This window comes from Bacteroides sp. MSB163, assembly GCF_036416795.1.
In the GTDB taxonomy this organism is placed as follows: Bacteria; Bacteroidota; Bacteroidia; order Bacteroidales; family Bacteroidaceae; genus Bacteroides; species Bacteroides maternus.
Genome location: NZ_CP143867.1, coordinates 5,869,067 through 5,926,737, shown reverse-complemented (window position 1 = coordinate 5,926,737; position 57,671 = coordinate 5,869,067). Strand labels below are relative to the sequence as shown.

Here is a 57,671-nt window from a genome sequence, read left to right as displayed (position 1 = left end):
GCTGGTATCCGTATTATTAACCAGGGACATACAGTTTATGATAATTATATGAAGGATGTAAGATCATTCGGGTTATTGGTACGCGTGGGAGTCTATGAACGCCCTACAGCAGAAACGGATGTGAAACAAGAACCGCTGACTTCATATCATCGGGTAGAGAATGTGGATATCGCTTATAATACCTTCTTGAATAGTTCTTTGGAATTAGGTTCTGGTCGTGGAGAAAAGATGCCTCGTAATGTTCGCTTTGCCCATAATCTGTTTGCAGGGCAAACTCCTGATTTGAAAATTGTAAGGGCGGATGAAGTGCTTCCCGGCTTCTTATTTCTGGATAATAAGTGGGCATTTTCTGATAAGAATTCCTTTTCGAGTGTTCCTTATGAACAGGTGAGAGGAGGTTTTAGACCGGTTGATATGCCTGACGGTTTGAACCAAAAGGAAAAAGAACGGATAGATGCCTGTATCTTTACTGCCGGTCCGGCATGGTATAAGGCGTTGAAAGAGAATGTTAACCATATCAATACGAATCGCTAATTTATGAAAAATATACTATTGGATATGAGAGCTATATTATCAAAGACTTTTCTTTTGTCCCTGTTATTGGGAGTGGTAGGAACAGGCATTCAGGCAGGGGAATTGTATCCTTGGCAACTGACGAGTGATTCTTTATTGTTGTTTGAAGGTTCTACTTATCGTTATACTGTAGATACTCCCGAAAATGAGGGCTTAAGTTCTACTTTGCCGTCAGTTGAAGCTCTGAAAGAACAGTTGGTTCATTCCGGTTCGGGCTTTTATCGTCTTTTTACTTCTACCGGACAGGAGAAAACGGAAGGTCTTCCGGTTAATGGTGATTACTTACAATCAGCCTCTAAAAAGCGTTTGTTTATAGGGGTACGTAAAGGAGCGTTACCTCCCGTGATAAAGTTGGACCGTACTACATTTACCATAAAGACTGCGGGAAATCTGACACTTGATTTTTATGCCGGACAGCGTAGCCCGATGACTACTGTCACTATCCGCGTACCGGAAGGGATTGCTGTAACATTGGACAATACAACGGTAAATGTAATAGGTCGTGGAGAAGTGATTCTTCGTGATTTGCCTAAACAGTCTATCGGCAGAACCGGAACCAACTATTCATATAAAAAGGTTGGGGATGTGGAAATTCGTAAAGATGGGAAGAAAGGTACTCTGTTAATATTTAAAGATTTGGATTTCCGTCCCTCTAACGGCCCTGATATCCGTCTTTGTTTTCGCGGAGTGGCAATACCGGAAAAAGGTAATTATACATTCGAGGCTGATTATATAACCTCTCAACCGGAAGTTCTGCATAGTCCGGTTGCTACTGCAACTTTTGAAGGTGTGACGACTATTGCTGATTTTACCCGTACCCCCTTACAGGCATTTACATATAAAAAGGATTGGGATTTATCTTTCACTTCTTTCTACTGGACAGCGCCTCGTAATGCGGAATCCGTGACTTTGTTATTGTCAGAGGATAAGGGAAAAACATGGAAACCTGTAAGAACAGCGATATTGCCGGACGATGATTTCGCTACCGCCGGCCGGTTGAATCCTAATCAATTGTATGCTTTTAAACTGCTTGTAAAAGGAGGTGATAACCAGGGAGAATCAAATATAGCCTGGTTCTATTCCGGTTTGCAGGATATTAAGACTACAGGAGTAAAAGGAGATGGAATAGCAGACGATACGGAAGCCATAAACAAAGCTATTATAGAGATGAATAAGTTGGGTGGGGGGATTCTGCGATTTACGGCAGGCACCTATAATGTGCGGACGGTTCATCTGTTGAGTAATGTCTGGTTACATCTGGATGCAGACGCCACAATTCAGGGACTTCCGGGTGGTGATGCACCGGAAACGACCTGGTTTAGTGACCGGGCCTATCGTTCGGGACTTTCTCCTACCGATCCTCGTCCTTATGCCGATCCGGAAAACTATCTGACGAAGCAGGATGTGGGACATACGTTCTTCCGCAATGCAATGTTCTTTGGAGAACGCATTGATAATGTGAAGATTGTGGGCACAGGCCGTATCACGGGTAATGGTAATTTGGTTACTTCTGATAAAGTTATGAATAATGCTCCCGAGAAACGTTGCGACAAAATGTTTTCTTTAAAACTTTGTACCAATATTGAAATTGGAGGCTGGGCTATGGGTAAAGATATGTGGTATGATCCGCAAAAAGATGAGCCTTACTACATAGATACGGATAACCGGAAGAATTATGATGTCAGCAATATGCTGCATATAGATCAGGGAGGGCATTTTGTTTTGTTGGCTACAGGTACTGATGGTATTCATGTGCATGATACCTATTTTGCCAAACATAATACCCGGAATGCCCGTGATATCTACGACTTTATGGCGTGCAATGATGTAACGGTGACGAACATTTATTCGCGTGTCAGTTCGGATGATATTGTGAAACCGGGTTCGGATTGTTCATTAGGTTTTACCCGTCCGGCACGTAACTATATGGTACGCAATATCGTTGGAGATACCAATTGTAACCTATTCCAGATAGGTTCGGAAACAGCGGATGATATTCAGGACTTATACGTGGATAATATTTATGTACTGGGTGCCAATAAAGCAGGTTTCTCCATATCTACCAATGATGGCGGACATATAAAAAATGTCCATCTGAATAGTGGAAAGACAGGACCGATACATTCCCGTTCGGTGATGCATCGTACCCGTGCTCCGTTCTTCATATCTATATCCAATAGAGGCCGTGTGTTGGGTGCTGATGTCGCTCCTTTTACATTCACGGAAAATGGAAGTGTACGTAAAGAGTTGCTGGTGACTAACTCTGATATCGGGCAAGTGGAGAATATTGTGATTTGTGGAGTAGATATTGATGAGGTTTATGGTGGAAGTTCTTTCCGGGGAGATCGCTGGAAAGCATACGATGGCTCTCAAAATACGGCAACTCCCATCATTGCAGGTTTCAAACTGCCGGATACAGAGGTTGTGGAAGGAGGACTGACATTCCGCTTGCCGAATGGTCAGCATACCGGATATATTAAGAATGTACAGTTCCATGATGTAAATTTACTCGTGAAAGGCGGACATCCGGTAGAAGATGCAGAAGCATATCCGCCTGAAATCGGAGTAGGACGTTATAATGTAGGTGATTTGAAAATACAACCTTCTTTTGGTTTCTGGGCGCGTCATGTGAAGGACTTCCTATTAGATAATTGCAGTATCAGTGCTGAGCAGAAAGATGGGCGTTATGCAGTAGTACTGGACGATGTGATTGGCGCTGAGATCAGGAATCTGAAAGTGAAAGAAGGCATTACGGATAAAGAAAACGTAAAAGTGTTTCGTAGTGAAAAGATTATCATCAAATAAGAACAGAGAAACATGAAGAAATAATAGATAATGGTGAGAAAGTATGAAACGTATTTATTTATATTTTAAAGAAAGGACTGAGAAAGGGGAATTTACTTCCAGAGGGATACAGATACTCTTCTTTTGGGGACTCGGTCTTTTTTCTACTATCTGGTTTTTAGTACGGGTTATTCCGAAACCTTCCCGTGCCAGTTATCCATGTATGCAGACAGCGGCACCGCTGATGTCTGCATTTGTCATGTACTTACTCTCGTTCACGGGAGTCTGGGTGAGTCTGCGTAAGTTACGTGAAGCATTCCGTAACCGGAAAGTAGTGGTAGGAGTCTTTGCTTTTGCAGGTTTTTGTTTCTTCGGTGCTTTGATGTTGGTAGAAAATAGCACTGACATGCTGGCACAAACTTTTCTTCCGGCTAGAGAACCGCGTATGGCATGGGGTAAGAATAATCCGGTAGGGGAGGCGAAAGGTATTTATCCGGGTCGGGTGGTATGGACTCATGCGCCGGGTGCCGCTACATGGCAGAAAGGAGAGGGCTTTTGGTTTGAAGATCGTTGGAATAATCAGGCAGATGCCGACTGGCTTCTAAACCAGTCCCTCTTGTCCTTGACCGGAGAGAAAAAAGAAAAGGCAGCCTGGAAATCCCTTTTTATTTATTTCAATCAACAGCATGATAAAGGGAAGCGTGGATATAAGAAAGGAGAAAGAATTGCTATCAAGATTAATCAGAATAATACTTTCTCCCATGAAGATTGTGAACAGTTGAATGCTTCTCCGCATCTGACGCTTGCCTTGCTTCGTAGTTTGGTGAATGACGGCGGAGTACCTCAGGAGCAAATCACAGTATTTGATGCCAGTCGTTTTATTACGAAAACTCTTTATGATAAGTGTCATGCTGAATTTCCCGGTGTTGTATATTTAGATAATGAAGGAGGAAACGGGCGTACCCAATCTACTTATACGGCAGATGCAATTCCATATTCAACTGATAATGGCCGTTTGGCGCGAGGATTGGCAAACTGTGCACTTGAGGCTGATTACCTGATCAATATGGCATTGCTGAAAGGACATGGCGGACAGGGAGTAACACTCTGTGCGAAAAACTGGTATGGAGTAACGGATATCAACCGTGACTTCCGTAAAAATCAGCATAACAATTTCAATCAGGATCGTGGGGGAAAGCCGCGCTATATGACCTTTACCGATTATATCGCACATAAGGATCTGGGACAAAAGACAATGCTCTTTCTGATAGATGGCCTGTACGGTTCGGAAAAGGTGAACGGAGTGCCTTCCGGTAAATGGAAGATGTCACCGTTTAATGGAGACTGGCCTTGCTCACTGCTGGCTTCCCAGGATCCGGTAGCCATTGATGCGGTGGGTATTGATTTCCTGAGTGCAGAGTTTCCACGTATGGCCGATGTGGATTATTGCGATATGTATCTGGTGGAAGCGGCTCTGGCAGACCGTCCGTTATCCACTACTTTCTATGATCCGGAAAGAGATGGTACAGGAGTTGGCAGTCTCGGAGTTTTGGAACATTGGAATAATCCGGAAGAAAAGAAATATAGCCGTAATATGGGGAAAGACATTGGAATAGAGTTACTCTATTTACATAAATAAGACACTGTCTGCTTGGTTGAGACGATTTTTCAAGTATTTGATGAAATACTGATAATCGTCTCTTTTTTATCTGCCTATTTTTGTAACCATGAAAGATAATCCTTTATATCTAATGAAATGAATACAAAAATAAAAAGATGGTTTTTTAAGACTTGTCCGAAGAGTGGACGAATCGTTGGAATCAACAAGAAAAATGTTATTTTGAAGGTTTGCTTTCCTCTGTTCGGATTAGCTGCTCTGATTTGGTTTCTGATACGGGTAGTACCCAAACCTTCCAGAATAGAATATCCTTGTCAGCAAATCGCTGCTCCTATCGCTTTCTCTTTCGTAGCTTTCATCAGTAGTACATTGGTTGGATTTGGTACGTGGAAACGTTTCAAACTCTTGTGGCATTCCCGTCGGTTCTATATGGGGGTGTCCGTATTGGCGGTCGGTATATTATTATCGGGTACATTATATATAATGTCAGTGGATAATTCTTTAATGGGGCAGGTCATTCGTAAGCAGATTGATAATGGTACTGATATGGGACGTTTTGTGCCTGTTGATGCTCCCAACACTCCGATGGGAGTAGCCAGAGGAATTCATCCGGGGCGGGTGGCATGGGCACATGATCCGAAGGCGGCTGCCTGGGATGGAAAAAGAGGACTTTATTCGGATCCGGATAATAATAGTCAGACACGTGTCGATGATATGATGGAGGGAGTGATCATTGCACTGACCCGCAAAAATACGATTGATAAGGCATGGGATGAATTGTTCAGAACCTTTAATTATAAGAAAGGTAAGGGAGCGGTGAAGTATAAGAAAGGTGAGAAGATTGCTATCAAGATTAATCTGAATGACAATGGTGGAACTAATATCATTGATGCTACTCCACAGTCAGTGTATTCTTTGCTGCATCAATTGGTGGATATAATGAAAATTCCCCAGAATTGTATTACAGTATATGATGCACAGCGTCGGGGTATTTCGGCTGTTTACGATTATGTACAACCGGTTTATCCAAATGTCAATTATCAGAATTGGGGAGGATTTGTTCCTGATGTAATTCGTTATTCCAGTGAGATTACCGATGCCGGTGCCAGAAGTTTGGCACGTGCGGCTTATGAAGCCGACTATATGATTAACATGGCATTAATGAAAAGACATTCCGAACCAACCGATAAATGGCGGGACAGTGCCGGACAGACAGCTATAACGGCTACCGGTAAGAATCAGTTCGGTTCGATAGGCAATGTGCCGCCTTTGCATCTTTCTATTCGAGACTGGTCTTCCTTCCGTGGTATGGGCACTTATAACTGCATTGTCGATCTGATGGCTCACGAACGTATAGGCGGAAACACTTTGGTGTATCTGGTGGATGCTATGTACGTAAATCCCAAGCATAACGGGAAAGCGGTACGTTTCCAACTTCCCCCGTTCAATAATGGCTGGACCTCCAGTCTCCTGGCTTCCAATGATCAGGTTGCCATCGAATCAGTAGTACTTGATTTTATTTATTCGGAACTTCCTTTATGTGCCAATGCCGACAATTTTCTTCATGAGGCGGCGAATATAGGGAATCCTCCTTCGGGAATAGCTTATATTGGAAAAGAGCAAGGTAGCTTGGGAGTACATGAGCATTGGAATAATCCAACGCATCGGATGTACAGTCGTAATCTGGGCACAGGTAAAGGGATTGAATTATACAGAGTTCCGTTGGATGAAAAGCGTCCGGCAATAGAATACTTCTACGCAGATAAAAATGCCTTGCATTATAAAACATCCCATGCAGATGAAGTGCGATTGAATGGTAAACATCTGGAAGTTGCAGAAGGCGTCATTCCTTTGTCTATTTCTAAGACGACTGAGTTTAATCTGGAGACTTTGGCAAATGGAAAGGTAACATCTTCACAACGTGTAGTGGTACGTCGTTTGGAGAATATAAAGATATGCCAGGCTAAAGATATGGAAAGACAGGGATCTGCATCCTTGAATGAGGATGGTTCGGTAGAATTCAAAGGCGAGAAAGGAAGTTCTGAAGGAAGTGTGAGTTGGAAAGTCAACATTCCACATAAAGGTGAATATTATTTGGTAGTATCTTATGCGGGTGGCAATCCGGTTCCTTCTTACTTATATATTAATGGGGAGAAAATCAGTGAGAATATCGGTTATTTGGCTACATTTGGTGGGAAACGCGGAGAGTTTGTATTCCCTGTAGCGTTGGCTAAAGGTACCAATGAATTGCGTTTGGAACATCCAGGACAGCGCAGTAACAGGATCTATACAGTGAATATTGCAAAGGAAATTAAATAGTTAACTTACATATACTAACCATGAAAACGAAAAAGAATTTATTACTGTTGTTAATGTTACTTGTTCTGCCATTTACGTTGCAGGCTGAAACATTTAATGTAAAGAAGTACGGTGCTCGGGGAAACGGCAAAAAGATGGATTCGCCCGCTATCCAGAAAGCAATTGATGCTTGTCATAAGGCAGGTGGTGGAACGGTACTTGTGCCTGCCGGAACCTATTTGTCGGCTACTATCGTGCTAAAAGATAATGTGACTTTGCATTTGGAGAAAGATGCCCTTATTCTGGGCACTACCGATTATAAAGCTTACGATAACCTTGATCCTTTTACCGAAGGCCTGGGCATTGATGTCGGTTGGGCATTACTGGTAGCGGTAGATGCTAAAAATGTTGCCTTGGAGGGTGAAGGTGTTATCGATGGTCAAGGTTCGGCTTTGAAAGAACGGCATATAAAAGTTGATACCCGTCCGGAAGGACAGCGTTGGGGATTGCGTCCTTTCTTGCTTCGTTGGGTTCGTTGTGAAGGTGTGCGCGTGGAAGGAGTTACTTTAAAATATGCAGGTGCCTGGACTTCCCATTACTTTCAATGCCGTAATGTGAATATCCACAATGTGACGATACGCAGTTTTGGAGTAGCTCATAATGATGGCATTAATATTGATGGTTGCCAGCATGTACGTATTAGTAATTGTGATATTATCAGTGGTGACGATGCTCTTTGCTTTAAGACTACTGCCAGTAAAATGGGGTGCGATGATATCATTGTTACGGACATGAAGTTGAAAAGCAATCAGGCGGGCATTAAGATGGGGACAGAATCCATGGCGGGATTTGAGAACATCAAGATCAGCAATTGTCATATTTACGATACCAAGAATGGAGGTATTAAGTTATTCTCTGTAGATGGGGCCCATCTGCGTAATGTGGAAATCTCTGATATCACGATGGACGAAGTACGTACACCGATGCTGTTTCGTTTGGGTGCTCGTCTTAGTGTTTTTCGCAAAAAAGAAGACCGTCAGCAACCGATTGGAGTCTTTGAAAATGTGACGATTCGCAACGTAAAGGCAGTGGCTGCCGATAAGGCTCAACTGACGCCTCCTTCCGGTATTCTGATTACCGGCATTCCGGGACATTATATTACAAACCTGACTTTGGAAAATATTCATATTCGTTTATTGGGTACAGGAACTCCTGAAGATGCCTTGTCTCAGGTGCCTGAAGCTATAGACAAATATCCGGAAGTGAAAACTTTCGGTCCTAAGATTCCGGCATACGGGGTATGGGCACGCCATGTGAAAGGATTGAAACTGAAGAATGTTACGTTTGAGTTGAAGAATCCCGATGCTCGTCCGGAGATTATTTGTGAAGATGGAGATATGCAAATCTATAAATGATGAATACCATGAAAAAGCTATTGAATACAGCACTGTTTCTGTTTGTAATATTAATGACTTCCTGTACGGCTCCTGATGTATGGGAGTTAGTGTCTAAGGACAGCAACATCCGCTTTGCCTTGGAGAATAAACAGGAAAATGGAAGTACAGCGCTTAGCTACTCTGTATTTTATAAAAACGGAGTGGCAATGGAGAAATCTCTTTTAGGGTTGGTTATGGATAATTGTGAGTATGGAAAAGACGTGCAATTTGTTTCCGCTTCTGCAGTGAAAGATATTTCTAATGCTTATCAGTTAAAATCCGGTAAGAAGATGAATACTACGGATGAGTGCCGTGAGCAGACTTTTACTTTCCGTACTAAAGAGAATAAGCTGTTTAATTTGACCGTAAGGGTATATAATGACGGAGTTGCTTTCCGTTATGAACTACCCGGAGAGGCTGGACAGATGCACACCATCCAGACCGAGCATACAGAATTTGCCGTACCCGTAAATGGAAAAGCGTGGATACACCCGTATGACTGGAACGATCGTCATAAACCGAGCTATGAACAATATTGCCGGAGTGAAATAGATATCCGTTCGGAATGTGGGTATGGGCGTGGTTGGGCATTCCCTATGCTATTCAATACCAACGGAATCTGGATGATGATCACAGAAGCTCATCTGGATGGCTCATATCCTGCTACTCATATAGATAATGCCGGAACAGATAAAGCATATAAAATCCGCTTTCCGGAACCGGATGAGCCAATTGTACCGGATGCAGTAGAGCCGGTATCAGAATTACCGTGGTTCACTCCCTGGCGTGCCATTATCATAGGGGATGATCTGAATACCATATTCCAGACACAAATGGTTTCACACCTGAATCCTGCATCTGTAGTAAGCGATGAATCCTGGATAGAGGCCGGACGCGCTTCATGGAGCTGGTGGTCTAATGGCAGCACTCCCCGTGATTATAAAGCGCAACTGAAATATGTGGATCTTAGTGCGGAAATGGGTTGGGAATATATGCTGATTGATGCCGGTTGGCAAAATATGGGCAACGGTGGCACTATGGAAGATGTAGTGAAATACGCACAGAAGAAGGGAGTGGGTGTCTGGTTATGGTACCATTCCGGTGCAGGGCGTGACAACGACTCTATACCGACGCATCGTCTGATGAGTGATCCTGAATTACGTCGTGCAGAAATGAAACGCATCAGTGAAATTGGAGTGAAAGGAATCAAGGTTGATTTCTTTGATACAGACAAACAACGTATTATCCAACTTTATCCGGCTTTATTGAAAGATGCGGCGGACAATCATTTGCTGGTAGATCTTCATGGTGCCACTTTACCCCGTGGCTTTGAACGTACGTATCCGAATATGCTGACTACGGAAGCTATCCGGGGTGCAGAAACCCTGGGACGTCAGGAACGTTGCGACCAGGCGGCAAAACACAATGCTACTGTACCTTTCACACGCAATGTAGTCGGTTCGATGGATTATACTCCGGTGACTTTCTCTGATAAAGTACGCCAAGGGGTACCTGCTATACGTAAGACAACTATGGGGCATCAGTTGGCTCTGGCAGTAGTCTTCGAATCCGGTTTTCAATGTTTTGCTGATAAGGCGGAGTCTTATCTTTCTCTACCGGAACAACCGAAACAATTCCTGAAAGAAGTACCTGCTGCCTGGGACGAAAGTATCCTGTTGGCTGGGTATCCTGCTGATTATGCTGTTGTAGCCCGCCGTTCCGGTGATGTCTGGTATATTGGCGGTATCAGTGGCAAAGAAGAGGAACGTGAAATAGAATTTACCTTGCCTGCCGGATGTGAAGGTAAACCATTCACTATGATTATAGATGGAAAAGATAAAGATAGTTTTGACTACACGCCTGTGGAGAATATGAACGGAACGGTAAAAGTGAAGGTACTTCCGAATGGTGGCTTTGCCGGTATAATCCGATGAAATGAGAATAACACTATTATAATAAAATGAAGAGAATGAAGAAGATTTTGATTGTAGGGGCAATGGCTTTGTTGATGCTATGTCCAGCTAAAGCACAGATAGCCTGGCAGCAAGTGGAGCCTGGCGTTTGGAAAGGTGTGGTAGGTACTCCTGAAGAGTATTCATTACTGGGAGTGGCCGGTGTCACACCGCAAAAGGAAGGTTTTGCCCGCTTACCGGAGGTGACATTACCCCAATTAGCGAATGAAATTGTGGGTTTCATACAGGATGGCAAAACAAGTCTCCGTATTCCTTTGCAACGCAAGGAACAGTTGTACGGCTTTGGACTGAACTTCCAGACGGTACACCAGCGTGGCAAGATTCTGAACCTGCATGTAGACCATTACGGTGGACGTGACAACGGACGCACACATGCTCCTGTTCCCTTTTATATTTCCAGTTCCGGCTATGGGGTACTGATCAATTCGGCACGTTATCTGACTGTGTATGCTGGTAGCGGCGCACGTAAGGATAGTCCGAATGCTCCGGTTGCCAAGGATCGTAATCTGGATAAGACCTGGACATCTGCTCCTTACTCGGATGCCGTTTCTATCTTGGTTCCTGCCCCGGGTGCAGAAATTTATCTGTTTGCCGGACCTACTCCTATGGATGTTGTCCGTCGTTATAACCTGCTCTGTGGAGGTGGTACATTGCCTCCGCGCTGGGGATTGGGCTTTACACAACGTACAAAGAAGCTCTATACAGCTGAAGACGTGAAGAACGAAGCGGATGAGTTTGAACAACGCGGTTTCCCGTTGGACTTCATCGGACTGGAACCGGGTTGGCAAAGCAAAGCGTATCCTTGTACCTTTGAGTGGGATGTTACCCGCTATCCTGATCCCGCCGGCTTTGTGAAAGATATGTTGGCTAAAGGAGTACGTATCAACTTATGGACAAACCCATACGTATCTCCCGATTCAAAGATATATAAGGAAATGTATCCGGTAAGCGGTTCACACACCGTATGGTGTGGTATAGTGCCCGACCTGGCAGGCGAGAAAGCCCGCAAAATCTGGATGGATAAGCTGGAACAGGAACACGTGAATATCGGTGTCAGCGGTTATAAAGTGGATGAAGTAGACGGATATGACCGTTATGTATGGCCGGATGTAGCTACTTTCCCCAGTGGAATTGCTGCCGAGCAGATGCGTCAGACTTATGGTTTGTGGGTACAACGCACTACTGCGGAATTGTACAAGAAGCGTAATCAACGTACCTTCGGATTGGTTCGCGCATCGAATGCCGGTGCTGCTTCCTTCCCCTATGTGATTTATAATGACTATTACAGTCATCAGGACTTTATTACTGCTTTGATTAATTCAGGTTTTAGTGGTGTATTGTGGACTCCGGAAGTACGTAGTTCCAGTTCATCGGAAGACTGGCTACGCCGTTTCCAGTCTGTAGTATTCTCACCGATGGCAATGATTAATGCCTGGGCAAGCGGTACGAAACCCTGGACATTCCCCGAAGTAGAGAATCAGATAAAAGAGTATGCTGTGCTGCGTATGCAGATGATGCCTTACTGGTATAGTGAATTCGCACGTTATCATTTCGATGGTATTCCTCCGTTCCGTGCCATGAATCTGGAACCGGGTTTCAATCCTGAACAAGGAACTACAGCGAAACTGTCGGATGCAAATCTGGAAGAGAATCCTTATCTGGAAGCTGTTTCCAAGGAAATTAAGGATCAGTATATGGCTGGTGAATATCTGTTGGTGGCTCCCATGTTCAAAGGCCAGAAAGAACGTACGGTGGTATTGCCTAAGGGAGACTGGTACGATTTCTATACAGGTAAATATGCGGGCAATGGCGAGAAGATTACTGTTACGCCGGGCTTGGACCGTATTCCGGTATATGTAAAGGATGGAGCTATCCTGCCATTTATGGAACCCCGCCTGCATGCGCCGAAAGCAGGAGAGAAGGTGAATCTGGAAATCCGCCATTATGGAAAAGCGGATGGTTCTTACCGTCTGTATGATGATGACGGAGAAACATTCGATTATGAGAAGGGTGCCTATTCTTGGCGTGATATCACTGTGACACGCGATAAGAAAGGCAAGCTGAAGGGTGCTATATCCAAAGCAGAAAAAGGTAAGCCGAACAGTATTGCCAATGTTACCTGGAAGTTTATGACAGAAGAATGATAAGATTATGAAGAATATATTGACGACCTGTTTATTTCTCTGCCTTCTCCTCACGGTGCATGCAGCGGACAATCCAAATGTGAAGAAACTCTTCACCGTTACATCCGGCGAACTGAAACTGACCTTTATGGTGGGTACGGACAATCGCCTTTACCAATTGGGTTTTGGAGATGCTACCCGTGAAGTAGAGCCTCCTGCTAAGATACCCTCACGTGAATGGGAGTTTCTTCCTCCTTATGGAAACGGTGTCCTGACAGAACCGGCTATTCAGGCAACTCATGTAGATGGAAATACATCTACGGAACTTCACTACGCCGGACATCGTACGGAAACCTTGGCGCCGGGTATCGAACAAACCGTTATTTTACTGAAAGACCCTGCCTATCCTTTCACCGTAGATATCTATATCAAGTGCTATGCAGACAATAGCATGATGGAGATATGGAATACCGTTACGCATAATGAGAAAGGTAAAGTCATTCTGCATCGTTTTGCTTCTGCTGCCCCAGTGGTAAAGGCAAAGGAATATTGGCTCACTCAATTCTCCGGTAACTATAAACGCGAAGCAACCCTCAATGAAGAACGGCTTTCGGAAGGAGTCAAGATTCTGGATTCCAAATTAGGCATCCGTGCGCATCAGATGCGTATTCCTTCTTTTATCCTCTCACTGAACGGACCGGCTAAAGAAAATGAAGGTGAAGTACTGGCTGCTTCTTTGCGTTGGAGCGGCAGTTTCCAGTTTGCTTTCGATGTAGACTGGAACAAGAACCTGCGTTTGCTGACCGGTATGAATCCTTTGGGCTCACAATACAATCTGGAGCGTGGTGGCACATTTACTACACCCGCCATTCTCTACACGTATAGTAAGCAGGGTAAGGGAGAAGCCAGCCGTCGTTTCCATCGTTGGGCTATGGCAAATGCCATCCGCGATGCAGAGAAAGACCGCCCTGTATTGTTGAACAACTGGGAAGCTACGCACTGCGATTTTGATGAAGACCGCCTGAAGCAACTCTTTGACGGTGCCCGCCAGGTGGGGGCTGAACTTTTCTTATTGGATGATGGCTGGTTCGGTAATGGCCCTTACTCCCGTGATGATGATAAGCATGGTCTGGGAGATTGGGACCCTTCTACCAAGAAGTTACCCAAAGGTCTGTCATATATTGCCAAAGAAGCATTGAAGCGTAAAGTTGGCTTCGGTATCTGGCTGGAACCCGAGATGGTGAATCCTCAGAGTGAACTTTATCAGAAACATCCGGATTGGATCATTACTCAACCCAAGCGTGAACCGATACTGGGTCGTCATCAGGAAATACTGGATCTTACCCGCCCCGAGGTACAGGCTTTTGAATGGGATATTATCGACAAAACCTTGCGGCCTAACCCGGATATCACTTATGTGAAGTGGGACTGTAACCGTTACATCACCCAACCCGGATCTTCTTATTTGCAGACTGCCGATCAGAGTCATCTCTGGATAGACTATAACTGGGCGCTTTACCGCCTGATGGATCGTTTTGCCAAAGGTTTCCCCAATGTGATGGCCATGCTTTGTGCCGGCGGATCGGGGCGTGTGGACTATGGCGCAATGCCCTATTTCCATTCTTTCTGGCCCAGTGACAACACAGATCCGTTGGGACGTATCAAGATACAATGGGGCTTCTCGCATTTCTTTCCTGCAAATACGATTTCCGCTCATGTCACCCGTATGGGTAAGCGTCATTTGAAGATGGCAATCGATGTGGCATTGAGCGGTGCGTTCGGAATAGACTTGGCATTGGATAAGGCTACGGCTGAAGAACGCGCGCAGATTGCCGATGCTGTGAAATTATATAAAGAACGCATCCGTCCGTTGGTGATGCATGGCGAGCTTTATCGCTTGGTTTCTCCCTATGAGTCCTCATTGGCTTCTTTGAGTTATGTTTCAACAGATAAACAAAAGGCAGTCGTTTACTTCTACCAGACTAAAGATGGCAATGAACCCCGGGTAATGCTTGGTGGGCTAGATGCCCATAAAAAATATCGTGTGGAGGAAGTAAGTCTGGCAAAGGGAGTAGCTTCCCGTTTCCCTGCCAATGGCAAGGTATTTACGGGAGCGGAACTGATGGAAAAAGGTCTGGAGAATCCATTGAATACCCAGTTTGAGAGTGCTGTATTGATATTAATAGCTAACAATTAAACACAATAACCTTATGAACTTGAGAAGAACTTTATTACTTTTCTCTTTCATCTTTGCTGGTTCGCTGGCCATTGCACAACCGAAAGATCGTTGGACTATTCAGGATAATGGAGCCATCCGCTGGAATATCAATGATAATATTCCACATGACGATCATCTGGAAATGAGTGGGCAACAACTTTCCGTTGTCCTTCGTTACGGTGTGGATGCACAAAAGCGTTTCCATCTGAACCGAAGTCTTGTTTTCCCTATGCTTCGCATGCATCCCAATAAGACACAGAACAATCTGAAGCAGCGTTTCGATGTGAATATTCCCGCTTTGGTGACGGTGGACGATCAAACCCTGATGAATGAAGAAGTACGCGACGTTACCTTTAATGGTATCATGCGTGTGGAAAGCAGTTTCAGCTATGTTTACCGGCGTAAGGAACTGAAAGATGCCGTACAGTTGACTCGTGTACTTTATCCATCCACCAACGCCGCGCGCTATTGTGAGGAATATACTTTCAAGAATAGCAGTCCGAATCAGATAACGTTGCGAGTGCCTGAGTGGAATGTAACATATACTACTCCTGAGGAAGCCGGTGTATATGGTGCATATTGCATTGAAGCCGCTCTTTCCAAAAGTGGTGTCTTTGTTTTGAAACCGGGAGAGACGCTTGAATTCTATGCAATCTTTTCCGGAAGGAAACTGGCGGATGCTCCGTCCGGACGAAACAGCGCCGGCCTTTCACATATCAACATCCTTAGCGAGCGTGCCGCGCGTGAAGCGCTTATCAGTCAGTGGTGGGGCAATCTGGTTTTGGAGACTCCTGATCCCGTACTCAATCGCATGTTTGCTTTCGCCAAACTGCGTGGTGCTGAAAGTATCTACCGTACGAAAGGCGGATTGATGCATGGTCCCGGTGGTGAAGCCTATTATGCGGCTGTCTGGGCTAACGACCAGGCAGAGTATATCAATCCTTTCTTCCCTTTCCTGGGTTATGAGATTGGTAATGAGTCCGCATTGAACTCTTTCCGCCACTTTGCCCGCTATATGAATCCGGAGTATAAACCTATTCCGAGTTCCATCATCTCCGAAGGTGTCAGCTTCTGGCATGGAGCCAAAGATAGGGGAGACGGTGCCATGATTGCTTATGGTGCCGCACGCTATGCGTTGGCTCGTGGAGATAAGGCGGAAGCGCGTGAACTGTGGCCTCTGATCGAATGGTGTCTGGAGTATTGTAACCGTAAATTAACTCCCGCCGGTGTGGTTGCATCGAATTCGGATGAATTGGAGAACCGCTTTCCGGCTGGTGATGCAAACCTCTGTACCTCTACGCTTTACTATGACGCTTTGCGTTCAGCCGTTATGCTGGGACGTGAATTGGGAGTATCGGCAAAGCAATTGAACACGTATCGTGATCAAGCGGATGCTTTAGAGAAAGCCATAGAAAAACATTTTGGTTACGAGATAGAAGGTTTCCACAGCTACCGCTATTATGAAGGTAATGATATCCTGCGTTCCTGGATTTGTATGCCTCTTGTTATGGGTATCTACACCCGTGCGCATGGCACTATTGATGCGCTCTTTTCGCCCCGCCTATGGACGGACGATGGGTTACTGACGCAAGCCGGTACCGAAACCTTCTGGGATCGTAGTACCCTCTATGCCCTGCGTGGCACCATTGCTGCCGGAGAAGTGGAGAAAGGTATGAACTTCCTCAAGAAGTATTCACATCGCCGTTTGTTGGGCGATCATGTGCCTTATGCCATTGAAGCGTGGCCCGAAGGAGATCAGCGTCATCTTTCTGCTGAAAGTGGATTGTATTGCCGTATCTATACTGAAGGCCTGTTCGGCATCCGGCCTACAGGATTGCGCAGTTTCGAGATGACACCCCGTTTGCCACAGGGGTGGGAGTATATGAACCTGAACCGTGTCCGTGCTTTCAATTCGGAGTTTGATATTCGTGTATCCCGTGCAGGAAAGAAGCTGCATGTAGAAGTCTTGAAAGGTGGCAAGCCCATATTAAGGAAGAATATAACGGAAGGTGTAGCAGTGAGGGTGAATCTATAATGCATGCAGGATAGATAAGTGCAGGAGGCATCTTATCATCAATGCCGATGATGCCTACCATCAATACGGATGATGCCTATCATCATCCGTATTGATGGTAGGCTCTGTCGTAACTTCTGATAGTATGTGTTTACCACTAACCCTTGCTCATCTTATTCTATTTCCGTACCTTTCTGCACTATATTCTATGTAATTTCTATGCTTTTCTTATTTTTGTGCAGTAAATATATCTATGCTGATGAAAAGGAAAATATTGTTGATGTTGTTAGTTTGCTCATTCTCAGTGTTGTATGTGTGGGCTGAACATTCTAAATATTCATTCTATTATAGCCAGAAACTGAATGAAGGGATTTCCCAACTCTCCGTGATGACCATTTGCCAGGATACCCGGGGATATCTTTGGCTAGGGACGCGTAATGGACTGAATCGTTATAATGGCAGTGAATATACTGTTTTTCGTCATCATCCGGGAGACTCCCTGAGTTTGGCAGACAATGAAGTCAATGAAATACGCGAAGATCATAGCAAGAATTTATGGATAGGTACCAGTCGCGGACTAAGCCGGATGTGTCTTCGCACCGAACGTATCCGCAATTATTTTAGTGTAGATGGACTCTCCAGTGCAAGTATCCTTTCTCTTTTGGTTGATAGTTCCGGCAAAGTATGGGTGGGTACCCGCAGTGGGCTTTGTTGTTATATTCCCGAACAAGACAACTTTAAAAGGGTGGAGTTTGTGGAAAATTTCAATACTTCCATCACTGCCTTGATGGAGGATAAGGCAGGTAATTTCTGGATAGGTACGGCAGTGAACGGAGTTTACCAGTGTAACAAACAGATGCAGGTGATTAATCACTATGACCGTCATGCCGGCTTACCGGATAATAGTATTTCCACTCTTTATGAAGATTCTTATCATCGCATCTGGGTAGGTTGTCAATTTGGCGGACTGAACCGCATTGATGTCCGTAACCATAAAATAACTTCTTATACATCTGCCAATAGTGGTCTGAAGAATAATTATGTCCGTTGCCTTGCCGAATGGGATGGAGAGATATTGATTGGTACTTTCGACGGTATTTATGCTTATGCACCGTTGAAAGACCAGATTTGTAAAGTGAGCAGTTATGACGAACCCGGACGTGGCTTGGGGCATTTTTCCATTTATTCTTTTTGCCGTGATCATACCGGTACGTTGTGGATTGGTACTTTTGCCGGTGGTGTCACTTGGCTGAGCTCGCTTACCGACCGCTTCATTCATCATACTCCGGGGAAGACGGTGAATCAGCAAACGGGAATCTATGGTACGGCTTGTGTCGATAAACAGAAAAACTTATGGATAGCTACTGAGGGGTATGGATTGCTGCAATATGAAATTTCGACAGGGGAAGGGCAGTTTTATCTGATTGATAAGGACAGTTATTCCGTACATAATTCGAATGTTATCAAAACAGTGTATGCTGAAGATGACTGTATCTGGTGTGGTACGGTATTGGGTGAGGTCTATCGTTTTGATCTTGCTACCCGGCGTTTCTCTTTATTCTATAAATATCCCATAGAACTTGCTGTTTATGGTATTGTGCGTGATGCAGACGGTAATTTATGGGTAGGAACTTCAAAAGCCGGATATGCACTGACTTGTTTTACTCCTTCCGGTGAGCGGAAAACTGAGTTTACCGGATCGAAGGGGGAAAAATTACACTTTTCTTCTGTTCGTTGCATGGAGGAAGAGAGTCCCGGTGTACTATTGATAGGTATGCGTTCGGCCGGTCTGTATCGTTATAATACTCATTCAGGTGAACTGACTGTATTTCGTACATCTCGACCGGAAAAGGAAATGCAAATTCCAAGTGACTACATATCTTCTATATTATCAACCAGATCCGGTGATGTATGGGTGTCTACTTATGGAGGCGGTATTTTTCAACTGGATAAACGCGGTGGTGTGCTTCGCCGGGTAACAGAAAAAGAAGGACTGATGGGAGGGGATATTTGTAAATTGCTGGAAGGAGCGGACGGAAATCTATGGATGAGCTCGTTGCAGGGAATTTCCTCTTATTCTCCGTCCACTGGGGAGATTAAAAACTTTCCATTCAATAATGGCATTCATTTGCGTGAGTTTACGTATCGGGGCGGGGTAGCCATGCCGGACGGTACATTATGCTTTACCGGTAATGATGGCTTTATCACTTTTTATACACCGGAGATACCGATGAATCGTTTTGTACCGCCAATCGTATTGGAGGACTTGCTGGTGAATAATCGTGTGGCGCGAGCAGATGATGGAACAGGAATCTTAAGTGGGTTGCTTAATGAAGCGAAGGTTATTAATTTGCAATACAATCAGAACAATTTGGCTATAGGATATAAAGCGTTGAATTTCATTAATCCGGAGATGAACCGGTATGCCTATAAGTTGGAAGGATATGATGAAGACTGGAATCATGTGGGAGAACGTAGTACGGCTTACTATACCAATCTGCGTCCGGGAACCTATCTTTTTCATGTCAAAGCTTGTAATAACGATGGGGTATGGAATGAGGAAGGAAAGACTTTGAGGATTGTTATTACCCCACCTTTATGGGCTACTTGGTATGCTTTCCTGATTTATGGACTATTGCTGATAGGAGTGTTTTACGCGATATTCCATTATTTTAATACCCGTCGCCGTTTGCGGGAAAGGTTGCAAATGGAGCAGAAGGAGAAACTGCAACAGGAAGAGTTCCATCAGGCGAAGATGCATCTGTTCACGAATTTTGCTCATGAGTTACGTACTCCCCTGATGCTGATCATCACTCCCTTTGAAGAACTGGTGAAGCGGATGGATGTGGCTATGGAACTGCGGGATAAACTGATGGTCATTTATAAAAATGCTCAACGGCTTCTTCTATTGGTTAATCAGTTGCTGGACTTGCAGAAAAATCAGAGTGGTACGATGGAATTGCAAGTCACGGAGAATAATGTATATGAGTTTGTTACGGAGATCTACTGTGCATTCAATCAGATAGCACAAACCAATGAAATTACTTTCACTCTGGATTGCCGGGACCGGGAGTTCCAGGCCTGGTATGATAAGATGCTGCTTGAAAAGGTCGTATTCAATTTACTGTCCAATGCATTCAAGTATACTCCTTCCGGCAAAGACATACGTATGTCAGTAGATTGTGTTTCTGCCGGGGAGTTAGAAGAATCGTATCGAAAGGAAGTGGCCCCTTCTGCCCTGTATATGATGTTGCAGGTTGTGGATGCCGGCTGTGGAATCCCACCGCAGGAACGGGATAAGGTGTTCACGCCTTTCTACCGGGTACCTGAAACGGCAGGGGTAAATGTACCGGGTACAGGTATCGGGCTTAGTCTGGTGTATTCCATTGTAAAGCTGCATAAGGGGGTGATACGTATTGAAGACCGGGAAGATGGGACGGAAGGAGCACGGTTCATTGTTTTGCTGCCTGTTTCCCGTGAAGCTTTCACAGAGGACGAAACGGATTCCATGCCTGTGGAAACGATTGGAGATACGGCATTTGCACAGCCGGTGGAGAAATCGCAAACATCTCCCATTGGAGAAATAGCACCCAAAAAGCCGGTGGTTCTCCTGGTGGAAGATGACAAAGACGTACGGGATTACCTGCATAAGTCTTTGGAGAATGACTATGAAATCATTGAAGCGGCAAACGGTATAAAAGGATATGATAAGGCAGTACAATTCTTCCCTGATTTAGTGTTGAGTGATATTATGATGCCTAAGCGGAATGGGCTTGAACTCTGCTCCATGATTAAGAATGATATCCGTATCGGACATATCCCGGTGATACTGATGACTGCACGCTCCATGGTGATGCATATAAGGGAAGGTTTTGAGGCAGGGGCGGATGATTACGTGATTAAGCCTTTCAGTATGGATGTGCTTCGGATACGTATTCAGAGCCTGTTGCAGTCGAGGGAACAATTAAAGAAACTGTATGGCAAACGCTTCTCGCCCGAAGTGGTGGGTGTAAGTACCACTTCGGCGGATGAACGCTTCTCACAGAAACTGTATGAGATTATTGAGAAGAATATATCTGACCAGAATCTGGGTATAGAGATGCTTTGTGACCAGATCGGCATCAGCCGCGCTAATCTTTATCGCAAAATCAAAGCTATATCCGAGCTTTCGCCCACGGAACTGATACGCAATAAGCGCCTGGAGGTGGCATTGCGCTATCTGAAGGAAACGAATATGAGCGTTTCGGAAGTGGCAACTTTGTTGGGATTCAACAGTCATTCCTACTTCTCCAATTCGTTTAAAGCGTTCTATGGGTTCACACCTACGGAGTTCGTACAGATGAACAGTGCGAACAAAGAGAAGATGTAAGATGAAAAATAAGATTTAAGGCGGAAAGGAGTTTCCGCCTTTTTTGTCTCAAACGATTCCCACTACCGTCTCAAAATACTCACTACATTTGTTTTGAGACATTATTGCAAGTCAATGATACACGATTGATAACCCTCAGACCAGTGATGCCCTATCTTTGTGATGTGAAAAACAAGCTTAATTCAATCACTATGAAGTATAAAAGTCGTAGCATCGCAAAGGTTATAGTGCCTGTGTTTTTAGTGGTATCTCTATTTGCATTTACTACTCATTCCACGGAGCAGCCGGAAGGAACTCCATTGTTTATAACGGGTATTACTCCTTATAAATCCGGAATGATCGTATCTCAGAAAGGTGTTCAGAAGGTTTCTATTTATTCATCAGATTATAAAGAACGCTTGCAAGAGTGGGAACTGGATGAAGTCCCTACCGGAGTTGCTACAGATGGAGATCAGATTTATGCAACGGTGGCAGGTGAACATAAGAATGGTGTTTATTTCCTGTCGGCTTCCAATCCTTCGGAAAAAGTCTTTGTGGAAACAGCATCCGGTGCTTGCGCTCCGTTGGTAAATGCGGGTAACGGCAAGTTATATATTTGCAACCAGTTTGCCGGCACAGTGTCAGAGTTGGATAAGAATGGAAAGAATGTGATAAGAACGGTGAAAGTATTGCGTGAACCGAAATCTGCTGTTTTTGATAAAGAAGGAAAACACTTGTTTGTTACCAATTTCCTACCTATGCAACGGGCGGATATAGATACTGTAGCTGCTTGCGTATCAGTGATTGATATGAATAGTTTCCGGAAGATAAAGGATATTCAACTGGCCAATGGAAGTAATGCCTTGCGTGGAATGTCGCTTTCTCCGGACGGGCGTTATTTGCTGGTTACTCATAATCTGGGTCGTTTTCAGGTTCCGACATCCCAGTTGCAACAGGGCTGGATGAATACCAGTGCCATCAGTATCGTTAATCTGGCTACTCTGAACTTTGAGGGTGCCGTGTTGCTGGATGAACCGGAACGGGGTGCGGCAGGTATATGGGATGTGAAGTGTACGGATGATAAGATTGTGGTCAGCCATTCCGGTACCCATGAGGTCAGTGTGATAGATTATCCCGCATTTATTCAGAAGTTTGAGCGGTATCCTCAAAAGGATGCTTTGGCATATGATTTACGCTTTTTATATGGTATGCGTAAACGTGTAGCGTTGGTAGGCAATGGACCGCGTTGTATGATGCTGAAGGACGGAATGGCTGTTGTTCCTACTTATTTCTCTGATACATTGAATATCGTGGACTTGAATACGGCAAATGTTCAGTCGGTTGCTATGGTGAAGAATCGTACGGAGAACAGAATACAGCGTGGTGAGAAATACTTCAATGATGCGGAACATTGTTTTCAGAACTGGCAGTCGTGCAATGGATGCCATCCGGGAGATGCGCGTATGGATGCTATGAATTGGGATTTGATGAATGATGGCATTGGTAATTCAAAAAACTGCAAGAGCCTGTTATTCTCCCATGTCACTCCACCGTGCATGATTTCCGGTATTCGCGCTCATGCCGAGATAGCTGTTCGTGCAGGATATAAGCTCATTCAGTTCAGTGATCTGCCGGAAGAGTTTGCAGAGTGTGTGGATGAGTATCTAATGTCATTGAAACCGGTTCCCAGCCCTTATTTGGTGAATGGTGAGCTTTCGGAGAAGGCTAAACGGGGGCGTAAGGTTTATGAAAAGTTTAATTGTGACGAATGTCATTCCGGTCCCTATTATACGGATATGAAGATGCACCGTATTGGTGAAGATATCGAGTTTGAGAATGGGTGGGATACGCCAACGCTGCGTGAAGTCTGGCGCACAGCTCCTTATCTTTTTGATGGACGTGCTGCTACCATGGAAGAAGTATTTACGGTGCACAAGCATGGTATTGAAAAGAAAATATCAGCTAAAGAAGCGGAAGAACTTGCCGAATATGTGAATTCACTTTAACAGGATAGGAAAGAAGACCATGATTACACACGAAAATATAGAGATTGTTCATCATTTCCTGCAAGTTGCTAAAGCTCCTTTTAAGGAAATGCTGATGCAATTATTGGCGGAATACAGAGCGGTTTATACACCGGTACGCATGGTGATATTCGATGCGCCGGTGGATAATGAAGAATATGTAGCCCGTTTTGCTTATATCAGAGAAGCTGTGAAAAAGCTTTTCAAGGGGAAAAAGCCTACTGTAAGTTATGTGGCACAGCCCCCCCAGACAATGGGATTGGTGATGGAGGTCCATGAAGTGCAGTTGACGGAACAGGATTGTGTTGAATATCGGATACAGGAGGATTTATCTTATATCACTATCGAAAGAGAAGGCTGCAAACGCTTGTTTCTAAGCGGTGTGACAGGGGATGTGTTGCATCAAAGTATTCGTGAGCAGTCTCATGAAGTATTCTTCAGGATAGCCAGGGTATTGGAGACAGAAGGTATGCCGGTTTCCTCAATCATACGTCAATGGAACTATATTGAAAAGATAACAGCCTGTGATGCAACCGGGCATCAGCATTATCAGGATTTCAATGATGCGCGTTCGCTATTCTATAATGGTGTGGAGTGGACTACCGGTTATCCGGCTGCTACCGGTATCGGGGCTCAGTGGGGGGGCATTATGATTGATGTGGATGCCTTACTCTGTAAAGATGGAAGTGTCCGGGTCCTTGGGGTGGATAATCCTTTGCAGATTGCCGCTCATGCTTACTCACAGAATGTATTATTGGGAGAAAAAGATGCTGCTCTTCCTCAAAAGACCACTCCGAAATTCGAACGTGCCAAGGCTGTATGGAAAGAGGATCATGGTTTCGTATATGTATCGGGCACAGCCGCTATTCGTGGTGAGCAGAGCCTGGAAGGCGTTGGTATTGAACGGCAAACTCTGACTACCTTAGAGAATATAGAATATCTGGTATCCCGTGATAACCTCAATCGTTCCGGTATTCCTGCTACGGAGAATGCTACCCTTATCACCTTCCGCGTGTACGTGAAGCGTTGGGAAGATATGGAAAAAGCAAAACTGGTAGTGACAGAACGATATCCCGATTTACCTGCCATCTATACTTTAACCGATGTGTGCCGTTCGGAACTACTGATAGAGATAGAAGGAATGGGAGTGCTTTGCTGAGGCTGATTATTAACCATTAAAATAGATAAATACATGAGATTAAAAAAAGTATTAACCTTGGCATTAATTGCCGCCTGCGGTATGGGATTCGTTTCTTGTACGGCAGAATCTAAAAAAACAGAACAAGTTATGACACAAGAAAAGGCAACGTATCAGAAGAAGTACACGAACGCTGACTTCTACAAAGACGGAAAGTTTGATCAGGAAGCTGCCAAGAAGGCATTCCTTGACATGTTTGAATTTTATGGTGTGCCTTACACTCCGCTGATGGAGAAAGATATCTGGTTTACAGATTTCGGTTTGGGTGACTTTGAGAATGTGGGTATGGGAGGCATTTTTTGGGTAAACGATCCTGAGTATGGCTACTTTGCACATGCTATTTATTTGTTGCCGGGACAGATGATTCCGGAACATGCCCATGTAAAAACGGCATTCCCGGCAAAACACGAGTCATGGATGGTAAATCACGGTTGGGTTTATAACTTCTCCGAAGTGGGAGAGGAGACTCCGAATGCTCCTGCGGTTCCGGCATCCCATGGTCCTATCAAGAGCAAGAATTTTGTGAAGCAGAATGTGGGTGATGTTCTCCGTCTGAAAGAGCTGGGTACTTTCCACTTTATGATGGCCGGTCCTGAGGGAGCCATTGTAGATGAGTGGGCATGTTACCATGATAACGATGGTCTGCGTTTCACTAATGGACAGGCGGCTTTGTAAATCATTCAATAATTAAGAATACCATGAGAAAGATTAATCATTTTGGAATACCGACCACTACACCGCAACCGGGTGAGATATATGTGGAAGGATTAAAAGTATGGCTGACTAACTTTAATGAAAGCCCCAATAAGATAGAATACTTGCGTTTCGAAGAAGGCAGCTGGATGCCTGAATTGATTCAGAAAGTAGCGCATATCGCTTACGAAGTCGATGATCTGGCAGCCGAATTGGAAGGTGCAAAAGTATTAGTTGAACCGATGCCGGGCGGAGAGAATCTGACAATTGCTTTCATTGAAGAAGAGGGTATTGCTTTGGAGTTAATGCAGTTTGATAAATAATCAATTAGTAGAAAGAAACTATGATGAATAAATTCATAAATGATCCGGATAATCTGACAGCTGAATTGCTGGAAGGATATGTAATGGCTTATAGTAACCAGGTAGCCATCGGCGGAGAAAACATTATTGTGCGTGCACATGCGAAAGCTGAAGATAAAGTAGCTGTGATCACTTTGGGTGGTTCCGGTCATGAACCCGCATTAAGCGGTTTCGTGGGGGACGGAATGTTGGACTGCTCTGTAGTCGGTGATATTTTTGCTGCTCCGGGTGCGCAACGCTTGTTTCAGGCTTTGCAGATGTTCAAACGTGAGGCTGGTATCTTGCTTGTGGTGTTGAATCACTCTGGCGATATCATGAGTGCAAACATGGCATGTCAGTTGGCTGAACGTACAGGCATTAAGGTAAAGACTATTCTGACACACGATGATATCAGTGCAGGACTGGATGCACCGGATGAAGATCGTCGTGGTCTGGCAGGTTGTGTCCCTTTGATTAAAATCGTTGGAGCTGCCGCTGAAGAAGGTAAGTCGTTGGACGAGATTATTGAAATAGGTGAACGCTTCAATACACGCTTGGCTACGTTGGCAGTGGCAATGAAATCCTGTACCCATCCGCAAAACGGTATGACCATCTCCGACCTTCCGGACGGTGAAATTGAAATCGGTATGGGGCAGCATGGAGAAGGTGGAGGCGGTCGCAAGCAACTGGTTTCTGCCGATGAAACAGCCGAAGAAATGATTGGTTTGCTGATGAAGAAGCTACAGCCGAAAGCCGGTAACAAGGCTCTGTTAATTATTAACGGTGTAGGGGCAACTACGCACATGGAGATGAATATCGTTTATCGCAAAGCTCATCAGGTGTTGGAAAATGCCGGTATCGAAGTGGCTGCCGCCCGTATCGGTGAGTTGTTGACTGTTCAGGAACAAGCTGGTTTCCAAATGATTCTTGGTTTGCTGGATGACGATCATATAGATTATCTGAATAATAAAATGTCTAATGCTCCTTATTGGACCACTATCGGTAAGTAAGAGATGGATAAACTGACTATAGATGATTTCAAGAAGATGCTTCGTAATGCGTTGGTGTGCATTACGGAGCGCTCCGATGAATTTTCAAAACTGGATGCGGTATTGGGAGATGGCGACCATGGAACAGCTATCGTTCAATCCATGTCCGCTCTTGTTGCTACGGCTGATAAGGGCACTGAATTTAAGTCGATGCTGAATGATATGAGTTTTAACCTGATGCTTGAAATCAGCGGTTCGACCAGTACCTTACTGGGGGGATTCTTCCTGGGAATGAGCGACCATGCGGAAGGTACCGAACTGGATGTGGCAGGTGTAAAAGCTATGTTTGCAGGTGGACTTGAAGGTGTGAGAAAACAAACAAAAGCAAAACTGGGAGATAAAACAATGATGGATGCCCTGATACCGGCGGTGGAAGCCATTCATGCTTGTGATTCTGCTGATGTGAAGGCTATTCTGACAGCGGGTGCCGAAGCAGCTGTGAAAGGTGCTGAAGCTACCAAAGAAATGAAGGCAAACTTCGGACGTGCCCGTAATTATGGCGAACGCTCTATCGGGTACGCGGATTCTGGAGCTTCATCCTGGTCGTGCATGTTTGATGCGTTTGCAAAAGCTTTATAATAAATAACTAATGAAAAGATAAGAAATGGCTGATTTAGATGATTTAAGAGAAGGCTGCAATTTTGGTTTGGGGGTAGCTTCTACTAATAATAGTTTTCATGTAAAGGGAGCGGAACATCTTCCGTGGGGTATGAAGGATCGTTTATCGCGTATCTTCAATCCGAAGACGGGTAGAACCGTGATGCTGGCGTTTGACCATGGTTTCATTATGGGACCGACGTCCGGTTTGGAGCGTATCGATTTGAACATTGTTCCGTTGATAGAATATGCGGACTGCCTGATGTGTACACGCGGCATTCTTCGTACGGTGATACCGCCCAGTACCAATAAACCTATTTGTCTTCGTTCGGATGCCGGCACTTCTATTCTTACAGAACTGAATGACAACGTCTTGATTGACATTGAAGATGCAATACGTATGAATGTATCGGCTATGGCAGTTATGCTGTCTATCGGAGATGCGGCCCACGAAGCAAAAACGGTTGCCAACTTGTACAAGGCAGTAGATAAAGGTACCCGTTACGGAATACCGGTGATGGGAGTGACGGCCGTTGGTAAAGATATGGCACGTGATGCCCGTTATTTCGGTTTAGCTTCCCGTATCGCTGCCGAGAATGGAGCGAATATCGTGAAGACCTATTATTGTGATGGTTTTGAAAAGGTAGTGGCAGCATGTCCTGTTCCTGTGGTGATTGCAGGTGGAAAGAAACTTCCTGAACTGGAAGCGTTGGAGTTGTGCTATAAGGCAATCAGCGAGGGGGCTTCCGGTGTGGATATGGGACGTAATGTGTTCCAGTCGGAAGCGCCTGCCGCTATGATACAGGCCGTTCATGCAGTGGTACACGAAAACCTGAAACCGGAACAGGCATTCGAACTGTTCAATGAACTGAAGAATAAGTAACACTGATTACAAAAAGAATGATGAGGGTTTATATAATTATTTGGATCATTCTTTCCATGGGATTTCGGGCGGCAGCACAAGATAAACTCTTGGTTGCCGGTTCCGGAAATCCGAATATTCTGCTGCTGGATAAACAGACGGGGAAAGTGGAATGGCAGCATGCCTTGGAGAAAGGGGAAGAATGTAATGCGGTTGCTTTGACCCGGAAGGGAGAAATCTTGTATTCGTATAAGCGGGGAGCAAAACTCGTGACATGGGACCATAAGGTGGTCTGGGATTATAAAACACCGGACAAGACGGAATTACAATCAGCTACCTTGTTGCGGAACGGTGGTGTGTTATTGGGAATATGTGGTGTTCCTGCCCAATTCATAGAATTGGATAAGAAAGGTAAAGAAGTAAATAAAGTAACATTGAATCTGGAAGTAGAAAGACCCCACAGTCAGTTCAGACAAGTATTCCAACTCCGGAACAGTAATTATCTGATACCGGTAATGGCAAAACAGAAAGTGCTGGAAGTAAGCCGTAAAGGGAAGATCATCGCTGAATATCAGATTGAGGGCAAGGCATTCTCGTCTCTTGAACTTCCTGATGGAAATCTGCTGTTGCCTTGTGGAGACAATCATTGTTACATCGTGATCGACCGCAAGACAGGAGAAGAGATGAAACGGGTAAATGCACTGGATATTGAAGGAGTTGCTTTATTGTTTGTAGGGCAAATCCTGCAATTGAAGAATGGGAATCTATTGATTTGTAACTGGTATGGACATACGAAAGATGCCACGGTGGATGAACCGCAATTGATAGAGATAGATAAAAACGGTAAAGTGGTGTGGAGATTGCATGATAAGAAGAATGTCGGTAAGATATCCGCTGCCTGCTATATAGACAATTTCCGCTTACCGAACTTAAAATAGGAGATTAACTTTAGAACAAAGTATTATGAATAAGAAATTATTAGTAATGTCTGTATGCATTGCCCTGTCGCTTCCCACTATGGCACAGCGAAGGGCGAGTGCGAAGGTGAAAGCGCCTGCTACGTGGGCGGAAAGCATTGCTGCGGCTAAGAATCGGGCCCATGCGGAAATGCAAAAGACCTGTTTGCCGGTTGCATCGAAGGTAATTAAGGCAAAAGAGGCAGCAGTGCCTTTCTCGGCGGATATAACCGGACTGGATGAAATGGTGCTTTATACCTGGGGTACGGTAGATGGTACAGGAGATGACCAGGCTGTATGGGCAAATGCTAAATTAGTAGCGGCAGACGGTTCCTCCGTTTGGCTGAACGACTTGAGAAGTACTTTCAAGAAAACAGGTAGCGGCAGTCTGCGTTTTAATGAGAATGCCAAGGGACAGGATGTAGTCATGAAAGGCAAAACCTACAAACGCACGATCATGGCAAATGCCAATGCGCAAATCGTGGTTCCTCTGGATAAGAAATATACCCGCTTTGAGGCGGAGATCGGATTGGAAAACCGCTCTTCTGCGGGTACGGTGATTTTCCGTCTCCAAGGGATTACCGGTGCCGGAGCTGCTTCGGATATCGTTGCCAAATATCCGACTGAGGCTACTTTGTTCCTGCCATTCGGTGGAAGCGATATGAAAGCGTTGGTTACGACCTATGATGCCGGTATCGAAAAGCATATAGCAACGGAAGTTATTAATTTGCTGAATGATAAATCCTATTTCACTGCCCAAGTTGCACAGATTGCATCTAAACCGATCTTGGACGATCAAGTTATCGGCTATTTGAATCTGGCACAGGAAGCTATGAAAGTATATCACTTGCAGGAGTCTCTGAGTTGGCTGAATATGCGTGCTATTGAAGAGGCTTATAATGACATGATAAAAGATGCCGGTTATGATAAGAATACGAACCAGGCCAAGCTTGCCGAACTGAAGTTACTGACCGGAAAAGGTTTCTCCGGTATTTATAAAAATGAGGCTTCTGCCTTGGAAGCTGCCAACAAAGCTTTGCAATTGAAGCGTGATATCTTGCTGGCAAATACAGTGCTGGATATGGATAAGATCATTGTCGGTCGTTATAAGATAGGTACTTCTGCCCGTCAGGTGAATCCGCGTGCCCTGGGTACTCAGAATAACAACTGGTCCAACCAGACTTCCGCTTCACGCGGTGGATTTAATGCTGAGATTGCGGAGTTATCCAACTTGCGTGGAGATGTTAAGACCCGTACTATCTTTAAACCTACCAACGGTTCTTCTGTGCCTGATTTGAAATTACATTGGGATGCTGACCGTTTGATGTTCTCTATGGTAGATACCGACCGCCGCTGGCAAGTATTTGAAGTGAAATTGGATGGTACCGGTTTGAAGAAACTCATAGAGACTCCGGAAAAGGATTTGGAATTCTTTGATGCTACTTATTTGCCTTCCGGTAAGCTTATCGCTGTATCCAATATCGGCTATAATGGTGTACCTTGCGTGAATGGTAATGACGAAGTAGGTAATATGTGCCTGTACGATCCGAAAGATGGTTCTTTGCGTCGTCTGACCTTTGACCAGGATGCCAACTGGGCGCCAACGGTTATGAATAATGGCCGTATCATGTACACACGTTGGGAATATACGGATTTGACTCACTATTTTTCCCGCTTCGTAATGCACATGAATCCGGACGGAACGGAACAGAAGTCTTTGTATGGTAGTGGTTCTTACTTCCCGAACAGTACGTTCGATGCCAAACCGCTGCCCGGTAGTTCGTCACAGTTTATCGGTGTGATTTCCGGTCACCATGGTGTGACACGTTCCGGCCGTTTGATGTTGTTTGATCCTTCAAGGAGCCGTAAGTCAGAGAAAGGTATGTTACAGGAATTGCCATTCCGCGATCGTAAGATAGAACCGATTGTAAAAGACCGGTTGGTGGATGGCGTTTGGCCTCAGTTTATCAAGCCTTATCCATTGACGGATAAATATTTCCTGGTTACTGCTAAGTTGAATGAAAGCGCCCTGTGGGGAGTCTATCTGATCGACATATACGATAACCTCACGCTGATTGCCGAATTTGAAGGTGAAGGCCTTATTTGTCCGACTCCGGTAGTGCAACGTCCGGTACCTCCGGTGATTCCTGAAAAGATTAATCCGGCCAGTAAGGAGGCTACCGTATTCATTCAGGATATATACGAGGGTGAAGGTCTGGAAGGTGTGCCTCGTGGTACAGTAAAAGCATTCCGTGTGCTTGCTTATGAATATGCTTATAACAAAACTCCGTCCGACCATTGGGCGCAGGGTGTTCAGAGTGGTTGGGATATCAAGCGCTTGTTGGGGACCGTTCCTGTAGAAGAAGACGGTTCTGCGATATTTAAGATTCCTGCCAATACGCCTATTTCATTGCAGCCGTTGGATTCGGAAGGACGTGCCATTCAGTGGATGCGTAGCTGGCTGACCGGTATGCCGGGAGAAACAGTTTCTTGTGTAGGTTGCCATGAAGACCAGAACCAATTGCCTATACCGAAACGTGTGAAAGCTTCGGCTATGGCGCCTCATGAGATTACGAAGCCGGAAGGTGGAGTACGTTCTTTCACTTTCGATCTGGAAGTACAGCCTGTGCTGGATCGTGCTTGTATCGCCTGCCACGATGGTTCCAATAAACTGGCTGACTTTACAGGTGGAAAGATAGATAAGTTCTCCGGCTTCGGAGTCAGTTATCTGAATCTGCATCCTTATGTGTACCGTCAAGGTCCCGAAGCGGAGATTGAAGTGCTCGATCCGTATGAGTATCATGCTTCTGTGAGTCCGTTGATCAAAATATTGAAGACGGGGCATCATGGGGTGGAACTGACCGACAAGGAATGGCAAACTCTGTACAACTGGATTGACTTCAATGCTCCTTATCATGGCAAGTTCAAAGCCAATGAATTTAAGGGAGTGGAACAAATCAGCCGCCGTACGGAATTGACGGAGAAATATGCTCGCTCCGGTGTAGACTGGCAGGCTGAGATCCGTTCGTATGCCAAATACCTGGAAGGACAAGAGAAACCGGTTCCAGTGAAACCGGAAAAGAAGGAGTATAAAGACAAGGATGTAAAAGTCAAAGGCTGGCCGTTTGATAAAACTGCTGCCCAGGCTATGCTTGCCAAAGAAGGAGAAACGAAGATGAGTATTGAATTGGCTCCGGGAGTAAAGATGAATTTTGTCCGCATTCCTGCCGGTTCATTTGTGATGGGGAGCAACAGAGGTCATTCCGATTATTCTCCTGCTCATAAACAGGTTGTGAAGAAAGGATTCTGGATGGGTGAGATTGAAGTCAGCAATGAACAGTTCCGTACAATCTTCCCGGAACATGACAGCCGCTTCATCCGTCAGTTGTGGAAAGATCATGTACACGAGGGCTATCCTGCCAATAACCCTGAACAGCCTGCCATCCGTGTGAGCTGGGAAGAAGCAATGGCATTCTGTAAGAAACTGAGTGAAAAGACTGGTAAGACCGTCACTCTGCCTACCGAGGTTCAGTGGGAGTGGGCTTGCCGTGCAGGTAGCGACGGTGAGTTCTGGTATGGTTCTTTAAACACAGACTTTGGTAAGTTTGAGAATTTGGCCGACAAGCATCTGAATCAGATGGCGGTAAGAGGAGTGAATCCGATGCCGATGCGGGAGACTGACCCTTGGTATAAGTATTACACTTATCAACCCAAGGAGAATGGTGTGGATGACGGCAATATGCTGATGGTGAAAGGCGGTGAGTACCAGGCTAACGCGTGGGGACTCTATGATATGCAGGGTAATGTTGCCGAATGGACATCCTCTGATTATCTGCCTTATCCTTACAATGAAAAGACGCAAGGTACGGGTGCGGAAAAAGTGGTTAGAGGCGGATCATGGAATGATCATCCGAAAGCGGCCACCACATACTACCGCAGATCGTATCTGCCTTGGCAGAAAGTATATAATGTAGGCTTCCGTGTGATTATCGAAGAGTGAGAAAGCTACGAGCTACATGAGCTACGAGCTACAAGTACCTTTCGGGTATTACTCGTAGCTCGTCACTCGTAGCTTGTAGCTCGTTACTCGTAACTATTATAATATGAAAACTATAGGTTTAGTGGCCGGTCCGTGTAGTGCGGAAAGTCGTACACAGATGTTGGAAACAGCAAGAGGACTGAAAGAGATAGGCGTTGGCACTTTACGTGCCGGCTTGTGGAAGCCCCGTTCGCGCTGTGGAACATTTGAGGGAGTTGGCGAAGAAGGACTGGACTGGATGCGAGAGATACAGCAGGAACTGGGACTTCGGGTTATGACTGAGGTGGCACTTCCCTGCCACGTGGAAGCTGTACGGAAAGCCGGTCTGGATATGATCTGGATTGGTGCGCGTACTACGGTTAACCCTTTTATGATGCACGAACTGGCGGAAGCCCTGCGCGGGTGCGATATGCCGGTATGGGTGAAGAATCCTGTATGTCCCGACGTAGACTTATGGATTGGTGCGGTAGAACGCCTTCAACAGGCCGGACTGAAAGACATCCGTATCATTCATCGTGGCTTTTGCACGGTAGATAGTTCTCCTTACCGCAATGCTCCCCTTTGGGAGTTGGCGGAGCGTTTTCATACTCATTTTCCTGAATTGCCTTTCTACTGTGATCCGAGTCATATCGGAGGAAAACGTGAATTATTGGCGGCTATTTGCGGGAAAGCCATATCTTTGTACGCCGACGGTCTGTTTATCGAGTCGCATTGTTGTCCGCAGAAAGCTCTTTCTGATGCTGCCCAGCAACTGACGCCACCGGCACTGGCAGAATTGTTGGCTACGTTGAAGGTTTCAATAGAATGACAATGTTTCAATAGAATGACAGATAGATCATAAAACAATTGAAAGGATATATCCGCACATGAAAAAAGTAAGCTCCTCCTTGAAAGCGATGTTCACCTCGTGGAAGATAACATTGATATTGCTGGTGCATTATGTGATCCTGCTGGCTGCCGCAACTTTTGTCGAGAAGGCGCAAGGGACGGCGATGGCAAGGGAAATAATCTATAATAATCCGCTTTTCTATCTTCTGCAATTTCTTTTGATTCTCAATTTCTGCGCTACTGCCTGGCAAGCACGTCTGTGGAGCCAGCGTAAATATGGAGTCTTACTGTTGCATATCTCCTTTATTGTAATCTTGTTGGGAGCATTGGTGACCAATATGTTCGGCTTTGAGGGCATTGTGCATATCAGGGAAGGAGAAACCGTGTCCCATATGCGTACGACGGAAGACCAACGCCCGTTGCCCTTTTCCATCCGCCTGGATGACTTTAAGTTAGTTCGTTATCCCGGTTCTCACAGCCCTTCTTCTTTTGAGAGTTTCCTTACCATTCATACGGAAGAGGGAGAACGGAGAGAACACATCTACATGAATAAGGTGATTTACGAGCAGGGATACCGGCTCTACCAGTCTTCCTATGATGCCGATGAACAGGGCACCATCTTGACCGTCAATAATGATACGGCAGGAACAGGTATTACGTATGCCGGATATCTGCTTCTTCTTGCTGGTATGTTGCTGACTCTGGCAGATAAAAAGTCCCGTTTCCGCCAACTGGCAAAGCAATTGAAACGGGTGACTCCTCTTCTGCTATTGGCTTTTCTTCCCACCCTTTCCTTTGCGCAAAAGGCTGAAGCGGAGCACCTGCTGAAGAACACCATCCCTGCGGAACAGGCCGAACAATGGGGACGAATGCAGATACAATGTCCTACAGGCCGTATTGAACCTGTAGATACGTATACGGACAAACTCTTGCGCAAGATCTACCGCAGCGATACTTTCGAAGGACTTAGCTCCGAACAGGTCATTATCGGTTTTCTTATGAATCCGTCTTACTGGGGAAATATTCCTTTTATCCGCCAGACTAATAAAGAATTGCCGCAAGCCTACGCTCTGCCCGAAGGCAAGTATATCCGTTTCTTTGATGTATTCAGTGAAGATGGCAGCTATCTGATTTCCGATGCCGTAGACAAGGCATATTCCCGTCCGGCAGCCGAACGTTCGCGGCTTGAAAAGGACCTGTTGAAGCTGGACGAAAAGATTAATATCCTGTATTCCCTGCAACAAGGAAAGATGTTTGCACTGTTCCCGTTGCCGGGAGATACGAGTGGCAAATGGTATTCTCCGGGAGATGATCTGAGTGTGTATTCCGGGAAAGACTCTCTGTTCGTATCGAAAATCATGCCGTGGTATTTGGGAGAAGCTTTTGATGCCTTGCGTACCGGTACATGGGAGAGAGCGGGAGAGGTGCTTTCCATGATGAACGTGTATCAACAGAAGCAGAGCGCCACACCTTTGCTGACGGAGAAGCAAGTGTCGTGGGAATTGTTTTATAATAAAGCACGTTTGTTCTTCTGGTCGGCTATGGGGTATATAGCGGTCGGACTGTTATTGTTGATATTTGCGGTAGGGCAGTTGCTGAAGCCCGGACGCCGTCTGCTGAAAACCATTATCATTCCCTTGGTGACGTTGGTTGTGCTGATCTTCCTGTTGCATACTTCCGGAATCGGTATCCGTTGGTACATATCCGGGCGTGCTCCCTGGGCCAATGCTTATGAATCCATGATATATGTTGCCTGGGCTACAGCGTTGGCGGGACTTTTGTTTATCAAGCGTTCCTCCATGACGTTGGCTTTGGCGGCTTTCTTCGCAGGTATCATCCTGTTTGTTGCCAACCTGAACTTCATGGACCCCGAAATCACTCCCTTGGTTCCGGTGTTGAAGTCGTATTGGCTGATGATACATGTGGCTGTAATTACGGCAAGTTATGGCTTCTTCGGTATCAGTTTTCTGCTCGGTCTGCTTACCCTTGCATTCATGAGTGCCGGCAATCCGTCGAAAGTAGCCTTGTTGCAGCCCCATATCCGTGAACTTCGCATCATCAATGAAATGTCCCTGCATATAGGGCTTTATCTGCTGACGGCCGGTATCTTCCTCGGTGCTGTTTGGGCAAATGAGTCGTGGGGACGTTATTGGGGCTGGGATCCTAAAGAGACTTGGGCATTGATTACGATGGTAGTTTATGCTTTTATCCTGCATGCACGCTTTCTTCCCACTCTCCGCTCGGATTATGCATTCAGCGTCATGTCCGTACTGGGACTTGCTTCGGTACTGATGACTTACTTCGGTGTGAACTACTACCTGTCCGGTCTTCATTCGTATGGCGGAGGTGATACACCGCCGGGACTGACTGCCGTATTCATTGCGTACGCCTGCGCTTTTGCGTTGATGATTTATGCAGGGTATAGTCAGCGTAGGCAGTAAATTTCTTATTCTTTCTCACCGCTTTGAGAAAAAACTCTCGCTACGGTGAGTATTTGATCTCAATAAAGAGAGAATTTGATGATTGCGGCGAATCAGTTTGCTAATCTCTAATTCTATCACTGAACTATCCTGTCTGAGAGGCCTATATACACTATTTTGAGCTAATAGTTCAAGCTTTTGGAACGATCCTTCAAACCCTTCAGACCCAAATTCCCTAATTTTGCCATAGTTATTAATCTGTTAACAATGCTATGGAATGAAGACGCACAAGATCTTACTTATCCTATTTGCCGCCTTTACAGGCTGGTGTGGAACAATGAACGCCCAGGATGCCGATTTGAAGAAACGTATGAAAGATGCCGATCCGAAAGGGATAGGTACGCGTATAGTCAATAAGTTCCTGGTCACCCCTCATACCCGCTTTGGAAATCCGCGGGCGGAAAAAGCTCCCAATTATGTGACTTATCCTGATGCCTGTACCTGGTTGGGCGCCTTATGGTTCAGCAAAGCCGTGAAGAATAAAGATATGCAACTGCGGCTGAAGGAACGCTTTGAACCCTTGTTTACTACAGAAAAGAAGATGCTCCCCCGCATGGTGCACGTAGACTATAACGTGGTGGGTGCTGTTCCCCTCGAAATCTATATGCAGAAGTTGGGCGACCGGAAATACTTCGATCTCGGAATGAAGTATGCCGATACCCAATGGGAAGTTCCTGCCGATGCCAAGCCGGAGGAGAAAGCGTATGCCGAACAGGGCTATTCCTGGCAAACGCGTGTATGGATTGACGACATGTTTATGATAACCACCATACAGTCGCAAGCCTATCTGGCCACAGGCGACCGGAAGTATATAGACCGCGCCGCTGCTGAAATGGCAATGTATCTGGAGAAGATACAACGACCGAATGGTCTTTTCTATCACGCCCCCACAGCCCCTTTCTTCTGGGCACGTGGCAATGGCTGGATGGCTGCCGGAATGTCCCGTCTGCTTTCCGTACTTCCGAAGGATAATCCGAACCGCCCGGTTATTATGGAAGCCTATAAAAAGATGATGGCTACCTTACTCGAAAATCAGGACCCCGATGGCATGTGGCACCAGTTGATCGATGAACCCGCTTCGTACAAAGAGACTTCCGGCACGGCAATGTTCACCTATGCCATGCTGGTGGGTGTAAAACACGGTTGGCTCGATAAGAAAACCTATGCTCCTGCCGCCACAAAAGGATGGCTGGCATTGGTTTCTTATATCAATGATGAAGACGAGGTAACAAACGTATGCGAGGGAACCAATATCAAGAATGACAAGAACCATTACATGAACCGCAAGCAAATTACCGGTGACCTGCACGCTCACGCTCCATTGTTATGGTGCGCTACGGAGTTGTTGACGAAATAAAGCCTATCACATTTCTTTTTGACCTATGAGAAAACATATTCTTTTGCTGATAACCTTGTTGGCGACCCTGAAAGTAGCCGCGCAGAATAATGAGAACTTCTATTTCTCGAACCTGAACCTGAAAGATGGTTTGTCTCAGATATCTGTGCTTAAAATATTCCAGGATACCAAAGGTTTCATCTGGTTTGGTACGCGCAACGGATTGAATCGTTACGATGGCAGTGAGTTTGTGATCTATAAACATGATCCGAAAGACTCTCTGACTCTGAGTGATAATCATATCTGGAGTTTAGCCGAAGATAACGACCGCAATTTGTGGATTGGTACGGCACGCGGATTGAATAAACTCGACCTGAAAACCAACCGTATCAAGCCGTTTGTTGACGAACGATACGGCGCTTTTGCCAAAAGTGAAGTGCGCTGCCTGACGGTAGACTCCCGTAATCGCCTTTGGATAGGAACTACCAAGGGGCTGTACCTGTATGTGCCTGCAATGGATGTATTTCAGCGTATAGACCTGAACGGGAAGATCAAAGATGAATTTATCTCTGTAGTCTACGAAACGAAGCAGCATCAGATTCTGATAGGTACTTCTACGAAAGGCCTGTTTGTCTGCGATATGAACATGAAAGTGCAACGGCAGCTGACCACCCGGACGCCGGGGCTTCATCTGCTTGGCAATAGCATCTCTACTATCTATGAAGATTCAAACGGAACGTTATGGGTAGGAAGCGGACTGAGCGGATTGTATCGCATAAACTTTGAGAAAGAGGAAATGGTGACCTATCATAAGGGTAACAGTATTTTAACGAGCAATAGCGTCAGAGCCATATCAGAGTTGCGCGGAATGTTGCTTATCGGTACGTTCGACGGGCTATATACCATCGACCTCTCCACCAATTCTTTCTGGAAACATACGGATGCTTCCCTTGAAAAGGGGAATCTGAGTCACTTTTCCATTTATTCATTGTTTGTAGACAGGAGTCAGACAGTATGGGTGGGGACGTATGCCGGTGGAGTGAGTTTCTCCAGCCGCTTTAACAACCGCTTTGATTTCCATGATCCAGCTACGGTGTTTGATGCGTTATTTGGGATATACGGTTGTATGGTTTCTACTCCCGGCGGTTCTTTATATATGGCAACGGAGGGTAGAGGGCTGCTCGACTATAATCTGGAAAACAGGCAGTATGCGTATTATCCGATAGATAAGGCTTCACGGTTGCAGTACAGCCAGAATATTATAAAAGGGCTTCTGCTGGAAGATGATATCCTTTGGTGCGGAACGAACAAGGGATCTATCTATCAATTCAATACCCGTACTAAGAAATATACGTTCTATTATCAGCTGCCGGGGGAAATGTCCATTTACTCCATGCTTCGTGATAAGGATAACAGTCTGTGGATTATAACTTCCGATTCGCGTATGGGAGTGATGCGCTTGTCGGATAAAAAGGAACTTCAGAAACACTTTCCTATTAATGGTGGAAAGGACAGTTGCCTGTTTGCCAGTTCGCGCTGCATACTGAAGTTGCGTGATGGGGTAATGCTGATTGGCAGTCGTAATGATGGTCTGATAAAGTACGATGTAAATAGGGAAGAGGTGGTTTACTATGATACGGATGAGAAAGAGCCTCATCGGTTGCTTAGTAATTACGTGACGGGTATTGTGCGTGATAGTTCCGGCCGTATCTGGATTGGTACGTTCGGCGGCGGTATCGCTTTGTACGATGAAGAGAAAGGAATTGTAAAGACCGTAACAAAGGAACAGGGATTGATAGAGAATGATATCTGCTCCATTGTGGAGGATAACGACAATAACCTATGGATCAGCGCGAACAATGGTATTTCGAAATACAATCTGAAGACAGAGGAGTTTACTAATTACAATTCTCTGAATGGAATCGGAGTCTATGAATTTACTCCCCATAGTGGTTTGTTACTGCCCAATGGTGAAATCTGCTTTAGCGGTAACAACGGCTTTGTGACCTTTAACCCGCAGGAGCTGCAATTAAACTCTTTTGTACCGCCATTAGTATTCACAAAATTGGTAGTGAATAACCAGGTGATTGAACCGGAAGACGAAACCAGGATATTGGACACTGTACTGGATGGCATGGAAGAAATAGAGCTGAGGTATAATCAGAATAATATCTCTATCGGTTACTGCGCGCTGAACTTTGTTTTTGCCCGGCAGAATCAGTATGCCACTTTCCTGAAAGGCTACGATAAAGATTGGAATTATATTGGCAATCGTCGGGAAGCCTACTATACGAACTTAAGTCCGGGAACCTATGTGTTTGAAGTGAAGGCTTCTAATAATGATGGAGTCTGGAGTCAACAGACACGTAAGATACGTATCATTGTGCATCCACCCTTGTGGAAAACCTGGTATGCCTACCTGTTTTATGCCATTGCTTTTGTCTTTATAATGACACTCATCATGTATTATATATCGAAGAAGCAAAAGCTGGAGCGTGAATTGCAATTCAAACAGAAAGAGAAACTGCAACTGGAAGAGTTCCATCAGGCGAAAATACGTATGTTTACCAATTTCTCCCATGAACTCCGCACTCCGCTTACACTGATTATTGCACCTTTACAGGATCTGGTGTCTATGCCGGAATTCTCTTCCAGTGTGAAGAATAAGCTGAGCCTGATATTCAGTAATGCCCAACGCCTGTTGCTGCTCGTGAATCAGTTGATGGATCTGCGCAAGAACCAGGAGGGTAAATTGAAATTGCATATTGCTAAAACGGATATGAACCTGTTCTTGCAAGAGATTTACTACGCTTTCAACCATCTTGCAGCAAAGAAATCCATAGAATTTACTTTTGAGAAGAGTGAGGAGCGAATGTCGGCATGGTTTGATAAGTCTATCGTGGAAAAGGTGGTCTTTAATCTTTTGTCCAATGCGATGAAGTTTACTCCGAATAATGGTAAAGTTGTGTTTTCATTGTCCCGGTGTACCTTTGCCGAACTTCCGTCGGAACAGCAGGCGGAATTGAATAAGATGCCTGCCGATACCAAGTTTGCCTGTCTCTCGGTTATAGATTCCGGGAAGGGTATTACGGAGGAAGATATGAAGAATATATTTGCACCTTTTTATCAGGGTGAAGATGACAATAAAGAGAATGTGGGTACGGGTATAGGTCTGAGTCTGACACGCTCAATCGTACTTCTGCATAAAGGCGCTATTTCCGTATCCCATAATCAGCCTACAGGTACGATCTTCAAGGTTTATATTCCGATCAGCAATTCTGTCTACGACAAGGAGCAGTTGGTGGAGGATGATGAAGAGCAGGTAGTGGAGGACGTTATCCCGTCAGCCAAGGAAATGCATTTTGAGATAGAGAAGAAGTGGACTGTACTTCTGGCGGAAGATAATGATGAAGTAAGAGCTTACGTCAAAGAATGTCTGGATCCTTATTTCTATGTGCTGGATGTAAACAATGGTAAGGATGCACTGGCACTGAGTCTGGAGAAATATCCGGATTTGATACTGAGTGATATCATGATGCCACAGATGGACGGATTGGAACTGTGCTCACGTGTGAAGCAGGATTTACAGCTTGGGCATATTCCGGTAGTACTGATGACGGCCAAGTCCATGGTGGTTCATATCAAGGAAGGCTTTTCGGTGGGCGCTGATGACTATATTGTGAAGCCTTTTAGTATGGATGTGTTGATTTGCCGTATCAACAGTTTGCTGGAATCCCGTGAGAAACTGAAGAAACTATATGGAAAGAAGTTCTCTCCGGAAGCGATGGGTATCGAGATTGTTTCGGGGGATGATCGGTTTACGCAGAGCTTCTTTGAGATTATAGAGAAGAATATCTCTAATCCGGAGCTTGGGGTGGACTTGTTGAGCCAAGAGTTAGGTCTGAGTCGTGCCAACCTGTACCGGAAACTGAAAGCTGTAACGGAACTTTCTCCAACAGAGTTGATACGTAATAAACGTTTGGAGATAGCTGCCAAACTCTTGCTGGAATCCAGTTATACGGTGTCTGAAATATCGGTCTACACGGGCTTCAATAGCCATGCTTATTTCACCAATTGCTTCAAGTCATTTTATGGCTATTCACCTTCAGAGTGGGTACAAAGGCATAATGATAAGGGAGAAACTCCCAAATAGCTTATGTTTTACATATCGTTTGGAATAGAATCTCAAATGAATAAGACAATATTGAAAGTTGCGCTAAGATAAATCGCCTATCTTAGCGCAATCTTTTTATGGAGAATTTAATCTTTAAATCAATATCAACATTAGTAAGAATAATTATTATGAAATTTAAAACAGGATTAGTATCGTTATTGGTCGTATGTGGAGCATGCAGCCAAGCGACAAAAGAAACGGATGTCGTAAAAGACAGTTTTGATTTTGCCGGACAGCAGTTGAAGTATGCATTTACGCAAATAGATTCTGCTAAAGCAAGCATGCCGGAGGAACAACTGAAAAGGAAGCCGGTTTCTCCCCGCACGATAGAAGATAACGGTGCCTTGCGCCTGGTAGCATCAAGAGACTGGACCAGTGGTTTCTTTCCCGGTGAATTGTGGTATATGTATGAGTATACACAAGATGATTTCTGGAAGAAGCAGGCACAGGCGTTTACTGCTAATATAGAAGACCAGAAAACGAATGGTGGAACGCATGACATGGGATTCAAAATGTACTGTAGCTTTGGTAATGGTTATCGCCTGACCAATGATGCGAACTACAAAGATATTCTGCTGGAATCTGCAGCCACATTGATTACCCGCTATAAGCCTACAATTGGTTGTATCCGTTCTTGGGATCACAGTCGGGACAAGTGGCAATGTCCGGTTATTATTGATAATATGATGAACCTTGAATTGCTGTATTGGGCATTTAAGGAAACCGGCGACTCCGTGTATTATAACATTGCGAATACACATGCCCGCACTACAATGAAAAATCATTTCCGCGATAATTATAGCTCTTATCATGTAATCGATTATGATACAATCACCGGCGACGTACTTCATAAGCATACGCACCAGGGATACAATCACGAATCTGCCTGGTCAAGAGGTCAGGCATGGGGTTTGTATGGCTATACCATGTGTTATCGTGAAACGAAACTTCCGGAATTCTTGTCGCAGGCTGAGAATATAGCCAATTACATCTTTACCAATCCTACCATGCCGGAAGATAAGGTTGCATATTGGGACTTTGATGCTCCGGGTATTCCGAACGAACCGAGAGATGCTTCTGCTGCCGCAGTGATGGCTTGTGCCATGTACGAATTGTCCATGTACAATCTGGAGAAAGCAGCGTTATACAAGAAATGGGCGGATACGATTGTTGAGAGTTTAAGCAAGAACTATCGTGCGCAATTGGATGGTGATCGTGGATTTTTACTCTTGCACAGCACAGGTGCGCACAACTTTGAGAGAGATGTGCCTTTGGTTTATGCAGACTATTACTTCCTGGAAGCTTTGCTTAAGAAAGCTAAATTAGAGAAAGAAGGTACGGCTATTCTGTAAATGTGGAGAATCAATAGGTATGAGACGTATAATTGCATTGTTAGTGATGAGTTGCTTTGTTGCAGGTACCTTTGCGAAGGTACCTGTGATGGGCAATAAGATCCGGTTAACGGATAACTGGGAGTTTCTCCGTCAGGATGTGGGCAATATCTGGGAACTGGTACGCCCTGTAAAGAAAGGCCAGCCGGAAGAGCAACCTATATGGACAAAAGTTACGTTGCCCCATTGCTTTAATGCGGAGGATGCTGTCGATCCGGATTTGAATTACTATCAGGGGCCGGGGTGGTATAAAACACGCCTGAAGCTGGATAATCCATATCCTAACGGACGGGTGGTATTGGAATTCGAAGGAGCGGGACAGAAGACGGAGGTATATGTTTATATGACCAAAGTGGGGAGTCATGTCGGTGGATATGATAGTTGGAATGTAGATATAACAGATGCCGTGCGAACTTTTCTGGCAAGCAAAGAAGCTGAACGTTTTGGAGGTGAAATTCCATTGAGTATTCGTTGTGATAATACCCGGGATGCTGAAATGATACCTTCGGATTTATCGGACTTCAATTTGTATGGCGGCATTTACCGTTATCTGAATCTGGTGTATCTTCCGGAAGTCTCCGTGGCGTCTCTCCGGATAGAACCGGCATTGGACGCTAAATTGAAAAAGGGGATGTTAAAGGTATCCGGTACATTCTATAATCCTGCGGATGTGCGTGAAGCACTGGTGGAAGTTACTGTGAAGAATGCTAAAGGTGAAGTGGTATCTACCCGTACGCTGGATAAAATAACTCCGTTGGGAGATTTGGATATGTTGGGTATTCAGATTGATAAACCACAACTTTGGGATGTAGATCATCCGGTATTATATACTTGCGAGGTTACTGTAACTGCCAATGGACAGAAAATGACAGCGAGTGAACGTTTCGGTTTCCGTTCTTTTGAGTTTATAGATAAGGGGCCTTTCATGCTGAATGGAAAGCGCCTCTTGTTGCGGGGAACACACCGGCACGAGGATCATGCAGGAGTAGCTGCTGCCATGACCGAGGAGCAGATGATACAAGAAATGAAAATGATGAAAGAGATGGGGGTGAATTTCATCCGTCTGGGACATTATCAGCAATCTGAAATCATTTTGAATCTTTGTGATGAACTGGGTATTCTGGTTTGGGAAGAAATTCCCTGGTGCCGTGGTGGTGTGGGCAATGAAACTTATCGCGGACAAGCGAAACGTATGTTGACGAATATGATAACCCAGCACTATAACCACCCTTCAGTGATAATCTGGGGATTGGGTAATGAGAATGACTGGCCGAATGACTTTCCTGAATTTGAACAACGCGAGATACGGAGCCTGATGAGTGAGTTGAATGCACTGGCACATCATCTTGATGCCGAACGCAAGACGGCAATTCGCCGTTGTGCATTCTGTAGCGATATTGTAGATGTATATTCTCCTTCTATCTGGGCCGGTTGGTATCGTGGGGTTTATACAGATTATCAGCAGATGTCCAAAGAAGAAATGGAGAAGGTGAAACATTTTCTGCATGTAGAGTGGGGTGGTGATAGCCATGCCGGACGTCATGCGGAGGCTACTGCTCCTATACGAAAAGAAGGTGAAAGTGATGGCGATGCAGCTCTGAACGGTTCGGCTCTGGTGTTGAAGAAAGGAGACTGGTCGGAAAGTTATATCGTTAAGTTGATAGATTGGCATTTGAAGGAACAGGAGAATATGCCTTGGCTGACCGGTGCTGCTTATTGGCCGTTTAAGGACTTTTCCACACCGGTGCGTCCGGATAATCCGGTACCATATATGAATCAGAAAGGAGTGGTGGAACGTGACTTTACGAAAAAGGAAAGCTATTACGTATTCCAATCCTATTGGACAGAAAAGCCTATGGTGCATATCTATGGGCATGGTTGGCCTGTGAGATGGGGAGATGCCGATGAAGAAAAAGAGGTTTTGGTTTACTCTAACTGTCCATCGGTGGAACTGTTTGTGAACGGACAAAGCCAGGGGATACGCAAGCGTAATAGTCAGGATTTTCCCGCAGCGGGTTTGCGCTGGAATGTGAAGCTTGCTAAGGGGCAGAATACATTGCGTGCAGTGGCTGCTGGAAAAGAAGTTCTTGCTGATGAATTGAGCTTTGAATATCAGACCGAGAAGTGGGGGAAAGAACATGCATTCCGGGTAACTTCTACTTCTAAAGAAGACGGAATTGTTGAAGTTGAAGCCCAGCTGGTAGATAGTAATGGTATCAGGTGTCTTGATTCCAGAGTTTTTGTTTCTTTCGATATTGCCGGTGACGGAGAACTGATACAGAATCAGGGCACGGCAATCGGTTCCCGCAAGGTACAGGCACGTAACGGGCGGGCACAAATCCAGGTTCGTACGCAAGGCGGTACTTCCTGTGTAGCTGTAAAAGCTGATAAAGTCCAAACATCATTTATAACGGTGCAGTAAGATTATGAAAAAGGTAGGTATGTTATTTTTAGGGATCTGTTCTTTTCTGGCTATTTCGTGTACATCGGATAAAGACGGTAAAGATTTTGTGAAGTGCGTTTTAAAGCAGGGTATACTGGAACGTGCCGCTATGAATATAAAGGAGGAGCCGGTAACGGTTACCGCCTTTATAGCGGAACGAAGTGCAGGGGATATACATGATTTTTATTCGGAGGGTGATTATTGGTGGCCGGATACTTTGAACCCTGACGGACCTTATGTGCGTCGGGATGGTGAGACCAATCCGGATAATTTTGTAGCGCATCGTCATGCTATGATACGTTTTAGTTCAATCGTAGGTAATCTGACCTCTGCTTATTTATTGACTCAGGATAAAGAATATGTAGATGCGATACTGGCGCATGTGCGTGCCTGGTTTGTGAATGAGTCTACGAAAATGAATCCTAACTTGCAGTATGCGCAAGCTATTAAGGGAATTGCTACAGGACGTGGTATTGGCATCATTGATACGGTGCATCTTATGGAAGTAGCCCAATCGTTATGGCAGTTAGAAAAGCTTGGAGTATTGTCTAAGGATGATATAAAGTCTACTAAACAGTGGTTTGCTGATTATTTGAAATGGATGTTCACACATCAGTATGGCATAGACGAGATGAATGCTAAGAATAATCATGGTACCTGTTGGGTGATGCAGGCTGCTGTATTTGCCCGTTATGCCGGTGATAAGGATATGATGGATTTTTGTAAGCAGCGTTATAAAGAAGTACTTTTACCTAAGCAGATGGCAGAAGACGGAAGTTTTCCGTTAGAGACAGCGCGTACAAAACCTTATGGTTATTCTTTATTTAATCTGGATGCCATGGCAACAATATGCCAGACGCTTTCGGATAAGAATGATAATTTATGGATTTATACGGCAGAGGGAGGTAAGAATATGGAGAAAGGTATTAATTTTATCTATCCTTATGTCATTGATAAAGAAAGATGGAATTATACGAAAGATGTAATGTATTGGGATGAATGGCCGGTAGCACATCCTTTCCTGATATTCGGTGCGTTACAGATTCATAATAAAAACTGGCAGTCAGCATGGGAGAAGTTAGAGCATTTCCCTGTAACCGATGAAGTGGTGCGTAATCTGCCTGTACGTAATCCGTTGATTTGGATTTAATCATTAATAATGATGTTATGATAATAACACGGAAAATAATAGTAGGAGTTTGTATCGTATGTGTAGCCGGTACGAGTCTTTCTTCCATGGCTCAAAACCGGGTAGTTACTCAATATACAGCCGGTACGGTAGTGGAAGGTGAGGTTACTATGCTGGTTACTCAGGAGACTACTACCCGCTATCGGCGAACTACTTCTCAGGGAGTGCCGGAAGCTAAACTGGGATATACCCCCGGAGTTACTCCGGAATATTTGGCTATACCTTTGTCGGAAACTGTCATGGCGAGATATCCGGATTATCGGATGGCTTACTGGAAAGACTATACATATGTGCAGGGATATATGTTTGAGGCTATAGACCGTTTGGGACAATTGACAGGCGATAGCAGGTATCTGAAATATATAAAGAAATATATGGATCATTTCGTCGATGAAACGGGTAATTACAAAGGAGGTGGATTGACGAATCTCGATAATTTCATGACTGGTTCGGCCTTTTGTACATTATACGGGCGTACGGGTGATGAGAAATACAAGAAAGCTGCCTTGCAAATATTGAAAGCTGTGGATCAATATCCCAGCTCCGATGGACAGTTTTGGCACGGAAACCGAAGTCCTAATATGTGGATAGATGGTGTTTTTATGATGCAGATGTTCCTTATACGTTGTGCACAATATGTGGGGGAAGCCGATTATTGCTATGATGTGGCATGCAGGAATATTATTGCTGCTGCCCGTCATTTGCAACGTCCGGATGGACTTATCCTTCATGCATGGACTACAGAGCCTGAAAAGGCTGTGTGGGCGGATAAAACTACCGGACTGTCACCGGAGGTATGGAGTGAAGGCATGGGGTGGTACACTTTAGTGGTACCTGAACTATTGGCTTTACTACCCAAAACACATCCGGATTATCAGCAGGTTCTTGATGTTTATCTGAAAATGTGTAAAGGGCTGAAAGAAGTGCAAGATAAGAAGACAGGCGGTTGGTTTATGGTTGTGGATAAGGGAGATAATCCTTTAAATTTTGTAGATCCATCCGGAACTGCTATGTTTGTATACTCTATTCAGCGTGGTGTAGAGTTAGGGCTCTTAAAAGCAAAGGAATATACTCCGGTTGCATATAGGGGATATCAAAGTCTCTTTCCTTTTATACAAGTGAATAACAGAGGCTTACTGGATGTGATAGGAGCATGTGATGGAGTTGTGATTAAAAAGAATTTTGTAGAATATGTTACTGTTCCCAAAATATTGAATGCCAAAGAGGCTGTTGCCGGTATATTGTGGGCGGCTGTTATAATGGAAACAGAACAATTGAAAAAATAAACAGGAATGAAAGTTTTGCGTAAACTGATTATAATTAGTCTATTACTTGTATCTGTTACTGTACAGGCAAGTGGTGTGGATGAGTTGGTGTGTATCAAGCAAAATTATGCCCGAATGTTGGTTCCTTCCGGTAAAGATCCGTTTGGCTTATTGTCCATCCTTTCGTCTATTCAACCGGAAACAGAGATTTCGGATCAGGTTGTGGTAGAGTTACATCAGCGATATCCTTTTGATTTAAAGAAAATAGAAACTTATCTGTCTTCTTTCACGGAAGCCGGAACATGGCCGGATATTAATTACGATGACAAAAAGCGTTCCGGTTGGGAGCCTAAAATTCATGCGGAACGTATTCTGGAGCTGGTAAAACTCTATAATTCTGATCAGACTTCCTACTATCATTCTTCGGAGGTGGAAGCGGCTATTCATAAAGCTTTGAATTATTGGTTTACTGCTAAACCGGTATGTTTGAACTGGTGGTATAATCAAATAGGTGTTCCTAAAACACTAGGTACGGCTTTTATCTTGTTTGAAGATCAGTTGACCCCTGTGGAGAAACAGAACGCTATTACTGTAATGGAAAATGCTAAGTTTGGAATGACCGGACAGAATAAGGTATGGCTTGCCGGAAATGTGATGATGCGTGCATTATTGCAGAATGATTATGAGTTGGTAAAGATGGCGCGTGATACCATTGCATCTGAAATAGTCAAGGGTGGGGCAGAAGGTATAAAAGACGATTGGTGCTTTCACCAGCATGGCGCTCAGCAGCAGTTTGGTAATTATGGGCTTTCGTTCGTATCTGGAATGAGTTTCTTCTCTGGACTATTTTCAGGGACGTCGTTAGCATTTGATGATAAACAGTTGAGTATTCTGAGTACACTGATTGATAAGGGATATCGTTGGGTTATCTGGAAAGGAATGATGGATGTGAATGCTTTGGGACGTCAACTGTTTCATCATGCTCCCGTACATAAAGCACTGAGTCTTGCATTTGCAGCCTCGGAGTTAGGTGGAGGTGAATCAGATGAGTGCGTGGCTGTGGCAACAGCTTTGCTTCGTGATAATTATCCTGCACCTGCAGTGAATGTGCTTACAGGACATAAGCATTTCTGGCAGTCGGATTATACAATTCATCGCCGTCCTTCCTGGATGGCGTCTATAAAAATGGCTTCTGACCGTATTATCGGTACGGAAATGATGAATGGTGATAATATGAAAGGGTATTATATGGCAGATGGAGCTACTTATATTTATAAAGATGGTAAGGAGTATCTGGATATTTTTCCTCTTTGGGACTGGCGGAAATTACCGGGAGTTACAGCTTTCGAAGATAATGCGCCTATGCCTCTGATTAAAAGTTATCAGCCTCGTAATAAAGGAACTTTTGTAGGAGCTGTTTCGGATGGAAAACAAGGAATGACTGTTATGGAGTTAGATCGTTCCGGAGTGAAGGCTCATAAGGCATGGGTTTGTACGGATGACTTTATTCTTTGTTTGGGAGCTGGCATACAAGCAGATAGTAATCTTGTTGTTACCACTTCTATAGAGCAATGTCATAAAAATGGGGAACTGCTTTCTTGGGAAAATGCACGATGGAATGTTGTGAATACAAAGCAATCTGCTAAGGGAAAGGAACAGCGCTATTTTCATGATCATACAGGATATATTGTATGGGGCAATACTCATGAAGTTGTAGCTGAAACAGCAAAACGTACGGGATCATGGTATGATGTGATGCAAATGTATCACCCGGAAGAAACACATGGAGAGGTGACCGCCATCTATTTGACGCATGGCGTTGCACCTAAGCAAGGCGCATATCAATATTTGATATTGCCCGAAATGGACAAAGAAAATGTGGCTGCTTTTAATTTATCGGATATACGGATACTCCGTAATGATGCTACTGTTCAGGCTGTCTATAGTGAAGTAAATACTACTTGTTGGGTGGCCGCTTATCAGCCGGTACAATTAACTGTAAGTACGGATTTGATATTGAATATTCAAACTCCCGGAATCTATATGATACGGAAAAATGAATCCGGTCGGTACATAATAAGCTATGCCGATCCGACTCAACAGAGAAACGTTGCAGAACTTGAGTTGAATCATAAAAAGGTACGTATTTCTCTTCCAGAAGGAAAAGAGAAGGGGAAAACAACTTTCATAGTGGGTTAATTTGTTAAAAAACGCATTTTGAACCATTTCTCCAAACGATTGAAATAATATTGCAAGCCTTGTTGGTAAGATACGTCTATTTTTGTTTTTTAGATAAATGATTATAGACTATGAATACACACAAGGCTTTTATTTTGGGCGTAGCATTGCTGAGCACTATTGGGGTGAAGGCTCAGTTTGCCATTGATAACTATAAAGCTGTCTTTACCTCATCCCCACAGCATGTTCCCACTACCAAAACTCCGGATGCTCCTTTAGCCGGTAATGGAGATATCGGTATCACAATGGGAGGTACTCCTGATAAACTCTGTTTTTATATTGGTAAAAATGATTTTTGGAGGGCTTATCCTGTTTATCCGGGAGGAATTGCGCTTCCGGGTGGACTGAATATAGAGATAAAAGAACTGCAAGGATCTACTTACTATGCGGAACAATTGCCCGGATCTGCTGAAATCAGAACTAAATTCACAACTCCTCATTGTCAGTTGGATTTGTCTGCATGGGTTGCTGCAACGGATAATAAGATTATCATTGAATTGCAATCGGACAAAGCCGTTACTGCCCATTTGCGTCTATGGGCTGCGGAAGGTAATACTTCGACTACTGCGGGAGGCAAAGATAAAGTAATGTGGGTAAGTCGTTCATTTGAAAATACGGAATTGCTGCGTTGGCCTACTCATGTGGCATTGGCTCTAAACTCAAGTTCTGATGAATTCTTCTTGATTCCCGGTAAGAAAGTACAATTGGTTATATCTGTTTATACGAATCATGATACACCGGATTGGAAAAACAAAGCAATTACAGAAGCAGAGAAAGTAACGGAAAAGGGTGTTGAGCAATTACGGAAAGAACACCGTTCCTGGTGGAATCATTTCTGGAAACAGTCTCATATTGATATAGGTGATAGTTATTTTGAAAAGTATTACTATCAGTCGCAATATTTGTTTGCTTGTTCTTCCCGTGAGGGTAAGTTTGCGCCTGGTATATGGGGACCATTTGTTACGCGTGACGAAGCGGCATGGGGAGGTGATTATCATCTGAATTATAATTATCAGGCACCTTACTGGGCGTCATTTTCTTCCAATCATATTAGTCTGACGGATAATTTTGATCAACCTCTATTAGATTATATGGAGGCTGGACGGAAGCATGCACAGGAATTACTGAATTGCAAAGGTATCTATTATCCGGTGGGTATCGGTCCTAAAGGTTTATGTACAGCTATGTGGCCGTTAACTCCTGAAGAAATGCAGGAAAAGTATTCTACTCGTGAAAATACAATTGATGGTGGTTATAAGTTTCTGGGACAGAAAATCAATGCGGTGTTTAGTGTTGGAAATATGTTGATGCGATATTACAGTACGTATGATGAGGCGTATGCCCGTAAAGTATATCCGTATCTTCTGGCCTGTGCGGATTTTTGGGAAGATTATCTCTCTCTAGAGAATGGACGTTATGTCATTCGTATGGATCATTTCAACGAGGTGATGCCTAATAAACGCAATGGAGGTGTCTGGCGTAATCGGTTAGGTGATTTTAATTCAACTCTTTCGTTGGGTTTGGTTCGTATGCTGTTTCAGGGTGTGATGGATATGAGTGATTTCCTTTCCATTGACAAGATACGTCAATCCCGTTGGCAGGATATTTTGGATAAACTGAGTGAATACCCATTGGGAATTACAGAAGACGGACGTCAAAGTTTGAAGAATATGGAGAAGGGACCTCAGGATAAAGAAGTACGCCCATCGGGGCTGAACAGGGTATCTATTCATGGCTTGATTCTCCCCGCAGGTGTTGTGGGACCCATGACAGATGCGGCTTTCAATACTATCTTATTGGAAGATGTGGCACATTGGTCGGAAAAGCAACGTGACCCGAATGATTGGGGAAATACATCTAATAATGGAATTGAAACTTGTTATCCCGGAGCTGTACGTGTGGGGTATCCCTCGGATAAGATTCTATCTTATTTGAAGAAGCGGATTGAGATGGATGTATATCCCAATTCCTGGATTGTGCAAGGTGGGGGAGGCATCGAAACTTTAGCCGCTGTGCCTCTTACTATTAATGAGATGTTGTTACAAAGCTATGAGGGGGTTATTCGTGTTTTCCCCAATTGGAATCAGAAGAAGGATGCATCTTTTGAGAATCTGAGAGCTTATGGTGCGTTTTTGGTTACTTCTACTTTGAAAGAAGGACTAATTCAGGGAGTAACTCTGGTTAGTGAGAAAGGACGTATCTGTAAAATAGAGAATCCATGGAAAGGATGCCCTGTGCAAGTTATCCGGGAAAACGGAAAAGCAGACGTTCTCTATGGAGAATATCTGCAAATACTGACTGTAGCGGGTGAAAAAATTGAACTGAATTTATATACAAACTAATAATTGAGAATAGAATGGAACGTGTAAAGAAACTTGTAGGAGGTGTACTGGCGATAGCACTTTGTGTAAGTGTGTCCGCTCAAACCAAATTACCTCCGGGCTGGCAATCCAGCTATGTGAAAATTACTCCGAAAGGGGAGTTAGCTTATTATCCCGATAAACAGGGAAATACAATACCGGATTTTAGCCGGGTTGGTTATCATCATGGTGATAAATCAATTCCTGATTATCCGGTAACAAAAACTGTATATCCTGTGGAAAAAGGGGATAGTCGTCAGAGAATTCAGGATGCAATAGATGAAGTATCTCGTATGCAACCGGATAAAGACGGACACCGTGGAACGGTTCTGCTGAAACGGGGAGTATATCATGTTCATGGAACGATTCATATAAATGCAAGTGGAGTAATTTTAACCGGAGAAGGGGATAATGTGAATGAAACTCGTCTATTGGCTATCGGTAAGCAGCGTTTTTCATTGATAGAAGTATCTGGTAATGGTAGAATGGAGGAAGTATCCGGAACAAGGGTGAAGATTACGGATGCTTTTGTACCAGTGGGAACACACTCTTTTCAGGTTTCTTCTGCTGCAAATTTTAAAGTGGGTGATCGTATCATTGTTTATCGTCCGGGAACAGAGAATTGGATACATGATATTAAGATGGATCAAATCGTTGAACGCCAGGGAACCCGCCAATGGACAGCACGGGAATATAATCTTTCTTTTGAACGTGAAATTACAAAAGTAGAAGGTAACCGTATTTATATTGATAATCCGGTAGTAATGCAAATGGAAGAGAAATATGGCGGTGGTGAAGTCTTTAAGTATACATTTGATGGTCGTATCAGTGAAGTCGGGGTAACTAATATGTGTTTGGAATCTGAATTTGAACATTATGAGGATAACGAGCATGGTTGGATTGGTGTTCAGTTCGATAAAGTGGAAAACTGCTGGGCGCGTAATCTGACTTGTCGCTATTTCGGGTATTCAGCGGTAAGTTGTGAACGCAATGCGAAGAATGTAACTGTGATGGATTGCCGTTGTCTAGAAACAAAATCTCTGATAACCGGTGGACTGCGATATTCTTTTAATAATTGGGGACAGCAAAATCTGTTTATGAACTGTCAGAGTACAGAGGGGCGTCATGACTATGTGACGGGTGCACGTGTATGTGGTCCCAATGTATTTTATAATTGTACGGCTTCGCAAACTTATGCGGATATAGGTCCTCACCATCGCTGGGCAGTTGGAACCCTTTATGATAATGTGATTACCGATGGAGAAATCAATGTGCAGGATCGTGGTAAAATGGGAAGTGGACATGGCTGGGCCGGAGTAACTCAGGTACTTTGGAACTGTCGTGTGAAGCGTGCTGCTGTACAGAGCCCCTGGACATCAGGATATAATTATAGCTTTGGTATGAAGGGTGAAAAATATCCGGGAGTTTTCATCGATCGTCCGGATGGTGTTTGGGAAGGACAGAATGAGAAGAATGTTTTCCCCCGTTCACTTTATATAGCACAACTGATGGCTCGTCATAGGAATATGGACTTGCTAATACTGACTAAGTAAGCCGGAATTAGCTTGTAATTTGCTGTTGTAAAATCGTGATTGTTGGTAATGTGTTGGTTTATAGATTGTTATTCTTTGTTTTGTTTACAGTCTATAACACTTTGAGATATAATTGATAGCATTTGATACAATCTTTAAATCTTGTTTGAGGAAATTGTTGTTTGTTTGCGGTGTGGAAAACAATGATGTTTAACTTTAAAAATGATGTATTGATATTATGTAAAAACAATCTATTATGAACAACTCAAAAAGAATTTCAGGTGAAATCCCTTGTTAATTTAAGTCTAATTTAAAAAAGTAGTTTAATGAAAAAGAAAGAACACAAATCGAAATCGCTATTATGGCGGTTTTTCCTCGTTCTGTTTGCATTTTCTATGAGTTTTAATCTATATGCTCAGGAAATAACAACAACTGGTACGGTTGTCGATCAAAATGGGGAACCTCTAATTGGAGTAACGGTTTCCGTTATGAAAGGTAGTAATGGAACAATTACTGATATTGATGGTAACTTCTCTATTAAATGTAACAAAGGTGCTACATTGAAATTTAGCTATATTGGATATAAGGACGCAACGCAGGTGGCAATGGGTACTAAAATGAATATAGTACTAACGGAAGACGCCCAGGCATTGGATGAAGTTGTAGTCATAGGTTATGGTACGGTAAAGAAGAGAGATTTGACAGGTGCTATCTCCACTGTAAATGCCAAAACGATTGAAGAACGTCAACCGACTGATATCTTTCAAGCATTACAGGGGGAAGTGTCCGGTCTGCAGATTTCCAATAACTCAGGTGCTCCTGGAGATACAGGTACTATGCTGATTCGTGGTGCTTCTACTATGGGATCAGGTGTTACTCCGTTATACATTGTAGACGGTGTGGCAGTAGATAATATTTCTACTATCAATCCTGCCGACATTGAAAGCATGGAAATTTTGAAAGATGCTGCTTCAGCCGCTATTTATGGTTCCCGTTCGGCTGCTGGTGTAATTATCATCAGTACTAAACGTGGTAAAGAAGGTGCTCCTGCCAGAATTTCAGTGAAGTATAACCACTCAATGAAGAAGCTAGGACATAAGATTGATCAGGCAAATGCATTTGAACGTTATTTGAAAGAAAGAGCCGGTAATGCAGGAACTTCTTTATGGAAAACCAGTAATGACTCTTTGCATCCCAACTTCATGGCTGATAATGACTATCAGGATTTGATTACTCGTATGGCTCATTCTAACCAGGTTGATATTAATATCAGTGGTGCAAAGAATAAAATGAGTTATTATACAAGTATCGGCTATTTGAACGAGCAAGGTATTGTACTAAATAGTTATTTGAATCGTGTAACTTCCAGAACTAACGTTGATTTCGCTGTGTCGGATCGTTTCAAATTAATGAGCCGTTTCAATGTGGCTTATACTGATAAGAATAACATCAATACCGGTGGTGTAATCAATCAGGCATTACGTCGTCCGCCACAAATGGCACTTTACTTTCCTGACGGATCTTATGTATATAATAATGGTGGTCAGTTCAATCCGATAGCTGATGCTTATGAACGTGTTAATAAAAGTGTTTCCTACTCAGTTTCTTTGTATCAGGGAGCGGAATTTCAGCTTATGAAAGGCTTGATCTGGTCTGCCAATGTACAGGGTGAATTGAAAGTTAACCGTAATGACCAGTTGATCCGTGGAGATTTAGTTTCTTCAGGTATCAGTTCCGGTTCTAATGATGCAAAAATCCCTCGCAAATTATCTGCGGAAACTTACATTAACTTTGCCAGAGATTTCAAAGATCATTCAGTAGGCGCTATGTTCGGTACCAGTGTCGAGGATTGGCGTGATGAAACATTCCACTTAGAAGGTAGCGATTATGTATCAGAATCGATCCTTACTTCTAACGCTCAGCAGGTGAAAGACCTGACAAAAACTAAGACTACTTATGAAAGTCATGCTATGGCATCTTTTTTCGGACGTGTAAACTATAGTTATAAAGGAAAATATATATTTACGTCAAATCTTCGTTATGATGGTTCTTCACGTTTTGTTGGTAACCGTTGGGGATTATTCCCGTCTGCATCTGTTGCATGGCGTGCTTCTGATGAATTCTTCTTTGACTGGGCAAAACCTGTACTGACTGATGCTAAATTCAGACTTAGCTGGGGTACAAATGGTAATGAACGTGTAGGTAACTATGAATCAATTAACCAATATAATATTGGTTCATATTATAATGGCGTCATCGGAGTTACTCAAACGGATAAGCTGGCCAACCTTGATTTGAGTTGGGAATCGACGGAACAAACTAATATTGGTTTGGATGTGACATTACTTGACGGACGAGTTTCTTTAGTGGCAGAATATTATATCAAGAAGACTAAAGATTTGTTGGCCGATGAAGTTATCCCTTCAGAATTAGGTGTTAGTAGTATGCGTGTCAATATGGGTAATATTGAGAATAAAGGTATTGAGCTGACAATAAATGCAACTCCTGTTCAACTTCGTGATTTTTCATGGCAGACCACTCTTACCTATACTAAAAACAAGAATAAAGTATTAAAGCTATCGGAAGGCAAGAGCTTTGTGGAAGATGGTAAATACTTAATTGAAGAAGGTTCGCCTTTGGGACAATGGTTCGGCCAAAAAGCCTTGGGTATTTATGCCACAGATGAAGCAAATGCATATATCAAGAATAGCGACGGTTCATTTGGTGACCGCTTGATTCCTGTGTATCAAAGAGATCCGAATAACTATAATAACTATATTTATGGTTCTAACGGTAAACCCATTTTCTCACACTATGAGACAAAAGGTGGTCAGAAATATGCAGGTGATGTAGGTCAAATGACTACCGCTGGTTCGGTGAGCAAAGGTGGTGATATAATCTGGGATGATTTGGATCATGATGGTGTAATTGGTGATTCGGACAGACGTATTTTGGGTAATGGTATGCCTACATGGTATATGGGATGGACTAACTATTTGAATTACAAGAATTTTTCATTATCCTTCTCGTTCTATGGAAGTTTTGGCAACAAGATTTATAATAAACAACGCCGTGACCTGTTACAAAATTCATCATCGAATATGACTCCATTAGCAAGAGACTGTTATCGTTTGTGGAAATATCAGGGACAAATAACAGAAGTTTATAGTAGTGCCAAAGCAACAACTGGTGTAAACAATGCGCGTGAACTTTCTTCTTTCTTCCTGGAAGATGGCGACTATATTCGCCTTACAAATACTCGTTTAGCTTATAGGGTTGACCGTAATCTTA

Annotated in this window: 31 protein-coding genes (2 of these 31 running past the window's edge); all 31 read left to right on the top strand. The window is 44.1% G+C overall.

Features of this window, described 5'->3' with window-relative positions; all coding sequences use genetic code 11:
* Positions 1-534 carry the 3' portion of a polysaccharide lyase 6 family protein gene (locus tag VYM24_RS23285; protein WP_291549405.1) on the top strand. It extends 864 nt beyond the left edge of the window, so only the last 534 of its 1,398 coding nucleotides appear in the window; its start codon lies beyond the left edge, outside the window; its stop codon occupies positions 532-534.
* A gap of 3 nt (positions 535-537) precedes the next feature.
* On the top strand, positions 538-3,378 hold the full coding sequence (locus VYM24_RS23280) for a glycosyl hydrolase family 28-related protein (protein ID WP_330941029.1): 2,841 nt from the start codon (positions 538-540) through the stop codon (positions 3,376-3,378).
* A gap of 43 nt (positions 3,379-3,421) precedes the next feature.
* Positions 3,422-4,996, top strand: a complete 1,575-nt coding sequence (locus tag VYM24_RS23275) for a DUF362 domain-containing protein (RefSeq protein WP_299089719.1) — start codon at positions 3,422-3,424, stop codon at positions 4,994-4,996.
* Positions 4,997-5,113: 117 nt separating this feature from the next.
* Positions 5,114-7,294 carry a DUF362 domain-containing protein gene (locus VYM24_RS23270; protein WP_330941028.1) on the top strand — a complete coding sequence of 727 codons (2,181 nt, stop codon included), beginning with the start codon at positions 5,114-5,116 and terminating at the stop codon, positions 7,292-7,294.
* A 20-nt stretch (positions 7,295-7,314) separates the two neighbouring features.
* The gene (locus VYM24_RS23265) at positions 7,315-8,688 is read left to right on the top strand and encodes a glycoside hydrolase family 28 protein (RefSeq protein ID WP_291549410.1); all 1,374 of its coding nucleotides are present in this window, start codon (positions 7,315-7,317) and stop codon (positions 8,686-8,688) included.
* Between the two features lie 8 nt (positions 8,689-8,696).
* Entirely contained in the window at positions 8,697-10,643 is a 1,947-nt protein-coding gene (locus VYM24_RS23260) for a glycoside hydrolase family 97 protein (RefSeq protein ID WP_330941027.1), read from the top strand.
* Positions 10,644-10,678: 35 nt separating this feature from the next.
* Positions 10,679-12,826 (top strand): glycoside hydrolase family 31 protein, encoded by a 2,148-nt coding sequence (locus VYM24_RS23255; RefSeq protein WP_291549413.1) that lies wholly within the window; start codon positions 10,679-10,681, stop codon positions 12,824-12,826.
* A gap of 7 nt (positions 12,827-12,833) precedes the next feature.
* Entirely contained in the window at positions 12,834-15,002 is a 2,169-nt protein-coding gene (locus VYM24_RS23250) for an alpha-galactosidase (RefSeq protein WP_330941026.1), read from the top strand.
* Positions 15,003-15,015: 13 nt separating this feature from the next.
* A complete protein-coding gene (locus tag VYM24_RS23245; RefSeq protein WP_330941025.1) occupies positions 15,016-17,058 on the top strand; it encodes a glucosidase family protein in 2,043 nt (680 codons plus the stop codon).
* Between the two features lie 238 nt (positions 17,059-17,296).
* The gene (locus VYM24_RS23240) at positions 17,297-21,406 is read left to right on the top strand and encodes a two-component regulator propeller domain-containing protein (protein WP_330941024.1); all 4,110 of its coding nucleotides are present in this window, start codon (positions 17,297-17,299) and stop codon (positions 21,404-21,406) included.
* A 146-nt stretch (positions 21,407-21,552) separates the two neighbouring features.
* On the top strand, positions 21,553-23,391 hold the full coding sequence (locus tag VYM24_RS23235; RefSeq protein WP_330942286.1) for a YVTN family beta-propeller repeat-containing protein: 1,839 nt from the start codon (positions 21,553-21,555) through the stop codon (positions 23,389-23,391).
* A 19-nt stretch (positions 23,392-23,410) separates the two neighbouring features.
* Positions 23,411-24,568, top strand: a complete 1,158-nt coding sequence (locus VYM24_RS23230) for a chorismate transformation FkbO/Hyg5 family protein (RefSeq protein WP_330941023.1) — start codon at positions 23,411-23,413, stop codon at positions 24,566-24,568.
* Between the two features lie 33 nt (positions 24,569-24,601).
* A complete protein-coding gene (locus VYM24_RS23225) occupies positions 24,602-25,282 on the top strand; it encodes a cupin domain-containing protein (protein ID WP_291549422.1) in 681 nt (226 codons plus the stop codon).
* Positions 25,283-25,305: 23 nt separating this feature from the next.
* Complete coding sequence (locus VYM24_RS23220; RefSeq protein WP_044263235.1) at positions 25,306-25,623, top strand: VOC family protein; 318 nt, start codon at positions 25,306-25,308, stop codon at positions 25,621-25,623.
* A 20-nt stretch (positions 25,624-25,643) separates the two neighbouring features.
* Positions 25,644-26,651, top strand: coding sequence for a dihydroxyacetone kinase subunit DhaK (locus VYM24_RS23215; RefSeq protein ID WP_291549424.1), 1,008 nt, complete (start codon positions 25,644-25,646; stop codon positions 26,649-26,651).
* A gap of 3 nt (positions 26,652-26,654) precedes the next feature.
* Positions 26,655-27,269: a DAK2 domain-containing protein gene (locus tag VYM24_RS23210; RefSeq protein ID WP_299089741.1), complete on the top strand. Its 615-nt coding sequence runs from the start codon at positions 26,655-26,657 to the stop codon at positions 27,267-27,269.
* 25 nt (positions 27,270-27,294) lie between these two features.
* Positions 27,295-28,170 carry a 3-hydroxy-5-phosphonooxypentane-2,4-dione thiolase gene (lsrF, locus tag VYM24_RS23205; RefSeq protein ID WP_217714691.1) on the top strand — a complete coding sequence of 292 codons (876 nt, stop codon included), beginning with the start codon at positions 27,295-27,297 and terminating at the stop codon, positions 28,168-28,170.
* A 20-nt stretch (positions 28,171-28,190) separates the two neighbouring features.
* Positions 28,191-29,087 carry a beta-propeller domain-containing protein gene (locus VYM24_RS23200; protein ID WP_483073347.1) on the top strand — a complete coding sequence of 299 codons (897 nt, stop codon included), beginning with the start codon at positions 28,191-28,193 and terminating at the stop codon, positions 29,085-29,087.
* A gap of 25 nt (positions 29,088-29,112) precedes the next feature.
* On the top strand, positions 29,113-33,105 hold the full coding sequence (locus tag VYM24_RS23195) for an SUMF1/EgtB/PvdO family nonheme iron enzyme (RefSeq protein WP_330941022.1): 3,993 nt from the start codon (positions 29,113-29,115) through the stop codon (positions 33,103-33,105).
* Positions 33,106-33,208: 103 nt separating this feature from the next.
* Positions 33,209-33,952, top strand: coding sequence for a phospho-2-dehydro-3-deoxyheptonate aldolase (locus tag VYM24_RS23190; RefSeq protein WP_330941021.1), 744 nt, complete (start codon positions 33,209-33,211; stop codon positions 33,950-33,952).
* Between the two features lie 58 nt (positions 33,953-34,010).
* Positions 34,011-36,413 (top strand): c-type cytochrome biogenesis protein CcsB, encoded by a 2,403-nt coding sequence (gene ccsB / locus VYM24_RS23185; RefSeq protein WP_299089752.1) that lies wholly within the window; start codon positions 34,011-34,013, stop codon positions 36,411-36,413.
* Between the two features lie 256 nt (positions 36,414-36,669).
* Positions 36,670-37,809 carry a glycoside hydrolase family 88/105 protein gene (locus VYM24_RS23180; protein WP_299089755.1) on the top strand — a complete coding sequence of 380 codons (1,140 nt, stop codon included), beginning with the start codon at positions 36,670-36,672 and terminating at the stop codon, positions 37,807-37,809.
* 25 nt (positions 37,810-37,834) lie between these two features.
* A complete protein-coding gene (locus VYM24_RS23175; protein ID WP_330941020.1) occupies positions 37,835-41,941 on the top strand; it encodes a two-component regulator propeller domain-containing protein in 4,107 nt (1,368 codons plus the stop codon).
* A 149-nt stretch (positions 41,942-42,090) separates the two neighbouring features.
* A complete protein-coding gene (locus VYM24_RS23170) occupies positions 42,091-43,314 on the top strand; it encodes a glycoside hydrolase family protein (RefSeq protein WP_291549440.1) in 1,224 nt (407 codons plus the stop codon).
* A gap of 19 nt (positions 43,315-43,333) precedes the next feature.
* Entirely contained in the window at positions 43,334-45,775 is a 2,442-nt protein-coding gene (locus VYM24_RS23165; RefSeq protein ID WP_330941019.1) for a glycoside hydrolase family 2 protein, read from the top strand.
* Between the two features lie 4 nt (positions 45,776-45,779).
* The gene (locus VYM24_RS23160; protein ID WP_291549443.1) at positions 45,780-46,946 is read left to right on the top strand and encodes an alginate lyase family protein; all 1,167 of its coding nucleotides are present in this window, start codon (positions 45,780-45,782) and stop codon (positions 46,944-46,946) included.
* Between the two features lie 17 nt (positions 46,947-46,963).
* Entirely contained in the window at positions 46,964-48,271 is a 1,308-nt protein-coding gene (locus VYM24_RS23155) for a glycoside hydrolase family 88/105 protein (RefSeq protein ID WP_330941018.1), read from the top strand.
* Positions 48,272-48,277: 6 nt separating this feature from the next.
* Positions 48,278-50,449: a polysaccharide lyase 8 family protein gene (locus VYM24_RS23150; protein ID WP_291549445.1), complete on the top strand. Its 2,172-nt coding sequence runs from the start codon at positions 48,278-48,280 to the stop codon at positions 50,447-50,449.
* A 110-nt stretch (positions 50,450-50,559) separates the two neighbouring features.
* A complete protein-coding gene (locus VYM24_RS23145) occupies positions 50,560-52,830 on the top strand; it encodes a glycosyl hydrolase family 95 catalytic domain-containing protein (RefSeq protein ID WP_330941017.1) in 2,271 nt (756 codons plus the stop codon).
* 14 nt (positions 52,831-52,844) lie between these two features.
* Positions 52,845-54,401 (top strand): hypothetical protein, encoded by a 1,557-nt coding sequence (locus VYM24_RS23140; RefSeq protein ID WP_330941016.1) that lies wholly within the window; start codon positions 52,845-52,847, stop codon positions 54,399-54,401.
* A 305-nt stretch (positions 54,402-54,706) separates the two neighbouring features.
* Positions 54,707-57,671: the 5' portion of a SusC/RagA family TonB-linked outer membrane protein gene (locus VYM24_RS23135; protein WP_007214629.1), read on the top strand. It continues 185 nt past the right edge of the window; 2,965 of the gene's 3,150 nt are visible here — the first part of the coding sequence; it begins with the start codon at positions 54,707-54,709; its stop codon lies beyond the right edge, outside the window.

Excerpts from the sequence above, each read along its gene's own strand:
- VYM24_RS23200 (WP_483073347.1), top strand. The coding sequence starts at position 28,191 with ATGAGGGTTTATATAATTATTTGGATCATTCTTTCCATGGGATTTCGG.
- ccsB (WP_299089752.1), top strand. The coding sequence starts at position 34,011 with ATGAAAAAAGTAAGCTCCTCCTTGAAAGCGATGTTCACCTCGTGGAAG.
- VYM24_RS23180 (WP_299089755.1), top strand. The coding sequence starts at position 36,670 with ATGAAGACGCACAAGATCTTACTTATCCTATTTGCCGCCTTTACAGGC.
- VYM24_RS23250 (WP_330941026.1), top strand. The coding sequence starts at position 12,834 with ATGAAGAATATATTGACGACCTGTTTATTTCTCTGCCTTCTCCTCACG.
- VYM24_RS23210 (WP_299089741.1), top strand. The coding sequence starts at position 26,655 with ATGGATAAACTGACTATAGATGATTTCAAGAAGATGCTTCGTAATGCG.
- VYM24_RS23145 (WP_330941017.1), top strand. The coding sequence starts at position 50,560 with ATGAATACACACAAGGCTTTTATTTTGGGCGTAGCATTGCTGAGCACT.
- VYM24_RS23160 (WP_291549443.1), top strand. The coding sequence starts at position 45,780 with ATGAAAAAGGTAGGTATGTTATTTTTAGGGATCTGTTCTTTTCTGGCT.
- VYM24_RS23240 (WP_330941024.1), top strand. The coding sequence starts at position 17,297 with ATGAAAAGGAAAATATTGTTGATGTTGTTAGTTTGCTCATTCTCAGTG.
- VYM24_RS23220 (WP_044263235.1), top strand. The coding sequence starts at position 25,306 with ATGAGAAAGATTAATCATTTTGGAATACCGACCACTACACCGCAACCG.
- VYM24_RS23150 (WP_291549445.1), top strand. The coding sequence starts at position 48,278 with ATGAAAGTTTTGCGTAAACTGATTATAATTAGTCTATTACTTGTATCT.
- VYM24_RS23230 (WP_330941023.1), top strand. The coding sequence starts at position 23,411 with ATGATTACACACGAAAATATAGAGATTGTTCATCATTTCCTGCAAGTT.
- VYM24_RS23255 (WP_291549413.1), top strand. The coding sequence starts at position 10,679 with ATGAAGAAGATTTTGATTGTAGGGGCAATGGCTTTGTTGATGCTATGT.
- VYM24_RS23235 (WP_330942286.1), top strand. The coding sequence starts at position 21,553 with ATGCCCTATCTTTGTGATGTGAAAAACAAGCTTAATTCAATCACTATG.
- VYM24_RS23275 (WP_299089719.1), top strand. The coding sequence starts at position 3,422 with ATGAAACGTATTTATTTATATTTTAAAGAAAGGACTGAGAAAGGGGAA.
- VYM24_RS23140 (WP_330941016.1), top strand. The coding sequence starts at position 52,845 with ATGGAACGTGTAAAGAAACTTGTAGGAGGTGTACTGGCGATAGCACTT.
- VYM24_RS23225 (WP_291549422.1), top strand. The coding sequence starts at position 24,602 with ATGAGATTAAAAAAAGTATTAACCTTGGCATTAATTGCCGCCTGCGGT.
- VYM24_RS23270 (WP_330941028.1), top strand. The coding sequence starts at position 5,114 with ATGAATACAAAAATAAAAAGATGGTTTTTTAAGACTTGTCCGAAGAGT.
- VYM24_RS23165 (WP_330941019.1), top strand. The coding sequence starts at position 43,334 with ATGAGACGTATAATTGCATTGTTAGTGATGAGTTGCTTTGTTGCAGGT.
- VYM24_RS23190 (WP_330941021.1), top strand. The coding sequence starts at position 33,209 with ATGAAAACTATAGGTTTAGTGGCCGGTCCGTGTAGTGCGGAAAGTCGT.
- VYM24_RS23280 (WP_330941029.1), top strand. The coding sequence starts at position 538 with ATGAAAAATATACTATTGGATATGAGAGCTATATTATCAAAGACTTTT.
- VYM24_RS23195 (WP_330941022.1), top strand. The coding sequence starts at position 29,113 with ATGAATAAGAAATTATTAGTAATGTCTGTATGCATTGCCCTGTCGCTT.
- VYM24_RS23170 (WP_291549440.1), top strand. The coding sequence starts at position 42,091 with ATGAAATTTAAAACAGGATTAGTATCGTTATTGGTCGTATGTGGAGCA.
- lsrF (WP_217714691.1), top strand. The coding sequence starts at position 27,295 with ATGGCTGATTTAGATGATTTAAGAGAAGGCTGCAATTTTGGTTTGGGG.
- VYM24_RS23175 (WP_330941020.1), top strand. The coding sequence starts at position 37,835 with ATGAGAAAACATATTCTTTTGCTGATAACCTTGTTGGCGACCCTGAAA.
- VYM24_RS23265 (WP_291549410.1), top strand. The coding sequence starts at position 7,315 with ATGAAAACGAAAAAGAATTTATTACTGTTGTTAATGTTACTTGTTCTG.
- VYM24_RS23260 (WP_330941027.1), top strand. The coding sequence starts at position 8,697 with ATGAAAAAGCTATTGAATACAGCACTGTTTCTGTTTGTAATATTAATG.
- VYM24_RS23215 (WP_291549424.1), top strand. The coding sequence starts at position 25,644 with ATGATGAATAAATTCATAAATGATCCGGATAATCTGACAGCTGAATTG.
- VYM24_RS23245 (WP_330941025.1), top strand. The coding sequence starts at position 15,016 with ATGAACTTGAGAAGAACTTTATTACTTTTCTCTTTCATCTTTGCTGGT.
- VYM24_RS23155 (WP_330941018.1), top strand. The coding sequence starts at position 46,964 with ATGATAATAACACGGAAAATAATAGTAGGAGTTTGTATCGTATGTGTA.